This is a genomic window from Micromonospora sp. M61, from assembly GCF_018070245.1.
Taxonomy (GTDB): Bacteria; Actinomycetota; Actinomycetes; order Mycobacteriales; family Micromonosporaceae; genus Micromonospora; species Micromonospora zamorensis.
The window spans coordinates 1-46,778 of record NZ_JAGPYA010000057.1 but is presented as its reverse complement, the minus strand read 5'-3'; the positions used below and the strand labels follow the sequence as shown (position 1 = coordinate 46,778).

The 46,778-nt window shown below is 72.3% G+C and carries 40 protein-coding genes; 17 read left to right on the top strand and 23 right to left on the bottom strand.

Annotation, left to right across the window (positions count from 1 at the left end):
• Positions 1 to 186: 186 nt before the first annotated feature.
• Entirely contained in the window at positions 187 to 891 is a 705-nt protein-coding gene (locus KBX34_RS26370; RefSeq protein WP_247672255.1) for a helix-turn-helix domain-containing protein, read from the top strand.
• Between the two features lie 58 nt (positions 892 to 949).
• Here KBX34_RS26370 and KBX34_RS26365 read toward each other — a convergent pair whose 3' ends face one another.
• The 6 genes from KBX34_RS26365 to KBX34_RS26340 all read right to left on the bottom strand — a co-directional run bounded on the left by KBX34_RS26365 (position 950) and on the right by KBX34_RS26340 (position 6,388).
• Complete coding sequence (locus KBX34_RS26365; protein ID WP_141911135.1) at positions 950 to 1,651, bottom strand: uracil-DNA glycosylase; 702 nt, start codon at positions 1,649 to 1,651, stop codon at positions 950 to 952.
• Positions 1,652 to 1,718: 67 nt separating this feature from the next.
• Positions 1,719 to 2,201, bottom strand: coding sequence for a tRNA (adenosine(37)-N6)-threonylcarbamoyltransferase complex ATPase subunit type 1 TsaE (tsaE, locus tag KBX34_RS26360; RefSeq protein WP_088950186.1), 483 nt, complete (start codon positions 2,199 to 2,201; stop codon positions 1,719 to 1,721).
• Positions 2,198 to 3,301, bottom strand: coding sequence for an alpha/beta fold hydrolase (locus KBX34_RS26355; RefSeq protein WP_210927575.1), 1,104 nt, complete (start codon positions 3,299 to 3,301; stop codon positions 2,198 to 2,200). The genes tsaE and KBX34_RS26355 overlap by 4 nt, the downstream gene beginning before the upstream one ends.
• Positions 3,298 to 4,416, bottom strand: coding sequence for an alanine racemase (gene alr, locus KBX34_RS26350; protein ID WP_099848616.1), 1,119 nt, complete (start codon positions 4,414 to 4,416; stop codon positions 3,298 to 3,300). Before alr ends, KBX34_RS26355 begins: the two co-directional genes overlap by 4 nt.
• An 80-nt stretch (positions 4,417 to 4,496) precedes the next feature.
• A complete protein-coding gene (locus KBX34_RS26345; protein WP_210927573.1) occupies positions 4,497 to 5,966 on the bottom strand; it encodes an NAD(P)H-hydrate dehydratase in 1,470 nt (489 codons plus the stop codon).
• A gap of 53 nt (positions 5,967 to 6,019) precedes the next feature.
• The gene (locus KBX34_RS26340; protein WP_141911139.1) at positions 6,020 to 6,388 is read right to left on the bottom strand and encodes a holo-ACP synthase; all 369 of its coding nucleotides are present in this window, start codon (positions 6,386 to 6,388) and stop codon (positions 6,020 to 6,022) included.
• Between the two features lie 174 nt (positions 6,389 to 6,562).
• On the opposite strand from KBX34_RS26340, the gene KBX34_RS26335 reads away from it, so the two are divergent.
• Positions 6,563 to 6,859: a hypothetical protein gene (locus KBX34_RS26335; RefSeq protein ID WP_210927571.1), complete on the top strand. Its 297-nt coding sequence runs from the start codon at positions 6,563 to 6,565 to the stop codon at positions 6,857 to 6,859.
• The gene (locus KBX34_RS26330) at positions 6,856 to 8,472 is read left to right on the top strand and encodes an alpha/beta hydrolase (protein WP_210927569.1); all 1,617 of its coding nucleotides are present in this window, start codon (positions 6,856 to 6,858) and stop codon (positions 8,470 to 8,472) included. The genes KBX34_RS26335 and KBX34_RS26330 overlap by 4 nt, the downstream gene beginning before the upstream one ends.
• Here the strand turns inward: KBX34_RS26330 and glmS are convergent.
• Positions 8,459 to 10,372 carry a glutamine--fructose-6-phosphate transaminase (isomerizing) gene (gene glmS, locus KBX34_RS26325; RefSeq protein ID WP_088950192.1) on the bottom strand — a complete coding sequence of 638 codons (1,914 nt, stop codon included), beginning with the start codon at positions 10,370 to 10,372 and terminating at the stop codon, positions 8,459 to 8,461. The genes KBX34_RS26330 and glmS overlap by 14 nt on opposite strands.
• A gap of 1,001 nt (positions 10,373 to 11,373) precedes the next feature.
• Here glmS and KBX34_RS34315 point away from each other — a divergent pair.
• Positions 11,374 to 11,643, top strand: a complete 270-nt coding sequence (locus tag KBX34_RS34315) for an MmpS family transport accessory protein (RefSeq protein ID WP_210927567.1) — start codon at positions 11,374 to 11,376, stop codon at positions 11,641 to 11,643.
• 40 nt (positions 11,644 to 11,683) lie between these two features.
• Positions 11,684 to 12,877, top strand: a complete 1,194-nt coding sequence (locus KBX34_RS26315; protein WP_210927566.1) for a pyridoxal phosphate-dependent aminotransferase — start codon at positions 11,684 to 11,686, stop codon at positions 12,875 to 12,877.
• Here KBX34_RS26315 and KBX34_RS26310 read toward each other — a convergent pair.
• Positions 12,843 to 13,475, bottom strand: coding sequence for a PadR family transcriptional regulator (locus KBX34_RS26310; protein ID WP_210927564.1), 633 nt, complete (start codon positions 13,473 to 13,475; stop codon positions 12,843 to 12,845). The two genes, KBX34_RS26315 and KBX34_RS26310, sit on opposite strands and share 35 nt — an antisense overlap.
• 75 nt (positions 13,476 to 13,550) lie before the next feature.
• Between KBX34_RS26310 and KBX34_RS26305 the strand changes: the two genes are divergently transcribed.
• Both KBX34_RS26305 and KBX34_RS26300 read left to right on the top strand, forming a co-directional pair.
• On the top strand, positions 13,551 to 16,376 hold the full coding sequence (locus KBX34_RS26305; RefSeq protein WP_210927562.1) for an ABC transporter permease: 2,826 nt from the start codon (positions 13,551 to 13,553) through the stop codon (positions 16,374 to 16,376).
• A 6-nt stretch (positions 16,377 to 16,382) separates the two neighbouring features.
• Entirely contained in the window at positions 16,383 to 17,129 is a 747-nt protein-coding gene (locus KBX34_RS26300) for an ABC transporter ATP-binding protein (RefSeq protein ID WP_210927560.1), read from the top strand.
• Between the two features lie 28 nt (positions 17,130 to 17,157).
• Here KBX34_RS26300 and glmM read toward each other — a convergent pair whose 3' ends face one another.
• The 7 genes from glmM to KBX34_RS26265 form a co-directional block, all read right to left on the bottom strand.
• Positions 17,158 to 18,513 (bottom strand): phosphoglucosamine mutase, encoded by a 1,356-nt coding sequence (gene glmM / locus KBX34_RS26295; RefSeq protein WP_210927558.1) that lies wholly within the window; start codon positions 18,511 to 18,513, stop codon positions 17,158 to 17,160.
• Positions 18,514 to 18,629: 116 nt separating this feature from the next.
• Complete coding sequence (gene rpsI, locus KBX34_RS26290; RefSeq protein ID WP_088950196.1) at positions 18,630 to 19,103, bottom strand: 30S ribosomal protein S9; 474 nt, start codon at positions 19,101 to 19,103, stop codon at positions 18,630 to 18,632.
• A gap of 20 nt (positions 19,104 to 19,123) precedes the next feature.
• Positions 19,124 to 19,567, bottom strand: a complete 444-nt coding sequence (gene rplM, locus KBX34_RS26285; protein ID WP_030489638.1) for a 50S ribosomal protein L13 — start codon at positions 19,565 to 19,567, stop codon at positions 19,124 to 19,126.
• 209 nt (positions 19,568 to 19,776) lie between these two features.
• A complete protein-coding gene (locus tag KBX34_RS26280; RefSeq protein ID WP_210927556.1) occupies positions 19,777 to 21,159 on the bottom strand; it encodes a nitrate/nitrite transporter in 1,383 nt (460 codons plus the stop codon).
• Positions 21,160 to 21,288: 129 nt separating this feature from the next.
• Complete coding sequence (locus KBX34_RS26275; protein WP_088950198.1) at positions 21,289 to 21,582, bottom strand: hypothetical protein; 294 nt, start codon at positions 21,580 to 21,582, stop codon at positions 21,289 to 21,291.
• Positions 21,572 to 21,829 carry a DUF6364 family protein gene (locus tag KBX34_RS26270; RefSeq protein ID WP_141911149.1) on the bottom strand — a complete coding sequence of 86 codons (258 nt, stop codon included), beginning with the start codon at positions 21,827 to 21,829 and terminating at the stop codon, positions 21,572 to 21,574. The genes KBX34_RS26275 and KBX34_RS26270 overlap by 11 nt, the downstream gene beginning before the upstream one ends.
• A gap of 90 nt (positions 21,830 to 21,919) precedes the next feature.
• Positions 21,920 to 22,615 (bottom strand): class I SAM-dependent methyltransferase, encoded by a 696-nt coding sequence (locus tag KBX34_RS26265; RefSeq protein WP_210927554.1) that lies wholly within the window; start codon positions 22,613 to 22,615, stop codon positions 21,920 to 21,922.
• Positions 22,616 to 22,914: 299 nt separating this feature from the next.
• Between KBX34_RS26265 and KBX34_RS26260 the strand changes: the two genes are divergently transcribed.
• From KBX34_RS26260 to KBX34_RS26240, 5 genes are read left to right on the top strand one after another with little or no spacing between them, the layout of a single operon-like run.
• A complete protein-coding gene (locus KBX34_RS26260; protein WP_210927552.1) occupies positions 22,915 to 25,047 on the top strand; it encodes a molybdopterin oxidoreductase family protein in 2,133 nt (710 codons plus the stop codon).
• On the top strand, positions 25,044 to 26,483 hold the full coding sequence (locus tag KBX34_RS26255; protein ID WP_210927550.1) for an FAD-dependent oxidoreductase: 1,440 nt from the start codon (positions 25,044 to 25,046) through the stop codon (positions 26,481 to 26,483). The genes KBX34_RS26260 and KBX34_RS26255 overlap by 4 nt, the downstream gene beginning before the upstream one ends.
• On the top strand, positions 26,480 to 29,005 hold the full coding sequence (gene nirB, locus KBX34_RS26250) for a nitrite reductase large subunit NirB (RefSeq protein WP_210927548.1): 2,526 nt from the start codon (positions 26,480 to 26,482) through the stop codon (positions 29,003 to 29,005). Before KBX34_RS26255 ends, nirB begins: the two co-directional genes overlap by 4 nt.
• Positions 29,002 to 29,349: a nitrite reductase small subunit NirD gene (nirD, locus tag KBX34_RS26245; protein ID WP_210927546.1), complete on the top strand. Its 348-nt coding sequence runs from the start codon at positions 29,002 to 29,004 to the stop codon at positions 29,347 to 29,349. Before nirB ends, nirD begins: the two co-directional genes overlap by 4 nt.
• Positions 29,349 to 30,437: a uroporphyrinogen-III synthase gene (locus tag KBX34_RS26240; protein WP_088950205.1), complete on the top strand. Its 1,089-nt coding sequence runs from the start codon at positions 29,349 to 29,351 to the stop codon at positions 30,435 to 30,437. Before nirD ends, KBX34_RS26240 begins: the two co-directional genes overlap by 1 nt.
• Before the next feature lie 47 nt (positions 30,438 to 30,484).
• Here the strand turns inward: KBX34_RS26240 and KBX34_RS26235 are convergent, their stop codons facing one another.
• The 4 genes from KBX34_RS26235 to KBX34_RS26220 form a co-directional block, all read right to left on the bottom strand.
• Positions 30,485 to 31,108 carry an ATP/GTP-binding protein gene (locus KBX34_RS26235; RefSeq protein ID WP_088950206.1) on the bottom strand — a complete coding sequence of 208 codons (624 nt, stop codon included), beginning with the start codon at positions 31,106 to 31,108 and terminating at the stop codon, positions 30,485 to 30,487.
• Entirely contained in the window at positions 31,089 to 31,454 is a 366-nt protein-coding gene (locus tag KBX34_RS26230; protein WP_088950207.1) for a DUF742 domain-containing protein, read from the bottom strand. The genes KBX34_RS26235 and KBX34_RS26230 overlap by 20 nt, the downstream gene beginning before the upstream one ends.
• Positions 31,455 to 31,543: 89 nt before the next feature.
• Positions 31,544 to 31,951: a roadblock/LC7 domain-containing protein gene (locus KBX34_RS26225; protein ID WP_007465177.1), complete on the bottom strand. Its 408-nt coding sequence runs from the start codon at positions 31,949 to 31,951 to the stop codon at positions 31,544 to 31,546.
• Complete coding sequence (locus KBX34_RS26220; RefSeq protein ID WP_210927545.1) at positions 31,948 to 35,103, bottom strand: nitrate- and nitrite sensing domain-containing protein; 3,156 nt, start codon at positions 35,101 to 35,103, stop codon at positions 31,948 to 31,950. Before KBX34_RS26220 ends, KBX34_RS26225 begins: the two co-directional genes overlap by 4 nt.
• 444 nt (positions 35,104 to 35,547) lie before the next feature.
• Here KBX34_RS26220 and KBX34_RS26215 point away from each other — a divergent pair, with 444 nt between their 5' ends.
• The gene (locus tag KBX34_RS26215) at positions 35,548 to 36,726 is read left to right on the top strand and encodes an ABC transporter substrate-binding protein (protein WP_210795327.1); all 1,179 of its coding nucleotides are present in this window, start codon (positions 35,548 to 35,550) and stop codon (positions 36,724 to 36,726) included.
• Between the two features lie 77 nt (positions 36,727 to 36,803).
• Here KBX34_RS26215 and KBX34_RS26210 read toward each other — a convergent pair whose 3' ends face one another.
• Positions 36,804 to 37,661 (bottom strand): ABC transporter permease, encoded by an 858-nt coding sequence (locus KBX34_RS26210; RefSeq protein WP_210795329.1) that lies wholly within the window; start codon positions 37,659 to 37,661, stop codon positions 36,804 to 36,806.
• 101 nt (positions 37,662 to 37,762) lie between these two features.
• Positions 37,763 to 38,794, bottom strand: coding sequence for an ABC transporter substrate-binding protein (locus tag KBX34_RS26205; protein ID WP_210927543.1), 1,032 nt, complete (start codon positions 38,792 to 38,794; stop codon positions 37,763 to 37,765).
• A gap of 271 nt (positions 38,795 to 39,065) precedes the next feature.
• On the opposite strand from KBX34_RS26205, the gene KBX34_RS26200 reads away from it, so the two are divergent.
• The 4 genes from KBX34_RS26200 (at position 39,066) to KBX34_RS26185 (ending at position 44,144) form a co-directional block, all read left to right on the top strand.
• Positions 39,066 to 39,851, top strand: a complete 786-nt coding sequence (locus KBX34_RS26200) for an ABC transporter ATP-binding protein (RefSeq protein WP_088950210.1) — start codon at positions 39,066 to 39,068, stop codon at positions 39,849 to 39,851.
• A gap of 2 nt (positions 39,852 to 39,853) precedes the next feature.
• Positions 39,854 to 40,804 (top strand): LLM class F420-dependent oxidoreductase, encoded by a 951-nt coding sequence (locus KBX34_RS26195; RefSeq protein ID WP_088950211.1) that lies wholly within the window; start codon positions 39,854 to 39,856, stop codon positions 40,802 to 40,804.
• Entirely contained in the window at positions 40,801 to 41,109 is a 309-nt protein-coding gene (locus KBX34_RS26190) for a cupin (protein ID WP_007465195.1), read from the top strand. Before KBX34_RS26195 ends, KBX34_RS26190 begins: the two co-directional genes overlap by 4 nt.
• A 77-nt stretch (positions 41,110 to 41,186) precedes the next feature.
• A complete protein-coding gene (locus KBX34_RS26185) occupies positions 41,187 to 44,144 on the top strand; it encodes a hypothetical protein (RefSeq protein WP_210927541.1) in 2,958 nt (985 codons plus the stop codon).
• A gap of 162 nt (positions 44,145 to 44,306) precedes the next feature.
• Here the strand turns inward: KBX34_RS26185 and thiC are convergent, their stop codons facing one another.
• Both thiC and thiD read right to left on the bottom strand, forming a co-directional pair.
• Entirely contained in the window at positions 44,307 to 45,899 is a 1,593-nt protein-coding gene (gene thiC, locus KBX34_RS26180; RefSeq protein ID WP_210795334.1) for a phosphomethylpyrimidine synthase ThiC, read from the bottom strand.
• Between the two features lie 17 nt (positions 45,900 to 45,916).
• Positions 45,917 to 46,702, bottom strand: coding sequence for a bifunctional hydroxymethylpyrimidine kinase/phosphomethylpyrimidine kinase (thiD, locus tag KBX34_RS26175; protein WP_210927540.1), 786 nt, complete (start codon positions 46,700 to 46,702; stop codon positions 45,917 to 45,919).
• Between the last annotated feature and the right edge of the window lie 76 nt (positions 46,703 to 46,778).

The following is a 46,778-nucleotide window of genomic DNA, read 5'->3' as shown; positions in this document are numbered from 1 at the left end:
ACATTTCCTTTTGAGCGTGATGCCTGTGAGTCATCTTGATGACTCACAGGCATCACGCTCACTGGGATGAGGCCCGCCGCCAGCCGCCAGGCCATCGACCGCGGCGGTCCTGGGCCGGATCAGCGGCGAGTCGTCAATATGCCGCAGAGGTATCGCCGGCATCTGGCCCTGGTCCACCATGCGGAGATGCCATCCACTCGCCTTGTCACCCTTCTCGGCGCTACCGTGCGGCAGCAACGACACCTGCGCGAGCTGAGCCAGCGTCAGTTGGCCGCGCTGGCCGGGGTCAGCCAGGCTGCCGTGGCCAGGATCGAACGTGGCGAGCGTGCGCCGACCATCCCGGTGCTGGAACGGATGCTCGCTGCGATGGATGTGCAGCTGGCCGTCGGGGTGGAGCCGCTGGACGCGCACCTTGACGCCCGGATGGACGACCTGGCCGCTCGGCCGCTCGCGGAGCGGATCGACGAACTGGGCCTGGATCGGCTTTTGGACCGGCTCAGCGATCTCCCGCAGGTGCTCACCGGGAGCACGGCTGCCCTGTTGCAGGGTGCGCCGGTGCCGGTGGACGCGCTGGAGATCGCCGTGCGGTGGCAGGACTCGAAGGTGTTGACCCGTTGGCTGGAAAGGAACTACGGGCAGCGGTGGAACGCTCGCTGGGGTGAGTTCGGCGGTGTGTGGCTGGAGCCCGAGGAGCCGGGCGAGCACCGTTGGTCGACCAGGTACGGCGAGATCAGGGCCACGATGTGCGACGAACTGCCCGAGACGATCGAGGTGCGCCACGGCGGTCGGGGCTACCAGGTGGTGCCGCTCGTCGAATTGGAGCTGGCCGAGCCGCGCGCCGGCGAGCTGTTGCGCCGCTACCGTGACCGGCAGCTGGCCAGCGGAAGCTGAGCCACCCGCCGGCCACGCCAACAGCAGGGCGGTGACCGGGAGCCGCGAGCCGCCGAGGTCAGCCGGCGGTGCGCTCCCAGTCGATGGTGGGCAGGCCGGCGTCGGCGAGCGCCTTGTTGGCCGCGCTGAACGGGCGGCTGCCGAGGAAGCCACGCGGGTTCATCGGGCTGGGGTGGCCGGCCTCCAGCACGACGTGCTGCGGGTTGGTGACCAGGGCCGCCTTCTTGCGGGCGTAGCCGCCCCAGAGCAGGAAGACCACCCGGTCCGGCGAGGCGTCCAGTGCCCGGATGGTGGCGTCGGTGAACTCCTCCCAGCCGGCGTTGGCGTGCGAGCCCGGGGTGGCCTGACGGACGGTCAGCACCGCGTTGAGCAGCAGCACGCCCTGGGCGGCCCACCCGTCGAGGTTGCCGCTGCGCGGCTTGGGAACGCCGACGTCCTCGCCCAACTCCTTGAAGACGTTGCGCAACGACGGCGGCACCGTCACACCGTCGCGGACGCTGAAGCTCAACCCGTGTGCCTGCCCGGCCCGGTGGTAGGGGTCCTGCCCGAGGATCAGCACCCGGGTGCCCTGCGGCGGGCAGAGCCGGTAGGCCGAGAACAGGTCCTCCAGGGGAGGGAAGACGGTCTGCGTCGCGTATTCCCGAGCGACGAACTCGGCCAGCGCGGCGGTGCGCGCCGCATCCAGGTGTGGGGTGAGCACGGCACGCCACTGCTCCGGCAGCAGGGCCAGCAGATCCAGGGCGGGGGCGTCGTCGGGCATCAGGAACCTCTCACACAGCACGGGTCGGTCCCCCGCACTCTAGGCATCGGGTACGACAGCGGCCGCCCTAGCCCAAGTCGGCGAGCCGACGGGCCCAGTCGCCACCGATCGGGTCCAGCTCGACGATGCGGGTGTCGTCGTCGCGGCGGTCGATCCGGACCCGCAGGTGCGCGTCGACCAACTGCTCCACCAGGCCTTCACCCCACTCCACCACTGTCACCGAGTCCTCGACCGATGCGTCGAGGTCCAGGTCGTCGATCTCGGCGCGGGGGTCGGTGGCGGCGCCCAACCGGTACGCGTCGGCGTGCACCAGGGCGACCCGGCCACCCCGGGCCGGATCGGGGCGGTGCACCCGGGCGATCACGAACGTCGGCGAGGTGATGTCGCCGAGTACACCGAGCCCGGCGCCGACGCCCTGGGTGAGAGCGGTCTTGCCGGCGCCCAGCGGGCCGGTCAGCAGCACCAGGTCGCCGGCGCGCAGCAGCCCGGCCAGGCGTCGGCCGAACTCCCGGGTGTCCTCGACGGTCGGCAGCTTGACGACGTGACTCACCGTTCCTCCGGCTCTACGAGTGATTCGAGGAACCGCGCGAGCGCGCCGTTGACCTCGTCGGCGTGCTCCAGCATCACCACGTGTCCACTGTCTTTGATCTTGACGAACTCGGCGTGCGGCAGCCGCCGGACGATCTCTTCCGAGTGGGTCACCGGAGTGATCATGTCCTTGTCGCCGACCACCACCAGCACCGGCGTCGCGGCCAACGCCGCGAGAGCCGGGAAGCGCGAGTGGGTGGCCAGGGTCCGCAGGTAGCGGGTCACCGTGTCGGCTGATGTCCGGGAGTTCATCGTCTCCACGTAGGACACCAGCGACGGGCTGGGCTTGCGGGTGCCGAAGCCGTACTTGCGGGTCAGCAGCCAGGCCACGTTCGACGTCGACTTGCGGGCCTTGTCGATCACCGGCCCGCCGTACCGGGTGGCGTTGCTGACCATGTACAGCACCGGGCCGCCGACCCGGCCGAGCAGCGCGGGCGCGACCAGCTTGGTCTCGGCGATGAGCCCGCCCGAGGTGGCCATCAGGACCGTGCCCACCACCCGGTCACCGAACAGCTCCGGGAACAACTCGGCGAACGCCATGATGGTCATGCCGCCCATCGAGTGACCGACCAGCACCAGCGGCCCGTCCGGGGCGGTGCGGTCGATCACCTGGCGCAGCGTCCGGCCGAGCACCGCGAGGTCGTACTCCCCGGTCTCCAACCGGCCGGACCGACCGTGACCGGGCTGGTCGTACGCCACGACCCGGTAGTCACCTCGGGCCGCGAGCATCTGGCGCTGGAAGTGGAACGTCCCCATGTCCAGGCAGAAGCCGTGCACCAGCACCACCGTCGGATGCCCCGGCACCGGCCTGGTCGGCTCGACCACCTCGACGTGAATGTCCGTGCCGTCCGGCAGCTCCAGACGGAACGCCTCGTCGTACCGCTGCTCGCCGAACGCCTCGTGCGCGTAGCGGTCGGCCGGGTCTGCCTTGAGCCGGCGGACCAGGGTGCGCTCGGTCGCGACGCCGGCCGCCAGGCCCGCGGCCGCGACCCCGACCGCGGCCCCGAGGATCCCCGCGACCCGGCCCGCCGCGGTCCGCGGACGCGGAATGCGGTAGCTCATGGCCGCTCGCCGTCATAGATGCGAGGCACGCGTGTGCTGCCGAACCGGGTGACGATCTCGTAGTTGATCGTGCCGACCGCCTCGGCCCAGTCGTCGGCGGTCGGCTCACCGTCGGCACCACTGCCGAACAGGGTCGCCACGTCGCCGTCGGCCACCGGGTCGTCCCCGCAGTCGATCACGAACTGGTCCATGCAGACCCGTCCCGAGATCGTCCGCCGTGCGCCGGCAAGCTGGACCGGGCCGGTGTTGGACGCGTGCCGGGGAACCCCGTCGGCGTACCCGAGCGGCACCACGGCCAGGTTCGCGTCCGCCTCGGTGGTGTAGGCGTGCCCGTAGGAGACGCCGGTGCCGGCGGGCACCCGCTTCGTGAGCATCACCCGGGCGCGTGCGGTCATCGCCGGCCGCAGCCCGTACGTCTCGCCGGCCACCGGGGAGAGCCCGTAGATGGCAAGGCCGGGGCGAACCAGGTCGAAGTGGGTGTCCGGGCGGGTCAGGGTGGCGGCCGAGTTGGCGAGGTGCCGCCAGCGCGGGCGCAGCCCGGCCCGCTCGACCATGGCCAGCCCCTCATGGAAGACGGCCAGTTGGCGATCGGTGGTGGGGTGGCCGGGGCTGTCCGCATACACGAAGTGGCTCCACACACCGACCACCTCGACCAGGCCGTCGGCCTGCGCCTTCGCGGCGGCGTCCAGCAGCGCCGGCCAGTCGGCGACGGTCGCACCGCCCCGCGACAGCCCGGTGTCGATCTTCAGGTGCAGACGGGCGGGGCGCCCGGCGAGCCGGCTCGCCTCGATCATCTCGTCCAGCTGCGGCAGACTGGCCGCGCCCAGGTCCACCCCGGCGGTGACCCCCTCGTGCAGCGGCAACCCCGGCGCGAGCAGCCAGGCCAGCACCGGCACTGTCACTCCGGCCCGCCGCAGGGTGAGCGCCTCGTCGAGGGTGCAGACACCGAGCCAGTCCGCGCCAGCGTCGAGCGCGGCGCGGGCGGCCGGGAGCATGCCATGGCCGTACCCGTCGCCCTTCACCACCGCCATCAGCTCGGCGCTGGTTCCGGAGCGGAGCCTGCTCACGTTCTCGCGGATCGCGTCAAGATCGACGCGTACCTCGGCCTGCCACATACGCCCAGCCTACTTTCCGCCGTGATCACCGGGGGCGGCGACGCACGCCCCCGGACGACGACCCGGCCGGAACGGGCCGATCAGCCCAGCCGGGCGACAACCGGGCGAAGTGCGGTGACCACGTCGGGCGCGGTCACCGGCCCACCCCGGGCCGCCTCCCGGCCGGCGAGCCCGTGCAGGTACGCGGCCGAGGCAGCGGCCCGATCGGCGGGCACCCCGGCCGCCAGCAACGAGCCGAGCAGCCCGGCCAGCACGTCACCCGTGCCGCCGGTGGCCAGCGCCGGAGTGCCGGTCGGGTTGACGTACGCCCGGCCGTCCGGCGTGCCGATCACCGTGCGGTCCCCCTTGAGCAGCACCACCGCGTTCATCCAGGCGGCCAGCCGCAGTGCGGAGCCGACGCGGTCGGCGCCGGGCTCCTCCCCGCACAGCCGGGTGAACTCCCGGTCGTGCGGGGTGACCACGATCGGCGCGTCCCGCCCGCGCAGCCGGTCGGCGAGTGAGCCGTCCACCAGCAGGGTCAACGCGTCGGCGTCGAGCACCACCGGCACCGGGGAGGCCAGCACGGCGCGCAGCTCTGCCGCCGCGTCCTCTCCGGTGCCCAGGCCGGAGCCGCAGACCCAGGCCTGCACCCGGCCCGCGTCGGCGACCCGCCCACTGGCGATCACCGAGGGGTGCTGGTGCAGCACCTCGGACCGGGCACCGCCGGCATAGCGGACCAGGCCGGTCGGCCCGGCCAGAGCGCCGCCGACGGAGAGCACCGCAGCACCCGGGTAGGTCGCCGAGCCGGTCGACACCCCCACCACGCCCCGGCTGTACTTCTCCGACGCCGGGCCCAGCTCCGGCCACCAGTCGACCAGGTCGGACCACTCGGTGACCCGCAGTGCCGGGGAGCCTCGCAGCCACGGGCGCAGCCCGATGTCGACCAGCTCCACCTGCCCGGCCAGGGCGGCTGCCGGCCCGACCACCAGTGCGGGCTTGAGAGCGCCGAACGCCACCGTCACGTCGGCGCGGACCGCTGTCGGTCGGCCGGACGCGGACAGCGGCACGTGGCCGGTGTCCACCGCGACCCCGCTCGGCACGTCCACCGCCAGGATGCTGGCGCGCTCGCCGTCGCGCCCACGCAGCTCGCCGAGGCGTTGGACCACCTCGTCCGCACTCGCCCGCAGCCCACCGGTGCCGCCGATGCCGACGATGCCGTCCAGGACCAGGTCGACCGGGCCGGCCGGCTGCGGCACCAGCCGGCCACCGGCCGCTCGCAGGGCGGCCAGCCCGGCGGCGTGCGCACGCCCGGGGGTGAGCAGCAGGGCGGACACCTGGACTCCCCGGCGGGCCAGCCGCTCCCCCGCGTACAGGGCGTCGCCACCGTTGTCACCGGAACCGACCAGCAGCAGCACCCGGGCGCCGTAGACCCCGCCCCGCTCGGCGAGCAGCAGCGCGGCCCGGCGGGCCAGCCCGGCGGCGGCCCGCTGCATCAGCGTCCCGTCCGGCAGCGTGCCCATCAGCCCTGCCTCGGCCGCCCGTACGTCGGCCACCCGCCACACCGATCTCATGCCACCGTGTCCCATTCGTTCGCGGGTGGACCGGTTGGCCCGCCCAGCCGACGTCACCGTTCCGCGACCACCATCGCCGACGCGATCCCCCCGTCGTGCGACAACGAGAGATGCCAGCGGTTGACCCCACGCGCGTCGGCCGCCGCCGCGACCGTGCCGGAGACGGCGAGCCAGGGACGGCCGTCCGGGTCGGGCACGATCTCGCAGTCGTGCCAGCTCAGCCCGGCCGGAGCGCCGAGCGCCTTGGCCACGGCCTCTTTGGCGGCGAAGCGGGCGGCAAGGGACTCCGGTGATCGCGGGGCACCGGCGCGGGTGTGTCGCTCGGCAGTGGTGAAGAGCCGGTCGGCGAGCAGCGGCGTCCGTGCCAGGGCCCGGGCGAACCGGTCGACCAGGACGACGTCGATGCCGACAGCGACGATCACCACTTCACCCTACCGGCGGCCGGGGCCGCAGATTAGCCGTCGGGCCCGCGGTGGGCAACGCCTGTGGACAGGCCGGGGTACGCCTCAACGCCGGCTGTCCACAGGGCACTCGACGACCTCCGGTACGCGCCTAGCGTCAGCGCGTCGATCCCGATCGTCGGTGGGGGTGTGGTCATGACCGATAAGCCGTTCGTCGTCCGGCCGGAGGAGCTGCGCGCGGTCGCCGTGGTGCTCGACGACGGGGCGCACCGGCTGGCGCTGGGCCTCGCGGGGGTGCCCGGGTTGCTGGTGACGGCACCCGAGTGGCGAGCCGGCGCGGCCCTGGCCGGGGTGGAGGCAGCCGTGCACTCCTGGTTGTGCCTGGTGGGTGCTCGGGTCACGGCGGCCTCCGCCGGGATGCGGGCCGCGGCCGAGGCGTACGAGTCGGTCGACGACCGGGCGGCCGACCGGTTCGCCTCCCTGCACCGGTGAGCAGCGTCGCCTACCGACACCTGTGGGCAGCCGATCCGAGCGGGTGGCGGGCCGCCGGGACGGCCTGGGCGGGGTTGACCGGGCTGGTCGACCGACGCGTCGGTGAGCTGCGTACCGCGGACGGGCGCTTGCGGGGCGGTTGGTCGGGCGCGGCGGCCACGGCGGCGGACGCCCGGCTCGTCGGTCTTCGTGACGAGCTGACGTCGGTCGCACCCGTGTTGATCGAGGTCGACCAGGTGCTGGCCGAGTTGGGCGGCCGGCTGACCGTGGCGAAGGCACGGCTCGCCGATGCGGTCGCCCTGGCGGACGCGGCCGGCCTGCTGGTGGACCGCTCGGGTGGGGTGCACGTCGATCCCGCCCGGGCCCGGCCGACCGAGCGGGCCGGCGTGGCTGCGGCCCGGGTGGCGGCAGACCTGCGGGACGCGCTCGACGAGGCCGGTGCCGCGGACCGGGCCGCCGCCGACCGGTTGGACGAGCTGGCTCGGGCCGCCGGCACCGGCTGGGCCTCCCCGCCACCGCCGGACCGGCCGGCCCCCGGTGCGGCGCCGACCCTGGTCCGCGCCTGGTGGGCGGGTCTGACACCGGCGCAGCGACGGTGGCTGATCGGGCACGAGCCGGCGCTGGTCGGCCGATTGGACGGGGTGCCGGTGGCCGCCCGCGACCAGGCCAACCGGCTGCGGCTCGGGGTCTGGCGGGAGGAGCTGCTGGCCGAGCGGCGGCGGTTGCTGACGCGCCTGCCACCGGGGGCGCTCGCGTCGGTCCGGCTGCGCGGGCTGGCTGAGCGGTTGGCCGGTCTGGACACGCTGGGCGGACGACTGGCGGGCGACGGGGAGCCGCGGGCATACCTGCTGGGGCTGGATACGGCCGGTGAGGGTCGGGTGGTGCTGGCGCTCGGCGACCCGGACCAGGCCGACCGGGTGCTCACCTACGTGCCGGGGATGGGTTCCGGGCTGGACGACGCCCCCGGTGAGCTGGGCAGGGCGGCGCGGGTGCTGGACCGGTGCACCACGCTCGCCCCGACTGAACGCAGCGCGGCGGTGCTCTGGTTGGACTACGACGCCCCGGATTTCGTGACCGACGCGGCTTTCGCAGGTCTGGCACGCGATGCCGGCCCGGCGCTGCACCGCTTCCAGGAGGGGCTGCGGGCCACCCACGAGGGGCCACCGGCCCGGCAGACCGTGCTCGGGCACAGCTACGGGTCACTGGTGGTGGGCATGGCCGCCCGGGAGCACGGGCTGGCCGCCGACGCTCTGGTCTTTGTCGGTTCCCCAGGGGTCGGTGCGTCGCACGCCGCCGAGCTGGGCGTGCCCGCCCGGGAGGTCTGGGCGAGCAGCGCTCCCGACGACGTGATCCGCGGGGCCCTTCCGGTGGACGAGATGGGCCGACGTGCGCTGTCCGGCGCGGCTCCGCTGGCCGCCGCGCTGGCCTGGCCCGACCGGACCGGCCACGAGCTGTGGTTCGGTCACGACCCGTCGGATCCCGGATTCGGCGGTCGGGTCTTCGGCAGTGGGCGAGGAGGCCACACCGGTTACTGGGACCCGGGCAATCCCGCGCTGGACGGGATGGCCCGGGTCGTGCTGGGCCAGGTCGTTGAGGGGCCTACTCGACGGTGACCGACTTGGCCAGGTTGCGGGGCTGGTCCACGTCGTGTCCACGGGCGGCGGCGATCTCGGCGGCCAGCACCTGCAACGGCACCGTGGTGACGAGCGGGGCCAGCAGCGTCGGCGTACGCGGCACGTAGATGAGATGGTCGGCATACCGGACGACCGCCTCGTCGCCCTCCTCCGCGATCACGATGGTCCGCGCACCGCGCGCCCGGACCTCCTGGATGTTGGAGACGACCTTGTCGTGCAGCATGCCCCGGCCGACCGGCGAGGGCACCACGCAGATGACCGGGGTGCCCTTGTCGATCAGGGCGATCGGGCCGTGCTTCAGCTCGCCGGCGGCAAAGCCCTCGGCGTGCATGTACGCCAGTTCCTTAAGCTTCAGCGCGCCCTCCAGGGCCACCGGGTAGCCGACGTGCCGACCGATGAACAGCACTGTCGGCTCGGACTTCAGCTCCCGGGCCAGCTCACGGACGGGCTCGATCCGGTCGAGCAGCTCGCGCAGCTTGCCGGGGATCTCCTGCAACTGCGCGACCACCGCGCCCACCTCGTCGGCGAACTTGATGCCGCGCACCTGGGCCAGGTGCAGGCCGATCAGGTAGCAGGCGACGACCTGGGTGAGGAACGCCTTGGTGGAGGCGACGGCGATCTCCGGCCCGCCGTGGGTGTAGAGCACGGCGTCCGACTCACGGGGGATGGTCGAGCCGTTGGTGTTGCAGATCGCCAGCACCCGGGCCTTCTGCTCCTTGGCGTGGCGCAGCGCCATCAGGGTGTCCATCGTCTCGCCGGACTGCGAGATCACCACGATCAGCGTGGACCGGTCGAGGACCGGGTCGCGGTAGCGGAACTCGCTGGCCAGCTCCACCTCGCAGGGGATCCGGGTCCAGTGCTCGATGGCGTACTTGGCGACCATGCCGGCGTGGTACGCCGTGCCGCAGGCCACGATGAAGATCTTGTCGACGTCGCGCAGGTCCTGGTCGCTGAGGCGGACCTCGTCGAGGGCGATCTCGCCGGTCTCGGTGAGCCGGCCGAGCAGCGTGTCGGCGATGGCCTGCGGCTGCTCCTCGATCTCCTTGAGCATGAACCAGTCGTAGCCACCCTTCTCGGCGGCCGAGGAGTCCCAGTCGATGTGGAAGTCCTTGCCGGCGGCGGGCTGGCCGTCGAAGTCGGTGATCTCGATGCTGTCACCGGTGATCAGGACGATCTGGTCCTGGCCCAGCTCGACCGCTTCCCGGGTGTGCTCGATGAACGCGGCCACGTCGCTGGCCAGGTAGTTCTCACCGTCGCCGCGGCCGACGACCAGCGGCGAGTTGCGCCGGGCGCCGACGACCGCACCGGGCACGCCGGCGTCCACCGCGAGCAGGGTGAACGCGCCCTCCAGCCGCTGGCAGACCACCCGCATGCCGGCGGCGAGCAGCTGCGGGCTGTCCGGCTGGCCGGCGGCGCGCAGGTCGGCCAGCGCGGCGGCGAGCAGGTGCGCGGCGCACTCGGTGTCGGTGTCGCTGGTGAACTGGACGCCGTCGGCCTCCAGCTCGTTACGGAGCTTGGCGAAGTTTTCGATGATGCCGTTGTGGATCACCGCGACCCGGCCGTCGGGGGCGACGTGCGGGTGGGCGTTGCGGTCGGTCGGGCCGCCGTGGGTGGCCCACCGGGTGTGCCCGATACCGGTGGTGCCGTCACCGATGCCGATCGGGCTGGCCGCGCAGGAGGTCGGGTCGTCGGCGGCCCGCTCGGACAGCACCTTCTCAAGGTTGGCCAGCTTGCCGGCCTTCTTCTCGGTCAGCAGCCGGTCGTCGCAGACGATCGCGACGCCCGCCGAGTCGTAGCCGCGGTATTCCAGCCGCCGCAGCCCGTCGAGCACGATGCTGAGTGCGGGGCGCGCGCCCGCGTATCCCACGATTCCACACATGGCCCGCAGCCTAACCCAGTTTCACTCATGATGGGTGCTCGAAAGTCGGGTTATCAATCACGGAATCTGAGCGATCGGGGGTTGGCGGGGCGCAACGGGGACGAGCATCGCAGGCCGGGCGGGGCCGCCCGGAGGTGACGGGGGTTGCGGCGCGCCGTCGGGTACGACAGTCTCTCGGCGGGTTCGGCGCGCCCGCCCTCGGCCCGTTCGTCCCATACCCACTCCCGCCCGGAGCAGCCATGTCCGACGCGCCCCCGCCCGATCCGTCCCCCTCCCCACCATCGGACCCGGCACCCGGCGGCACGTCGGGGTCGGCACCCGAGCCGTCCCCGCTGCGCCCGGCCTCTCCGTTGCCACCGGATCCGACGGCACCGCCCTCCCCCGCTGGGCTCCCGGCGCCCGACCCACTGGCACCGGCTCAGCCGTGGGCACCGCCGGCGCCGTGGGCGCCAGGCCCGTGGACTCCGGCCGCGCCGTGGACCCCGTCGCCGCCCCCGACCCAGTGGACGCCCCAACCGCCGCCGACCCCGTGGACGCCCGGGCCACCGGCGTCGCCGTGGTCGCCGTCCCCGCCCGACCCGTCGGATCCGACGGCCGCCGGGCCGCCTCCGGCAGCAGGATGGCCCACGCCTACCGGTGCGCCACCGCCCGCGCACTGGCCGCCGTCAGCCGGATGGCCGCCCCACGGCTATCCGCCGCCGTACACCTACCCCGGCCAGCCGCGTGCCAGCGGCAGCCCGACCACGAGCAGCGGCCGGATCGTCGGCATCGTCGTCGCGGTCTTCGTGGCACTGGTCCTGGCCGTCTGCGGTTGCCTCTGCGCGAGTGGTTTCCTGTTGGACAGACCCGGCTCGGAGCCGATCGCCGAGGAGCCGTGGGTTGTTCCCGACGACGGTTGGACCGCGCCCACCACACGTGCGCCCATTCCCGAGCGACCCAGCCCCGCGCCCCCGACCCCGAGCAAGCAGCCGGTCATCCGACCGACGTCGGGGCCGGCCCCGGTGACGGTGGTCTACGAGGTCACCGGATCGGGCGAGGCCGACATCGCGTACTTCGACGCCGAGAGCGACCTGATCCACGTCGACAGCGCGAAGCTCCCCTGGCGCACCACCATCCGGACAAACGGCGCGAGCCGGGTCAGGTTGGAGGCCGACTGGGTCGATATGGAATACGAGGGTCTCCTCGAATGCACCGTCACGATCAGCGGCACCGGCACGCCGGTGGTCCTCAAGGAGCGGAGCTACGGCAGCATCTGGTGCGCGCCCGAGTGAGGCTGGGGTTCGGCCCTGGTGTGGCCTTAGGCTGGCGCAGGTGACGAGCACCGATGTCGACCCGCTGGTGGCCCGGATGCGGCCGTTCGGCACGACGATCTTCGCCGAGATGTCCGCCCTCGCCGTGCGCACCGGCGCGGTCAACCTCGGGCAGGGCTTCCCGGACACCGACGGTCCGCCGGAGATGCTGGCCGCCGCCGCCGAGGCGCTGCGCGGCGGGCAGAACCAGTACCCGCCCGGCCCGGGGATTCCCGCCCTGCGCGCGGCGGTCGCGGCCCACCAGCAGCGGTTCCAGGACCTGTCGTACGACCCGGACGGCGAGATCGTCATCACCGCGGGTGCCACCGAGGCAGTCGCGGCCAGCATCCTCGCCCTCTGCGAACCGGGTGACGAAGTGGTGTGCTTCGAGCCGTACTACGACTCGTACGCTGCCTCGATCGCCTTGGCCGGCGCGGTCCGGCGACCGGTGACCCTGCGGCCCGCGGCCGACGGCCGGTACGCCTTCGACCCGGCGGCGCTGCGCGCGGCGTTCGGCCCGCGCACCCGACTGGTGCTGCTCAACTCACCGCACAACCCGACCGGCAAGGTCTTCACCCCGACCGAGTTGGCGCTGGTCGCCGAGCTGTGTCAGGAGTTCGGCGCGTACGCGGTCACCGACGAGGTGTACGAGCACCTGGTCTTCACCGACGCGTCGAGCCCGCACGTGTCGTTGGCCAGCCTGCCCGGGATGCGGGAGCGGACGCTGCGCATCTCCTCGGCCGGCAAGACGTTCTCCTGCACGGGTTGGAAGGTCGGCTGGGCGAGCGGCCCGGCGGCGCTGGTCTCGGCGGTGCTGCGGGTGAAGCAGTTCCTCACCTTCGTCAACGCGGCACCGCTGCAACCGGCGGTGGCAGTGGCGTTGGCGCTGCCGGACGACTACTACACCGGCTTCCGCGACGGGCTCCAGCAGCGCCGTGACCAGCTCGTCGGTGGTCTCACCGACGCCGGGTTCGAGGTGCTCGACTCGGAGGGGACATACTTCGTCACCGCCGACATCACCGCGCTCGGCGGCCGGGACGGGGTGGAGTTCTGCCGTTCGCTGCCGGAGCGCTGTGGTGTGGTGGCGGTGCCGACGCAGGTCTTCTACGACGATGTGGAGGCGGGCCGACGGCTGGTCCGGTTCGCGTTCTGCAAGCGCCCCGAGGTGCTGACCGAGGCGGTCAGCCGGCTGCGCGCTCTGAGCCCGAGCCACTGACCGGTCCGCCGAGGGCCGCTCCGGGGTCGCTCGACGACTGAGACGCCGGCGGTGTCGCGAGCCGGGTCAGCAGTTGGCCCCCGTCGCCGAGCAGCACCGACTCGGCGTCGTCCACGAACGACAGGTCGGCCGTCACGTGCCGGCTCGCCGCGGTGAGCAGCAACCCGACCACCGGGTCCTCGGCGGCACGCCGGAGGCCGTCCAGATTGCGCAACTCGCGCAGCAGGTGCCCGCGTTGGTTGCTGAGCACCGCGCGCACGGTGGCCGCGGAGCCGGACCGGGCGGCGGCGGTGACCTTGAGGAAGAAGTCGTCCCGGAATCCCCCGCTGCGCGGGCTCGGCTCGGCCAGCCACCGTGCCAGCTCGGCGCGGCCGACCTGGGTGATTTCGTAGACCACCCGGTCCGGCTTGATCGGCTGCGGCTGCCGTTCGGCGACGACCAGCTCGTCCCGGGAGAGCCGGTCGAGGATCTGGTAGAGGTGGCCGATGTTCAGCGGCCCCCACTGCGGGCCGACGGCGGCCTCGAACGATCCCTTGAGCTGGTAGCCGTGGCTGGGGCCACCAGCGAGCAGGGCGAGGACAGCGTGCTGGATCGCCATGTCACCTCCGGTACGGGCCTTGCATTGTCACAATGTATCGCGCAGAGTGGGAGACAGCACACGGGGAGGCGCGACATGCTCGGCTTCATCTGGAGACAGCTGCGCGGCCGTGCGGGGCGGTCGGTGGCGCTGGTGATCGGCGTGCTGGTGGCCACCACCGGCTTCGTGGTCCTGACGGGCGCCACCACCACCTCTCGCCTGGACGTCACCGGCACTGTCGAGCGCAACACCCGGGTCGCCTACGAGATCCTGGTCCGTCCGAAGGGGACCCGCACTCCGCTCGAAGCCGAGCGTGGGCTGGTCCGCCCCAACTATCTCTCCGGGCTCTTCGGCGGCATCACCACCCAGCAGTACGAGCAGGTGAGGGCAGTCCCCGGCATCGAGGTGGCGGCACCGATCGCGATGCTCGGCTATTCCACCACCCTGCTGCCGACGCCGATCGACCTCACCGAGGCCGTCGACCGCTCGCTGGATCGCCAGGTCATCCGGGTCGACCCGACCTTCCACGCCGAACGTGGTCTCTCCAGCGCACCGGGCAAACCCCGGTACGTGTACGTGACCACGAAGCCGTTGATCTACCCCCGGATCGACTGGGGAACCGACAGTGAAGCCGTCCCGTACTCCGACGGGCGGTCCTATTCCTGGTCGGACACCTGCGGACCGACCCCGCGCGAGGTGCAGCCGGACGGGCGCAGCCTTCCCATCTGCGACCCGGGATACGGGCTGCTGGGCAACCCGGGAACCTACTCCGAGCGCGAGGACTGGTCCCTGCACGCCGTCCAACTGCTGCCCGACGGCCGGTTCCAAGCCGACTCGTACATCCTCGCGACCGACCGGGACGGCTCCTCCACACCCTCCGACCGGCTGGTGATGGCGTACGACCTGACCGTGCCGTTCCTCCTGGCTGCGGTCGACCCGACGGCCGAGCAACAACTTGTCGGCCTCGACGAGGCCGTGGTCACCGGTCGGGCCGTGCGCACCGACGACACGGTCGCCGTCAACCGCCGGGGCACAGCGGACAACTACGAGGTCCCGGTCCTCGTCACCAACCGACCCTTCATCGACGAGTCGCTGGCAGCCAGGTTCACCCGACTCGCGATCAGCCCCGCCGGGGTGGAGGCGATCGACCTGGAGAAGACGTTGAGCCGCCCTGGCGGGACTCCGGCCGGGTCCGGTCGGTACGACCTCACCGCCGGGCACCAGGCGATGCTGACCGAGGAGCTGTCGCCGGGCGGGTGCTGCGTCGGTCAACTCCAGAGCGTCGTGCAGTCGAGCGACGTGCAGTACGACCGGCTGCCCGACGGCACCCTGCGGGCCCGTGCGCAGCCGCCCGGCAACCCGGAGGTGTACGGCCAGGAGAAGGCGTACAACCCACTGCCCCGGCCCTGGCTGGCCGACGACACCGGTTCCCGATCGATACGGGCGCTGCCGCTACCCACCGGCGGAAGCACGGCCAATCGTTTCTGGCGGGCCGTCGGTGTCTTCGACCCGGGCCGGCTGGCCGGTTTCAGTGACCTCGGCCAACTGCCGCTGGAGACCTACCAGGCGCCGACGGCACAGGGTGCTGACGACCGCAGCCGGGCAGCGCTTGGCGGTCAGCCGCTGGCACCCAGCGGCAACCCCGCTGGCTACCTGTCGGCGCCGCCGCTGCTCCTCACCAACCTCGGCAGCGTCCCGAAACTCCTGGAGGGCGGGGGCGGGGCACAGGCCAAGGCCCCGATCAGCGCGATCCGGGTACGGGTGGCCGACGTCGGCGGCTACAGCGAGCGCTCGGCCGAACGGGTCCGGCTGATCGCCGAGCAGATCGCGGCGCGCACCGGGCTGGACGTCGACATCACCCTCGGCTCGTCGCCCGCACCGCAGACCGTGGAGCTGCCCGCGGGCTCGTTCGGCCGGCCGATGCTGCGGCTGACCGAGAGCTGGTCGGCACTCGGCGTGGCCTCGATCATCACCCAGGCGGTGGACCGCAAGAGCCTGGTGCTCTTCGTGCTGGTGCTGGTGGTCTGCGTGCTGTTCCTCGCCAACGCGGTCAGCGCGGCCGTCCGGGACCGACGCTCCGAGCTGGCGGTGCTCTCCTGTCTCGGCTGGCCGGTCCGCCGCATCGCGGCGCTGATCCTGGGCGAGGTCGCTCTGCTCGGGCTCATCGCGGGTCTGCTCTCACTGGCCCTCGCGGTCCCGCTCGGGATCGCGCTCGGCATCGACGTCGACTGGCGGCGGTCGGCCCTGGCCGTACCCATTGCCCTGCTGCTCTCGCTGGCCGCCGGCCTGGTGCCGGCGCTGCGGGCCGCGCGCGCCCACCCGGCCGCCGCCCTCCGCCCGATCGTCGCTCCCGCCGGCTGGGTACGCCGGCCCCGCACCCTCTTCGGGTTGGCCCTGGTCAACCTGGCCCGCACCCCCGGACGCACGTTCCTCGGCGCCGGCGCGCTGGCGATCGGGGTGGCCGCGCTGACGCTGGTCAGTGCCGCCGCGTGGGCGTTCCGGGGTGCGATCGTCGGCAGTCTGCTCGGCGATGTGGTCTCGCTGAGCGTCCGCGGCGCGGACACCGTGGCCGCCGCGGCCACCGTGCTGCTCGGCGCCGCGGCGGTCGCGGACGTGCTCTACCTGAACATCCGTGACCGGGCCGCCGAGCTGGCGACCCTGCGGGCGATCGGCTGGACGGACGCCGAACTCGGCCGGCTGGTCGGCTACGAGGGTCTGGCGCTGGGGCTCGTGGGGTCGACGACCGGCGCGGCGGTCGGCCTGGCCAGCGCGGGTTGGCTGATCGGCACCATTCCGGGAGCGCTGCTCCTGGTGGCCGCGCTGGTCGCGCTGGCGGGCGCCCTGGTGAGCACTGTCGCCGCACTGGTGCCCGCCGCCCTGTTGCCGCGTCTGCGGCCCGCCCGACTACTGGCAGAGGAGTAGCAGACCATGAGCGAGCAGAGCGGCAGTGCGATCTCGGTCGACCACCTGGTACGAGGATTCGGCAGCGGTGCGGACCGGTTGACGGCGGTCGACGACGTGTCCCTGACCATCGCGGCCGGCTCGGTGGTGGCGCTGACCGGGCCGAGCGGGTCGGGAAAGTCGACGTTGCTGCACCTCATCGGTGCGATCGAGCAACCCGACGAGGGCTCCGTCGTCGTCGACGGCGTGGTGGTCAACAACCTGCGCCGAGCCGCGCTGGCCCATTACCGGCAGCGGGTGGGGTTCGTCTTCCAGCGCTACCACCTGCTGCCGGCGCTCACCGTGCTGGACAACGTGATCGCCCCGGTGCTGCCGCAGCGCGGCCGGGCCGACCACGCGGCACGGGCCCGGGAGCTGCTCGACGCGGTCGGTCTGACCGGGCGGGAGCGGGCCCTCCCGGCGCAGCTCTCCGGTGGCCAGCAGCAACGGGTGGCCATCGCCCGGGCACTGATGGGCGCACCGGGTCTGCTGCTGGCCGACGAGCCCACCGGCAACCTCGACTCCACCACCGGCGGGCAGATCCTCGACCTGCTGCTCGACCTTCGCGACCGGCACGGCATGACCATCCTGCTCGCCACCCACGAACAGGCCATCGCCGCCCGCTGCGACCGGTTGATCCGCCTGAACGACGGACGTGTCACCGAGGACCTCGACCTCACCGACGGCGAGGACGCGGCCGAGACGTACGAACGGGCGGCCCGGCTACGGCTGTGACGGCACAGCCGTAGCCGGGCCGGCGGTTTCAGCCGACAGGGCTGGCGGTGCGGACCAGCTCGGCGATCCGCTCGGCGACCTCACGGGCGGTCGCCTCGGTGGCCGCCTCGACCATCACCCGGACCAGCGGCTCGGTGCCCGACGGGCGCAGCAGCACCCGGCCGGTCTCACCCAGCTCCGCCTCGGCCCGCTCGACCTCGGCGCGCACGGCCGGCGCGGCGGCACCGACGGTCCGGTCGCCGACCGGCACGTTGATCAGCACCTGGGGCAGCTTGGTGACCACCGACGCCAGCTCGGCGAGGGACTTGCCGGTGGCCGCCATCCGGGCCATCAGGTGCAGGCCGGTGAGCACCCCGTCGCCGGTGGTGGCGTGGGCGGGCATCACGATGTGACCGCTCTGCTCACCGCCGAGCGCCAGCCCGGAGGCGCGCAGCTCCTCCAGCACGTACCGGTCACCGACCTTGGTCTCGATCAGCCGGATGCCCTGCGCGGACATCGCGAGCCGCAGCCCGAGGTTGCTCATCACGGTGGCCACCAGGGTGTCCTGGGTGAGCGTGCCGGCATCCCGCATGGCCAGCGCGAGGATCGCCATCACCTCGTCGCCGTCCACCTCGTCGCCGTCGGCGGTGACCGCCAGACAACGGTCGGCGTCGCCGTCGTGGGCGATGCCCAGGTGGGCGCCGTGCTCGACCACGGCCTCACGCAGCGCCTCGATGTGGTTGGAGCCGCACTCGTCGTTGATGTTCAGGCCGTTCGGCTCGGCATGGATCGCGATGACCTCCGCGCCGGCCTCCTGGTAGGCGACCGGGGCGACCTCGGCGGCGGCGCCGTTGGCGCAGTCGACCACGACCTTGATGCCTTCGAGCCGGTGCGGCACGGTGCTGACCAGGTGCTGGACGTAGTGGTCGGCGCCGTCGAGAAGGTCGTGCACGCGGCCGACGCCGGCACCCACCGGGCGGTCCCAGGCGGTGGTGGCGTTCGTCTCGACGGCCGCCTCGATCTGCATCTCGATCTCGTCGGGCAACTTGTGCCCGCCGGCGGCGAAGAGCTTGATGCCGTTGTCCGGCATCGGGTTGTGCGACGCGGAGAGCATCACCCCGAGGTCGGCCTTGGTCTCTGCCGTGAGGAACGCCACCGCGGGGGTCGGCAGCACGCCGACCCGCACCACGTCGGCGCCGGCGCTGGTCAGACCGGCGACCACGGCCGCCTCCAGCATCTCGCCGCTGGCCCGGGTGTCCCGACCGACGACGGCGAGCGGCGGGTGGCTGCGGTCCGTCTCGGCGAGCGTGTGCGCGGCGGCCACAGCGAGCGCCAACGCCAACTCCGGTGTGAGATCCGCGTTTGCCCGCCCGCGTACGCCGTCCGTGCCGAACAACCGACCCATACCCGCCAACCTCCGATGAGCACTGCCAATGAGGAGAAAGCGGAACGGCCGACCCACCTCCCCCTAGCGGGGAGGCGGACCGGCCGTCCGTCAGAAGTACAACGCGCTGTTGAAGATCAGCGCTTCGAGTACTGAGGAGCCTTACGGGCCTTCTTGAGGCCGTACTTCTTGCTCTCCTTGACCCGGGCGTCCCGGGTCAGGAAGCCGGCCTTCTTCAGGGCCGGGCGGTCGTCCGGGTCGTTGATGATCAGCGCGCGGGCGATGCCCAGCCGAAGCGCGCCGGCCTGCCCGGTGGTGCCGCCGCCGTGCAGGTTGGCGATGACGTCGAACTGCTCGGGCTTCTCGGCGGTGACCAGCGGGTCCTTGATGAGCTGCTGGTGCACCTTGCTCGGGAAGTACGCCTCGAGGTCCTGGCCGTTGCAGGTGATCTTGCCGGTGCCCGGGACGATACGGACCCGGACGATGGCCTGCTTGCGGCGGCCCACGGTCTGGATCGGCCGGTCACCGCGAGGCGCGCGGGCGACGGGCGCCGGCGCCTCGGTGGCCTCAGGGGCTTCCGGGGCGACCTCGGTCTCGGTGATGTCGGTCATGCTGCTTCCTTCGCCCGCGCTCACTGCGCGATCTGCTTGATCTCGAACGGCACCGGCTGCTGCGCGAGGTGCGGGTGCTCGGCACCGGCGTAGACCTTCAGCTTCTTGATCAGCTGACGGCCGAGCTTGTTGTGCGGGAGCATCCCCTTCACGGCCAGCTCGATGGCCCGCTCGGGGCGCTTGGTCAGCAGCTCCTCGTAGCCAATCTGCTTCAGACCACCCGGGTAACCGGAGTGGCGGTAAGCAACCTTGGTCTGGCGCTTGTTGCCGGTCAACGCAACCTTGCCCGCGTTCACGATGACGACAAAGTCGCCCGTGTCGACGTGCGGCGCGAAAGTCGGCTTGTGCTTACCACGCAGCAACGTGGCGGCGTGGGTGGCCAGGCGGCCCAGCACGACATCAGAGGCGTCGATGACGTGCCACTGACGCTCGATCTCACCCGGCTTCGGGCTGTACGTACGCACAGGTCTACCTTGTCTCGTCGTCGGTCTGGGGTCGCGCGCCGAGGTGACCAGATCTTGCAGGCCGGACCAGCGCGCACGAACGACCAAGCGTACCTGATGGGGCACGCCTCTGGATGTCGTACAACAGCAGGCAACGATACCCGGCGCCCCGTCCGCAGGTCAAAACGGGGGTGCGCTCGTGCGCGGCGACACGCCAGCCGTGGCCCAGCTCACACGTTGGCGAGCCGATCGGCCCTCGGCCGGAGGTAGACGACCCAGGTGACCACGAAACACAACGCGTACCAGCCGATGAAGGCCAGGTAGGCGGCGTCGGCGTTGCCGGAGCTCAGGAACGACTGTCGGAACGAGATGTTGACCAGCACCCCGCCGGACGCCCCGACGGCACCCGCGATGCCGATCAGCGCACCGGTCATCCGCCGCGCCCACCGCGCGGCGGCCTCCGGATCGCGGCGACCCGACGTCACGGCGTCCGCCGCCCGGGCCCGGAAGATCGCCGGGATCATCTTGTAGGTGGAGCCGTTGCCGATGCCGGAGAAGACGAACAGGGCGAGGAACCCGGCCAGGTAGAGCCCGAACGACCGTTCCCGGGCGGCGTACAGCACGGTGCCCGCGCCGGCCGCCATCGCCACGAAGTTCCAGAAGGTCACCCGGGCACCGCCCAACCGGTCGGCCAGGTGCCCGCCCAGCGGGCGGATCAGCGAACCGACCAGCGGGCCGAGGAAGGTCAGCCAGGCGGCGTCGACCGGGGTGGGGAACCGCTCGGCGAACTGGAGCTGGAGCACCTGACCGAAGGCGAAACCGAACCCGATGAACGAGCCGAAGGTGCCGACATAGAGCACCGACATGACCCAGGTGTGCGGGTCGCGGGCCGCCTCACGCAGCGCGCCCGGCTCGTTGCGCGCCCCGGGCACGGTGTCCAACCAGCGGGCCGCGGCCAGCGCGGCCAGCACGATCAGCGGCAGGTAGACCGCCGGCACCAGACGGGGGTACGCGGCACCGGCGGTGGCGAGGACCGCCAACCCGACCAGTTGCACCGCGGGTACGCCGAGGTTGCCGCCGCCGGCGTTGAGCCCGAGGGCCCGACCCTTGAGCCGCTGTGGGTAGAACAGGTTGATGTTCGCCATCGAGGAGGCGAAGTTGCCGCCACCGACGCCGGTCAGGCAGGCGAGCACCATCAGCGTGGAGTAGGACACCCCGGGTTCCAGCAGCACCGTCATCGGCACCGTGGGCACCAGCAGCAGGAGCGCGCTGATGATCGTCCAGCGCCGCCCGCCGAAGCGCGCCACCGCCAGCGTGTACGGCAGGCGCAGCACCGCGCCCAGTGCGGCCGGCACGGCGGTGAGCAGGAACTTCCCGGCCGGGTCGATGCCGTACGCGGGGCCGAGGAAGAGCACGGTGACCGACCAGAGGCTCCACACCGAGAAGCCGACGTGCTCGGCGAAGATCGAGACCCAGAGGTTGCGCCGGGCGATGGGCGCGCCCGTCACCCGCCAGAAGTCGGGGTCCTCGGGGCGCCAGTCGTCGAGCCGGCGCGCGCGCCCGGTGGCAGCCGGCGGCCGGGTGGTGACTGCGGTGCTGGTGAGCGTGCTCACGGCGGCTCCTCCTCGTCGATGTGACGAGGAGGAACGCTAGGAACGCCCGGTTACCTGGCAGTGCCCGTCGCGGGTCGGCCCGGAAACGGGGACCGCACCACGGGCCGGCGGCGGTGGTGAGGTCGGTGCTCAGAGCTGTTGCAGGATGCGCAGCGCACGGCCGACCCGGATCATGGTGTCGGTGTCGGCGACGTCCACGCAGTCGGTGAACCACTTCTTCATGGGCGAGGAGATGCGGTCGGGCATCACCACGTACCGGCCCATCGACACGGCGAGCGGCGAGTCGCGCAGCAGCGACTCCTCCACCACCTCGACCACGATCACGATGGGTACGTCGGTGGAGTTGTAGACGTCCGAGCTGACCACGAGGCCGAGGCGTTCCCGGGCGCCCTCGATGCGCCAGACCTCTCCCCTACGCAGCACGCGGTCGTCCGCCGGAGAGCAGATCGTTGACCATGCCCGCCTCGCGGGCGTCGGCGAGAGCGGCGGACTCCAGGTCCAGACCGGCGCGGCCCACGGCTGCGGCGTGCGCGGTGAACACCTCGCGCAGCGCCTTCTCGCGGGCGGCCTGGTCCATCCATGCGGAGAGCGACAGCCCTTCGCGCTTGGCGAACCGCCGGGCCTCCTCGATCGTCTCGTCGGTAAACGACAGAGTCACCTTGGCAGTCATGCCGCTGAGACTACCCACCGGTGTGACCGACAGTCATCCACGCGACCGCCGGCTCGCCCCCCGCCGCCGAAACGCACATACCGGCGATGTTCACCGGGCCCGGCCGCCGAACACCGCGAAGCGCCACTCCTTGAAGTAGCAGTCGACGTCGATCAGGCCCGCCTCGGCGAGCCACCGGCACTGGTCGCCGACCGTCGCCGGCCGGTCGTGCCGCATCCGCTCCCGGGATGCGGCGATCTCCTCACCGGACGCGCCCAGCTCGGTGATCCGCTGCATCCACACCTCGTCGTAGCGACGGTCCAACTCCGGAGTCGGGCCGGCGACCTGCTCCGCGTTGACGAACACCCCGCCGGGCGCGAGTGCGCCGGCAGCCCTCCGGTACAGCGTCCGCTTGCCCTCGTCGTCGAGGTGGTGGATCGCCAGCGCGCTGACCACCGCGTCGTACCGGCCAGCGGGCAGCGGGTCGGCCAGGTCGGCCCGGACCGTCCGGTGCGGCACCGACCGGGCGTCCAACTGCTCGGTGGCGCGGGCGAGCATCGCCGGCGCCCCGTCGACCAGGGTCAGCCGGACACCGGGCACCGCGGCGGCCAGCAGCAGCGAGAGCAGGCCGGTGCCGGCGCCCAGGTCCAACACCTCCGGCGTACGACCGGCGGCGAGCGCGGCCCGCAGCGGTGGCGCGGCCACCTCGACCGCCGTGCCGTAGAAGGCGTCGAAGCAGGGCACGAGCCGCCTGCGCGCCTCGTCGTAGGTGCCGGCCACCGCGTCGAAGACGTCCGTCACGCTCATCGCGCTCTCCCAATTAGTGAGACAACTTTCCCACATTATAAGCCAATGAACGACGCTGATGTCGTCAGCGATTCAGCTCCAAAGGCTCCGGCTCGCACCTCCCACCGCACGCGAAGTCACAGCGGATTCCGCCGCAACGGAGCCGGAACGGCGATGTCCGGGGTCGAGCCGCGCCGGGGCAGCGATCGCTGGCGACCATCCGTCCTCTGCCGTGCCCGCGTGCGGTGTGAGCCCCACTTGACAGGACCGAAACAGAAGAGACCCGGACCGGAAACCGCCCGGCGGCACGCTTTGCCGACATGACAGACGGTGCATGGTCGGCAACTCGACCGGGGTTGGCGCCCCGGGAGGTGGCGACGCACTGCCCGTACTGCGCGCTGCAGTGCGGCATGACGCTGCGCGAGGACGACACCGGGGTCTCGGTCCACCCCCGCCAGTTCCCCACCAACCGGGGCGGGCTCTGCCAGAAGGGTTGGACCGCCGCCGAGCTGCTCGACCACCCGGAGCGGCTGACCACTCCCCTGCTGCGCGACCCGGCCACCGGTGAGCTGCGCCCGGCGAGCTGGGACGCCGCGCTCGACCGGGTCGTCACCGGCATCCGCGCGGTCCAGCAGGACGCTGGCCGTGACGCGGTCGCCGTCTTCGGTGGCGGCGGCCTGACCAACGAGAAGGCGTACGCGCTGGGAAAGTTCGCCCGGATCGGGCTGCGCACCCGGCACATCGACTACAACGGACGGTTCTGCATGTCCTCGGCGGCGGCGGCCGGGATGCGCGCCTTCGGCATCGACCGTGGGCTGCCGTTCCCGCTGGCCGACCTGGGCCGGGCCGACACTCTGCTGCTGGTCGGCGCGAACCCGGCGGAGACCATGCCACCGCTGGTGCGCTGGCTCACCGAACAGCGCCGGGGCGGCGGCCGGCTGATCGTCGTCGACCCCCGGGTCACCGCCACGGCCCGCCAGGCCGACCTGCACCTGCAACCGCTGCCCGGCACCGATCTCGCGGTGGCCAACGCGTTGCTGCACATCGCCCTCACCGAGGGGTGGGTCGACCGGTCCTACGTGGCCGAACGCACCACCGGCTTCGAGGCGGTCCGCCGCAGCGTCGCCGCCTGGTGGCCGGCCCGCGCAGAGCAGCTCTCCGGTGTGCCGGTGGCCGACCTGGAAGAGACCGCCCGCGCGTTGGGCACCGGCGGTCGCGTGATCATCCTGACCGCGCGCGGCGCCGAGCAGCACGCCAAGGGCGTCGACACGGTCACCGCGTACGTCAATCTCGCCCTCGCCCTCGGCCTGCCCGGCCGCGACGGTTCGGGGTACGGCTGCCTCACCGGCCAGGGCAACGGCCAGGGCGGGCGGGAGCACGGGCAGAAGGCCGACCAGCTCCCCGGCTACCGGCGGATCGACGACCCGGCGGCCCGGGAGCACGTGGCCGGTGTCTGGGGGGTGCCGGCCGACGAGCTGCCCGGCCCGGGTGTGCCGGCCTACCAACTGCTCGACTCGCTCGGCACACCGGACGGCCCCCGCGCGTTGCTGGTGTTCGGCTCCAACCCGGTGGTCTCCGCGCCTCGGGCGTCCCGGATCGAGGGCCGGTTGCGCGATCTCGACCTGCTGGTCGTCGCCGACCTGCTGCTCTCCGAGACGGCCGCGCTGGCCGACGTGGTGCTGCCCACCGCGCAGTGGGCGGAGGAGGACGGCACCATGACCAACCTGGAGGGTCGGGTGCTGCGTCGCCGGGCGCTGCGCCCACCCCCACCGGACGTCCGGACCGACCTGGACATCATCTCCGCCCTCGCGGCGAGACTGGCCCCCGACGAGGCCGCGGCCACCGAGGCGGCAGCCCGGTTCCCGGCCGACCCGGCCGCCGTCTTCGCCGAGCTGCGCCGCGCCTCCGCCGGCGGGATCGCCGACTACGCCGGCATCAGCTGGGCCCGGATCGACGGCGACGACGGCGTCTGGTGGCCCTGCCCGACCGAGGACGGGCCGGACACACCACGGCTGTTCGCCGAGCGGTTCGCGACCCCGGACGGCCGGGCCCGGTTCCACCCCGTCGACCACCGGCCGGCCGCCGAGGAGGTCTGCTCCGCGTACCCGTTGCACTTCACCACCGGCCGGGTGCTGGCCCAGTACCAGTCCGGCACCCAGACCCGCCGGGTGCCCGCGCTGCGGCGCGCCGCCCCGGAGGCGTTCGTCGAGCTGCACCCCGACCTGGCCGCCCGGCTGGGCATCGGCGACGGCGACCCGGTGCGGGTGACCTCACGCCGGGGTGAGCTGTGCGCCCCGGCGCGCCTCACCGCCGGGATCCGACCGGACACCGTGTTCGCGCCGTTCCACTACCCGGGTGCGGGACGGGCCAACTCGGTCACCAACGACGCGGTGGACCCGATCTCCGGGATGCCCGAGTTCAAGATCTGCGCGGTACGGGTGGAGAAGGCATGACGGCCCGGGTGGTGATCGTCGGCAACGGAATGGCAGGTGCCCGCCTCGCAGGCGAGCTGCACGCCCGCGAAGGGGACCGGAAGGTCACAGTGCTCGGGGCGGAGCCGCACTGCGCGTACAACCGGATCCTGCTCTCCACCCTGCTGGCCGGCCGGATCGACGAGCCGGACGTGGAGCTGACCGAGGCCGCCGGGCACGGCATCGACCTGCGCAGCGGCGTACCGGTGACCGCCGTCGACCGGTACGCCCGGGAGGTCCGTACCGACGACGGCGAACGGATCGGATACGACCACCTGGTGCTGGCCACGGGCGCACGCGCGGTGGTGCCGCCACTGCCCGGCCTCGACCCGGCGGACCTGCCGGAGCGGGTCGTCCCGTTCCGAACCCTGGACGACTGCCGGCGGATCCTCGCCGCGGCTGACGGCGCGCGCACCGCGCTGGTGCTCGGCGGCGGGCTGCTCGGCCTGGAGGCCGCACGAGGGCTGGCCAGCCGAGGGCTCGCCACCACAGTGGTGCACCCGAGGGAACACCTGATGGAACGGCAGCTCGACCCGACGGCCGGTGCGGTGCTCGCCGGCACCCTCGCCGGATTCGGCGTCACCGTGCAGCTCGCGGTGCCGGCGACCGGTGTGGCCGCCGACGCCACCGGCGTACGCCTCGACCTGGCCGACGGCCGGACGTTGCGCGCCGACCTGCTGGTGCTCTCCTGCGGCGTACGCCCGGACACCGCCCTCGCGCGGGCCGCCGGGCTGAACGTCCGGCGCGGCGTGGTGGTGGACGACCGGCTCCGCACCGACGACCGGTCCATTTCGGCGATCGGCGACTGCGCCGAGCACGACGGTGTGCTCACCGGGCTGGTCGCACCCGCCTGGGCGCAGGCCCGGGTGCTTGCCGACGTGCTGGCCGGGACGGACCCGCTCGCGCGGTACCGGCCCCAGCCGGTGGTGACCCGGCTCAAGGCCGCCGGGATCGACCTGGCCTCGATGGGTGACGCGGTCAGTGGCGGGCCGGGTGAGGAACTGACCTTCACCGACCCGGCCCGGGGCACATACGCCCGGCTGCGGATCCGCGACGAGCGGCTGATCGGCGCGATCCTGCTCGGCGACAACCCGGCCGTCGGCACGGTGATCCAGCTCTTCGACCGTGGTCACCCCGTGCCGGCCGACCGGCGGGCGCTCCTGCTGGGCCGGGCACTCGGCACGGTCGGCGCGACTCCGGCCGCGTCACCGGCGCTGATGCCGGACGCGGCCACTGTCTGTCAGTGCAACACGGTGAGCAAGGGCGCACTCGTACGGAGCTGGCGCTCCGGGGACCGGACTGTCGACGCAGTGGTGGCGACGACCCGCGCCGGCACCGGATGCGGCGGGTGCCGGGACGCGGTGGGCGGCATCGTCGACTGGCTGAGCCAGGCGGAATCGGTGGAGGTGACGCGATGAGCGGCGGCGATCTGGTCGTCATCGGCAACGGCATGGTCGGGCAGCGCTTCGTCGACGCGCTGCGCGCCCGTGACCCGGAGGGTCGCTGGCGGGTGACAGTGCTGGCCGAGGAGCGGCGCCCGGCGTACGACCGGGTGCGGCTCTCGGCGTACTTCGACGGGGTGGGTGAGAGCGAGCTCAACCTGTACACACCGCACGACGGGGTGCGGCTGCGTCTGAGCGAGCCGGCCACGTCCATCGACCGGGTCCGGCAGGTGGTGACCACCGGCGTCGGCGAGTACCACTACGACGCGCTGGTGCTGGCCACCGGCTCGTACGCGTTCGTGCCACCGGTGCCCGGCGCGGAGCTGCCCGGGGTCTTCGTCTACCGGACCCTGGACGACCTGGCGGCGATCCGGGCATACGCCTCCGGCCGGCGGGTCGGCGCGGTGATCGGTGGCGGGCTGCTCGGGTTGGAGGCGGCGAACGCGCTGCGGCTGCTCGGCCTGAGCACCGACGTGGTCGAGTTCGCGCCCCGGCTGATGCCGGTTCAGGTGGACCAGGCCGGTGGCGCGATGCTGCGGCGCTACGTCGACGAGTTGGGCGTACGGACCCACCTCGGGGTGGCGACCAGCGCGATCCGACCCGGCCCGGACGGGGCGGTCGCCGCACTGGAGCTGTCCGACGGTGGCGTGCTCGACGCGGAGCTGGTGGTGGTGGCCGCCGGTATCCGGCCCCGGGACCAGCTCGCCCGGGACGCCGAGCTGCCGCTGGGCCCGCGCGGCGGGGTGCTGGTCGACGCGACCTGCCGCAGCACCGACGAGCGGATCTGGGCGATCGGCGAGTGCGCGGCGGTCGACGGCACCTGCCACGGCCTGGTCGCACCCGGGTACGCGACGGCCGAGGTGGTGGCCGACCGGCTGGTCGGTGGCGCGGCCACCTTCCCCGGCGCGGACACCGCCACCAAGCTCAAGCTGCTCGGCGTCGACGTGGCCTCGTTCGGCGACGCCCACGGCACCACCCCAGGCTGTCTGGACGTCACGTTCACCGACCCGGCCACCCGGGTCTACGCGAAGCTGGTGCTCTCCGACGACGCGCACACGCTGCTCGGCGGGGTGCTGGTCGGTGATGCCAGCGCGTACCCGACGTTGCGGGCCAGCGTGGGCGGCCCGCTGCCGGCCGCGCCGCTGGCGTTGCTCGCCCCGGACGGCGGTGGGGCGGACGCGGGTGCGCTGCCCGCCGCCGCCCAGGTCTGCTCCTGCAACGCGGTGACCCGGGGCGACGTGGACGCCGCCATCGCCGACGGCTGCGCGGACGTGCCGGCGTTGAAGGCGTGCACCAGGGCCGGCACCAGCTGCGGTTCCTGCGTGCCGATGCTGAAGCAGCTCCTGGACGCGGCCGGTGTGGCGCAGTCCAGCGCCCTCTGCGAGCACTTCGACGTCAGCCGACGGGAGCTGTTCGAGATCGTCCGCGTACGCGGGATCCGCACCTTCTCCCGGCTGGTCTCCGAGCACGGCCGGGGGCGCGGCTGCGACATCTGCAAGCCGGTGGTGGCGTCGATCCTCGCCTCGCTGGGCAGCGGCCACGTGCTCGACGGTGAGCAGGCGTCGTTGCAGGACACCAACGACCACTTCCTGGCCAATCTGCAACGCGACGGCAGCTACTCGGTGGTGCCCCGGATCCCGGGCGGTGAGATCACCCCGGAGAAGCTGATCGTGATCGGTGAGGTGGCCCGGGACTTCCAGCTCTACACGAAGATCACCGGTGGGCAGCGCATCGACCTGTTCGGGGCGCGGGTGGAGCAGTTGCCGCAGATCTGGCGGCGGCTGGTGGACGCCGGCTTCGAGTCCGGTCACGCGTACGGCAAGGCGCTGCGGACGGTGAAGTCCTGCGTGGGCGAGACCTGGTGCCGGTACGGCGTGCAGGACTCGGTTGGGCTGGCCGTCGCGTTGGAGCTGCGCTACCGAGGGCTACGGGCTCCACACAAGATCAAGTCAGCGGTGTCCGGCTGCGCCCGCGAATGCGCCGAGGCGCGCAGCAAGGACTTCGGCATCATCGCCACCGAGACCGGCTGGAACCTCTACGTCGGCGGCAACGGCGGCTTCCGCCCCCGGCACGCCGACCTGTTCGCCACCGACCTGTCCACGGACACGCTGATCTCGCTGATCGACAGGTTCCTCATCTACTACATCCGCACGGCCGACCGGTTGCAACGCACGGCCGGCTGGATCGAGGCGATGGACGGCGGCCTCGACCACCTGCGCGCGGTGATCGTGGACGACTCGCTCGGGCTCTGCGCCGAACTGGACGCGGCGATGGCCCAGCACGTGTCGTCGTACTCCGACGAGTGGCGCGACGTGCTCGACGACCCGGACCGGCTCCGCCGCTACACCTCCTTCGTCAACGCGCCCGACGTGCCCGACCCGTCCATCACCTTCGCCCGGGAACGCGGCCAACCGGTGCCGGTGCGCGAGCACCCCCCGGGCGGATTCGAGCACCGTCGGCAACCGGTCACCCTGGGCCTACCGGAGGTACGGCGATGAACCTGACCACCACGCTGAGCTGGACCGCTGTCTGCCCCCTCGACCGCCTGGAACCGGACCGAGGGGTCGCCGCCCTGGTCGACGGGGCACAGATCGCCCTCTTCCGCACCGCGGACGGGTTGTTCGCGATCGACAACCGCGATCCGGTCTCCGGGGCGTACGTGCTGTCCCGGGGCATCGTCGGCAGCCGCGGCGGAGTGCCGACGGTCGCCTCGCCGCTGCACAAGCAGGTGTACGACCTGCGCAGCGGGCACTGCCTCGACCTGCCCGGGGTGGCCGTGGCACGGCACGACGCGCGTTGCCGCGACGGGCTGGTCGAGGTGCGGCTGCGACAGGAGGCTTGATGCGGGAAGAACTGGCGGGCTTCACCATCGGGGTGACCGCCGACCGGCGGCGCGACGAGTTGGCCGCGCTGCTCGAACGCCGGGGCGCCCGGGTGGTGCTCGCCCCGGCGTTGCGGATCGTGCCGCTGTCCGACGACACCGAGCTGCGCGAGGCGACCCGCGCGTGCCTCGACCAGCCGCCGGACATCCTGATGGCCAACACCGGCATCGGCATGCGCGGGTGGCTGGAGGCGGCCGAGGGTTGGGGGCTGGCCGAGCCGCTGCGTTCGGTGCTGGCCAGCTCGTACGTGGTTGCCCGTGGCCCGAAGGCACGCGGCGCGATCCGTGCGGCCGGGCTGCACGACCAGTGGTCACCGGCCTCGGAGAGCTGCGACGAGGTGGTCGACCACCTGCGCCGGCGAGGTGTGGCCGGGCAGGTGATCGCCATGCAGCTGCACGGTGAGCGACAGCCCGAGTGCACCCTCGCGCTGGAGGCGGCCGGTGCCACAGTGATCGAGGTGCCCGTCTATCGCTGGGCCCCACCGAGCGATCCGGCGCCACTGCACCGGCTGATCGACCTGATCGCCGGCCGACTGGTGGACGCGGTGACCTTCACCTCGGCACCGGCGGCCGAGGCGCTGCTGCGGGCAGCCGGCGACCGCACCGACGCGCTGCTCACCGCGTTCCGCGGCGACGTGCTCGCCAGCTGCGTCGGCGCGGTGACCGCCGAGCCGCTGCTCCGGCGCGGGGTGCCGGTGAGCGCGCCGGGCCGGGCCCGGCTGGGGGCGCTGGTGCGGACGATCGTCGACGAGTTGCCCCGCCGGACCGTGACGTTCAAGGCCGGCGGGCACCTTCTCACGCTGCGCGGGCACGCTGCGGTGATCGACGGCGAGTTGCGACCACTCGCGCCCGCCCCGATGGCCGTGTTGCGCGCCCTGGCCCAGTCGCCCGGCCGGGTGCTGTCCCGCACGGCGCTGCTGCGGACGCTGCCCCGGGGCGCGGACGAGCACGCGGTGGAGATGGCGGTGGCCCGTCTACGGGCCGGTCTGCGCGCACCCCGCGTGGTGCAGACCGTGGTGAAGCGCGGCTACCGACTCCGGGTGGACTGACGCGTCATGGCCGACCGGCGTGCGCCGGCCGGCCATGACCCGACGGCTCAGCCGACAGGCGTGGGGAAACCCCGCCCGTGCTCGGCCTCAAGGCGGAGCATGGCGTGCTCGACCACCGTCACCAGCACCTGCTTGACCGAGTCCCGGTGCCGGGCGTCGGTCATCACCAGCGGCACCTGCGGCGAGATGGCCAGCGCCTCGCGGACCTCCTCCAGCTCGTACTGGGGAGCACCGTCGAACCGGTTCAGGGCCACCACGTACGGCAGGTTGCGGTTCTCGAAGTAGTCCAGCGGGGCGAAGGCGTCGGTGATCCGGCGCGTGTCCACCAGCACGGCGGCACCCACCGCCCCTCGGATGATCTCGTCCCACATGAACCAGAAGCGGGTCTGACCCGGTGTACCGAAGAGGTACAGGATCAGGTCCTGGGCCATCGTGATACGGCCGAAGTCCATGGCGACCGTGGTGGTCTCCTTGCCCGGCACCTTGGACGGGTCGTCGATGCCGACACCCGCCGCTGTCATCAACGCCTCTGTGGTCAGCGGTGTGATCTCGGAGATCGCCCCGACCAGTGTCGTCTTACCAACGCCGAAGCCGCCCGCGACGACGATCTTCGCGGAGACGATTCCCCGGCCCGGCCGCCCCCTAGCGGGGTCATAGCCTGCGAAGTCCACTTAGCACCCTTCCAAGCAGTTCCATCCGCTCCTCGAACCCCTCGGCGGGAGCAGCAGTGTGTAACGTCAGCAGGCTCTCGGCCACCATGTCGGCGACCAACACCCGGGCGACGCCCAGCGGCATCCGGGTGTACGCGGCGATCTCCGCCAACGACTGTGCTCGGCCCTCACAGACCGTGGCGATTCGGTGCTTGTCATGCCCGGCGAAGCGGGACTCGGCAACCTGGGTGAGCGACGCGGTCAGGACGGCCTCCAGGGCGATGTCCTGCCGAGGTTCGGTACGACCCCGGGTGACCGCGTACGGACGCACCAGCGCGCCACGCGGGTCAACGCGCCGTTGGTCCATTCCCGATCACCTCCCCGTCCACTGTAGAGCCCGGCCAGTGCCGCCTTTCGTCCTGCTTCGGCGCGCGGTTCGAGCGCCGTCTTCCGGTGCTAGGAGCGCACCGCGTCACGCGGCAGCGGCACCAGCGCGGCACCCACCCGCTCGACCAGCAGGGCCATCTCGTAGCCCACCTGGCCCACGTCGCAGCTGCGCGCGGCCAGCACGGCCATCGACGATCCGTCGCTGATCGACATCAGGAAGAGATACCCGCTGTCCATCTCGATGACTGTCTGCAACACCCCGCCCGCGCTGAACATCCGGGCTGCGCCCTCGGTCAGGCTCACCACACCGGAGGTGATCGCGGCGAGCTGATCCGCCCGGTCCCCCGGCAGGTCCCGGGAGGACGCGAGCAGCAGCCCGTCGGCGGACACCGCCACCACGTGGGCGATACCCGCCACGCTGTCGGCGAAGTTGGTGAGCAGCCAACCCATGTCCTGCATGGCAGCTGGCCTGTTCATCGGCTCTCCTTGGTCGAGGTGCTGTTCAGGTCCGTCCCGGCCGTCCGACCGCGCTGCACACCGCGGTGGTAGGCCGACAGCAGACCTCGTACTTCATCCGGGGTCCGCCGGCTGCGGTCCCGGCCGCTCTTCGGTTCGATGCCGCCCGGCACGAGCTGTTGCTGCGGCACCCGCTTGGGCAACCCGGAACGGGTGGTCCCGGCGGGAGCCGGTTCGGCCGCCCTGCTCGCACGGGACCAGCCCTCGTCGGCCGCCGTCCGCCAGGCGCCCGGGTCCACCGCGGGCGCACTGGGCGCGGCCGGTGCCGGTCGGGCCGCCGGAGGCGGCGTGTACGACGGCGGCGCCGCGGGCGGCGCTCCGAAGCCGTCGCCGGTCGCGGTGCCATGGCCTGCGGCACCCGACGTGCTGGTGCCATGGCCTGCGGCACTTGGCGTGCTGGTGCCGTCGGTGTTGGAACTGCCCGGGGTACGGGTCGGCAGTTTCGGCCGGGCCGGCGCGGCGGGCGGCACGGACCCGGCACTCGACTGAGCGCCGTTGCCCGAGCGCAGGCCGGCGTCGGCCGGCTCGTCGAAATTGGGTCGGGTGAAGATCGCGGTGGCGTCGTCGCCGTGCGACCGGAACCAGACCGCCTCCATCTCCCGGAAGATCGGCGCCTCGGCCGGGAAGTCCGGCCGGGTGCTGACCGGTGCGGCGGGTACCGGCGGAGCAGCAGGTGCCGGGGGCGCGGCGGGCGGTGCCACCGCGCCGAGGCCGGCGACCGGCCCGACCGGCAGGCCCGGCGTCGCGCCACGCCCGTCGGCGGTGTCCGGGGTCGAGCCGCGCCGGGGCAGCGGATCGATGGTCGGGTAGGCCACTGTCGGGCTGCCCGCCGAGGCGCCCGCGCCGTTGCTGTACACGGGCCGCGCCGGCGGGAGCGGGGCGACGGGGGCCGGTGCCGCCGGAGCTGCCGAGCGGGTGCCGGCGTAGCCACCCGCCTGTACCGGAGAGTTGGTGTCCCGCGAGTCCAGCGGGGACTGCCACTGGGCGGGTGCCGGTGGGCTGCTCCGCCACTGGTCAGGCAGCGTCGCCGCCGAGGTCGCGGCACCGGCGAACTGCTCGCTGTGACCGACCGGCGTGAGCGGCGTCTGCTCCACGGCCATCGGTTGACGCGGCCGCGTGAGCGCCTGGTCGCGTCCCCGGTTGCTGGGCAGCACCACCGTGGCGGCGGGCAGCGTCACCTGGGCGACGGTGCCGCCCTCGACGTTGCGGCGCAGCTCGACCCGGATGCCGTAGCGGGAAGCGAGCCGGCTCACCACGGCCAGGCCCATCAGCCGGAACGCGGCGACGTCGACGCTCGGCGGGGCGGCCAACCGACGGTTGAGCGAGTCGAGCTGTTCGTCGGTGAGGCCGAGCCCGCGGTCCTCGATCTGGATCAGGACGTAGTCACGGATGCGGCGACCGTCGGCCACCACCGTGGTGTTCGGTGGCGAGAACCGGGTGGCGTTGTCGAGCAGCTCGGCGACGAGGCGTACCACGTCGTTGACAGCGTGCGCGGCCACCGAGATGTCGGTGTCGACCGTCCCGAACTCGATGCGGTTGTACAGCTCGACCTCGGACTGGGCGGCGCGCAGGACGTCCACCACCAGCGCGTTGTCGTGGCGCGGTGCGGCGGAGTCGGCGCCGGCCAGGACCAGCAGGTTCTCGTCGTTGCGGCGCATTCGGGTGGCCAGGTGGTCGAGCTCGAAGAGCTGCGCGAGCCTCTTCGGGTCCTCCTCGCCGCGCTCGATCGCGTCCAGCTCGCCGATCATTCGGTCGACCAGGGTCTGACTACGACGTGCCAGGTTGAGGAACATCGCCGAGACGCTGGTACGCAGCGCAGCCTGCTCGGCGGCGACCCGCACCGCCTCGCGGTGGACGACGTTGAAGGCCAACGCCACCTGACCGACCTCGTCGCGGGTGTTGAGCTGGATCGGGTCCCGGACCTGGCGGACGATCTCCTCCACCCCGCCGTCGCCCACGCTGCCCATGGTCTGCAGCCGCTGCACCGCGTCCGGCAGGTCGTGGTTGGCCACCGAGAGGGCGCCCTCACGCAGCCGGCGCAGCGAGTGGTTGAGCGAGCGGGCCAGCACCACGGCCAGCGAAATGGCGATGATCAGGGTCAGCAGCACCAGGATCGACTCGACCACGGCCTGCCGGATGACGTCCGAGCGTGCCTCGTCGGCCTGCTGGAGCAGGCGGTCCTGCAGTTGGATCTCGGCCCAGCGCATCAGGTCGTTGACCGCGCCGATGGCGGCGGTGGCGTCCTGCGCGGTGACCAGCGGGCGCTGCCCGACCGAGCGGGTGATGTCGGTGGCCACCCGGTCGGCCAGGCCGACCGCGTCACCGGAGACGGTGCTGTCGACCAGGGCGCGCTGCACCGGGTCGGCGGCCAGCGAGAACGCGACCAGGGCCTCCTGCTGACCGGTCAGCGTCGCCACGAAGGACGAGAACTGCTCCGAGTCGAGCTGACCCGCCGTCAACGCGGTGAAGGCGACCGCCTGCTCCTCGGCGACGGAGGCCTTGGCGCGGGCGAAGGCGGAGACCGCACGCCGGCTGTCCCCCAGGCTCTCGTCGCCGGGCAACTGGGCCAGGCCGTCACCGTACGAGACTAGGTCGGTGAGGATCACGCCGTAGCGGAGCACTGCCTCGGCAACGGCCATCTGCTGGCGGCCCAGCACCTGCTGGCGGGTGCCGTCCAGGGTTGCCAGGTGGTCGTCGATGGCGACCAGCCGCTCGCGCAGGGCGGTCGGCACCTCGCCGACCCGGCCTCGCTCGGCGCGGTACTCGTCCACCTGCTGCTGCGTCTGGCGGACCCGCAGGTTGTACGCGTCGGCCGCCTGCTTCGGTTTGGCCAGGTAGGCCGCGGCGGCCATCCGCTCGGCCTGAAGGTCCTGGGTGAGGGCGCTGACGTCGATGGAGAGGGCCGTCAGCGATCGGGCCTGGGTGGCGTCGAAGGCACCCTCGCCAATGGAGACCAGGCGGACCGTCGCCAGCGCGATCACCGCCGCCACCGGGACAACCAGGATCAGGGCCAGCTTGGACCGGATCCGGGCGTCGCGCAGTCTCGGCAACCCTCGGCGGGGACGCCGAGCGCTGTCGCCGAGCGCGGGCAGGGTCGTCGGTCCGGTGCTCACGACATCGCCTCCGTCGTTTCTTCCCCGCCTGAGCCGCCGAGCCATGCCGTAAGCGGAGGGGACCACGCGCGGCACGGCCGCGATTTCATCAGAGAAGATCGGGTTTGGGAAGCCGCAGTGAGGTAGGAAACGGTCGGACGGAGCGCATCCCGTGATCCGGGCAACTGATACCTTCATTTCCGCAAGCCCCTGAACAGGGCATGTAACTCCAGAGTGGTCACGCGTGTGTGCAAAGTGAGCTTTTGCAAACATTGCGTTACCCCAGCATGTGGGATGACCGTCCCGAGAATGCTGCCGGGGTCCGCGCTTGACCACAGCGCCGGCCATTGGCAAGGTTTTGCAGGCTTCGCGCACACCGTACGGCAGAGGAGATACCGTCCTCCACTGAGGACGGATTAGCGGCGGTGACCGGGCAGCGCCCGCGCCCGCACCTGGAGGACTGAGTTGAGCCCCATCCGCTCCGCGACCATCGCGGCGCTCGCATCGGCCGTAGTGGCCACCACGCTCACCGGCTGCCAGTTTGGCGGGGCGGAGCAGGACACGAGTCCGATCGTGATCGCTGCCGACCTCGAACTCTCCGGCGCCGCCGCCCCCGTCGGGCGGGCATACCAGCGCGCACTGGAACTCAAGAGGGACCAGTTGAACTCCTCCGGAGCACTGAACAACCGGAAGATCGAGCTGAAGGTGAAGGACAACCGTTCCGACTCGGCCGAGTCACTTCGCAACATCGTCGACTTCAGCAGCGATTCCCAAGTCAGCGCCATCATCATGGGCGGCTGTAACGAATGCGCGGTCGGTGCGGTCGGCACCATCAACGAGAAGCGGATTCCCACCATTGCGCTCGCCGCTTCCGGCGCGATCGCCAGCCCGGTCGCCGAGCGGCGCTACGTGTTCAAGCTCGGCCCCAACGCCGTGGACAGCGCCGCCGCACTCACCACCGAACTGCGTCGCAACAACCTCCGCAAGGTGGGGATGCTCGTCAGCGACGACGACTACGGCCGGGAGGGCGCGACCGCACTCAGGAGCGAGCTGAACAAGGCCAAAATCACGCTGCGCGAGCAGAAGGTCAAGACCACCGACACCGACGTCAGTCAGCAGGTCCGGCAGCTGACGTCGGGCAAGCCCGACGCGCTCGTCTTCTGGACGCCGCCGGAGCAGGCGACGCTGGCGGCCACCAGCGCTTCGCAGACCACCTTCCGCGGGTCGCTGTTCTTCGACGCGGGCGCGGCCGGTGACCTCTTCCTCGGCGAGGCAGCCAGGGCCACCGAGCGGGCCACGCTGATCTTCACCCAGACCATGGTGATCGACGACGTGATCGCGACGACGCCGGCCAAGGCGGCGCGACGACAGTGGTTCCAGGACTACACGGCACGTTTCGGCGGCTACAACGGGTCGTCGTCCTTCGCCGCGGACGCCATGCAGTTGATCGCCGACGCGGAACTGCGCGCCGGCGGTGAGGTCGGCAAGGTGGACCGCGACGGCCTTCGGGACGTGCTCGAAACGTCCCAGATGGATGGCCTGTCCGGCCCGATCCGAATGACGCCGGACAACCACAGCGGCCTGATGCCGCAGGCGCTCACCACGTTGGTCGCCCGTAACGGCCGCTGGCGCCTGGCGGGGTAACGCTTCCCGGCCACCGTGCATAGAGGGCCGGCCTCCCGACGGGGAGGCCGGCCCTCTTCGTTCCGGCGTGCGGCGGGTCAGCGGCTGCTGGTGGTTTCGCGGACCCAGGGCAGGGCGATCCGTTCGCTCAGCACGAGCGCCGAGTAGAGCAGGATGCTCACCAGCGCCACCAACATGATCGCCGCCCACGCGGTGGCGGTGTCGCCGATACCGGCGTACTGCGTGATCACGAAGCCGAGACCACTCTCGCCGGCCTGGAACTCACCGATCACCGCGCCGATCGCGGCCAGTGGCATGGCCACCTTGAGCCCGACGAAGATCTGCGGCAGCGCGGCCGGGAAGCGCACCTTGCGGAACGCCTGCCAGCGGGAGGCGTTCCAGGAGCGCACCAGTTCGGCCAGGTCAGCCGGCGTGGTGGTGAGCCCGGTCGCGGTCGAGAGCACGATCGGGAAGAAGCAGAGCAGGAACACCATGGTCAGGATCGGCTTCTGACCCCAGCCGAGTGCCACCACCAACAACGGGCCCAGCGTGATCTTCGGCACCGCGTTCACCGCGACCAGTAGCGGGGTGAACATCCGCTCCACCGTGCGGGAGCTGGCCAGGGAGAGTCCGATCAGGACACCGGCCGCCGCCGAGAGCGCGAAGCCGATCAGGATCTCCAGCAGGGTGTCCCAGGTGTGCTCCAGCATCTGGGCGGGCTTGTCGACGAACGCGGCGAGCACAGCACCGGGCGGTGGCAGAGCCGCGGGGTGGACCAGCTCCAACCGGGCGATCAGCCACCACGCCGCCAGGGCGATCAGGAGGCCGGCCGCGGGCAGCGCCGCCCCGGCCCCGGCCCGGAGGCTGACACCTCGACCCGCGCGCCCCGCCTCGGGGCCGGCGCCCGGGGGTGGGGATGCCGCCACCGCCGGATCCGCTGACCGGACGTCGGTCATCTTGTCCTCCTCGAAATCCTCGGCCCCCAGGGGGCCGACGAGCGACGGGGGTACGTCCCACCGGAGTCGGCGGAACGTACCCCCTGGTGACGACCGGACGATCAGGCCTTCGGCGCGAGGCTGAAGTCGATGATCTGCTCGGGGGTGATGTTCTGCTTCAGCGCGCCAGCGCCCTGCAGGATGGCGATGCTCTTGGCGACCCGACCGCTGTCCAGGGTGCCGATCGCGGTGCCGGTGTTGCCGGAGCGCACGTACGCGGCCATCAGCTCAAGCTCGGCGGCGGCGGCGACCGGGTTGGCGCCCTCCACGTTCTTCTTCAGGATCTCGCCGGCCTCCTTGGAGTTGGCCAGGCTGTACTCCAGGCCCTTGAGCAGCGCCGCGGTGAACTTCTTCACCATCTCGGGCTTCTCCTTGGCGATCTTGGAGGAGGTGATCAGCACGTTGCCGTAGAGGTCCTGCATCACGTTGCTGTACGGCAGCATGACGGCCTTCTTCTTGGCCACCGCCTCGATCGTCGGCTGACCGACGACGAACTGGCCGATGCCGTCCACCTGGCCGGTGGCCAGCGTGCTGATCAGGTTCTGCGCCTCACCGTTGACCCAGGTCACCTTGTTCTCGTCAACACCGGCGAGCCGGGCGTACGTCGGGAACAGGTTGCGGACCACGGACCCGGGGGTGTCGGCGAGCTTCTTGCCCTCCAGGTCCTTCGGGGAGGCAATGTTCTTGCCCTCGACGGTGGCAATGCCGGCCATGGTGCGCTGCTGGATCGCGGCCACCACGGTGAAGTCCTTCGCCTGGCCGTTGCCGACCTGGAGCAGACCGCCGGTGAGGTCGATCGGGCCGAACTGGGCCTGGCCACCGACGATGGTCTGGATCACACCACCGGTGCCCTGACCGGGCTTGATCTCGACGTCGAAACCGGCGTCCTTGAAGAAGCCCTTCTCCTTTGCCACCCAGGCGTAGGAGTCACGGCCGAAGTTACCGAAAGAGGTGAGGTAGGTCACCTTTTCCAGCCCACCGCCGTTGCCGCCCTTGGCGTCGTCTGACGAGTCCGACCCGCTGCTGCAGGCGGAAACGAGAGCGAGGGCAGTGGCCAGCGCGGCCGTAGCGACCGTACGGGTCAGCCTTCTCATCAGTAGCACCATGTCCTTTCCTACCGGGGCCGACGGGCCACCGGAGGGGGTTGTCGTGACGGGCCGGCAGGAGGGGTGGAAGCCGGGCACCGCCGTCGTGAGGGGACTCTTCGCGGGCACAGCGTACGAGAAACCCACAGTTGCGACGCCAGGCATATCGGGTTGCGGAACGGAAACAACCTGACGACCACCCCGGACGGTGCGATACGTAGACACGCCCGCTAGCCTTTGTCGGATTCCTGACCGTCCACTCAGCGGAGGTGCGCCGGAGATGATCCGACTGTCCGGGGTGTCCCGTACCTTCGATGGCCGATCCGGCCGGGTGGAGGCGCTGCGCGGCATCGACCTCGACGTCGCCGAGGGTGAGTTCGTCGCCGTGCTCGGCCGCTCCGGCTGCGGCAAGTCCACCCTGCTGCGGCTGATCGCCGGGCTGCTCCCGCTGACCGCTGGCGAGATCACCGTGGCCGGTACGCCGATCACCCGCCCTCGCCAGGACATCGCCATGCTGTTCCAGAAGCCGGCGCTGCTGCCCTGGCGCACCGTGCTGGACAACGTCCTCCTGCCGGTGGAGATCTTCGGCTGGAGCCGCGCCAAGCACCGCGAGCGGGCCCGGCGACTGCTCGACGTGGCCGGGTTGGCCGGGTTCGAGAAGCGGCTGCCGCACGAACTCTCCGGCGGCATGCAGCAGCGGGTCTCGCTGTGCCGGTCGCTGATCGGTGAGCCCCGCGTGATGCTGATGGACGAGCCGTTCTCCGCGCTGGACGCGCTCACCCGCGAGGAACTCTCCGGCGAACTCCAGCGGGTGCACATGGAGAACAAGCCGACCATCGTCTTCGTCACCCACTCCATCGACGAGGCGGTGCTGCTCGCCGACCGGGTGGTCGTGCTGAGCCCCCGCCCCGGCCGGATCCGCAAGGTGCTCGACGTCGACATCCCCCGGCCCCGCACCCTCGGCCGCAACGCCCACCTGGCTGACGTCGCGCGAGTCAGCGCCGACCTGCACGAGCTGTTGATGGAACGCGACGAACCGGCCACGGCCAGCACGGAAGGACGATGAGCATGCGGGTGTCGGTCTTCACCGAACCCAACCGGGGCGCCACCTACGACACCCAACTCCGGTTCGCGCGGCTGGTCGAGGCCTGTGGGTACGAAGGCTTCCTCCGAGCCGACCACTACCAGTCGATGGGCGCCGACCCGGGCCTCCCCGGCCCCACGGACGCCTGGCTGACCCTCGCCGCGCTGGCCCGGGAGACCGAGCGGATCCGGCTCGGCACCCTGGTGACGTCGGCCACCTTCCGCCTGCCCGGCCCGCTCGCGGTGATGGTCGCGCAGGTCGACCAGATGAGCGGCGGCCGGGTCGACCTGGGTATCGGCGCCGGCTGGTACGAGCGCGAGCACACCTCGTACGGCATCCCGTTCCCGCCGGTCGGCGAGCGCTTCGACCGGCTGGCCGAGCAGCTTGAGGTCATCACCGGGCTGTGGAGCACCCCGTCCGGCGAGACCTACAGCTTCACCGGCGACCACTACCGGCTCGTGGACGCGCCCGCCCTGCCCAAGCCGGTGCAGGTGCCCGGGCCCCCGATCATCGTGGGCGGTCGCGGTCCCAAGCGCACCCCCGAGCTGGCCGCCCGGTACGCCGCCGAGTTCAACATGCCGTTCAAGTCCGTGGCGGACACCGCCAAGGCGTACGACCGGGTGCTTGAGGCATGCGAGCGCACCGGGCGGGCGGAGTCCGGGCGCGACCCGCTGGTGCTCTCCGCCGGGATCGTCGTGGCCATCGGCCGGACCGACGCCGAAGCCCAGCGGCGGGCCGCACCCCTGCACGAGAAGAGCGCGCTGCCTCCGGAGGACCCGGTGGTCGGCTCACCCGCGCAGCTCGCGCAGCGGATCGGCGAGTTCGCCGCAGCCGGCGCCACCCGGGTCCACCTGCGTCTGATCGACTTCAATGACCTCGACCACCTCGAACTGATCGCCGCCGAGGTGCTCCCCCAACTGGACGGAGAACGATGACCGACGTGATCGACGGAACCGAACTCGGGCCGGTGGGCCAGGAGATCGTGTACGAGAACGACCGGGTCCGGGTCTGGCACATCCGCCTCGAACCCGGCGAGCGGCAGCCGCTGCACCGGCACGACCACCCCTACCTGGTGGTGGCGATCGAGGGCGCGAAGAACGTCGTGCAGACCATCGACGGCACCCGGATCGACGCCGACGAGCCCACCGGCGGCGTGGTCTACCGGGATCCGGGCGCGGTACATATGCTCACCAATGTCGGAGACACGACTTACCTGGCTCGGCTGGTCGAACTCAAGTAGACCCGCCGAGCGCGGGCCTGCGCGTCGCGCGGCGTGCCGGTGGCGATTCGGTGTACCGGGTGCGTAACGTGCCCGACATGGCCTTTCGGACCTGGGGCAGACTGCTGCTCACGGCGCTCGGGGTGAGCGTGCTGGCCGGAGCCGGCCAGCTCGGCGTCGCGTACGGTTTCGGCATCGTCCGGCTGACCGGCGCCTTCACCGGTACGACCGTCAATCAGTGGCCGACCCAGCTCGTCTGGGTGGGTTGGTTCGCCGCGAACGCCGCCGTCGTCGGCGCCGTCCTGACCGGACGCCTCGCTCGCCGCGACACGCCGGCGGTCAGCACCGGCCGGCAGCTGGCGATCGGTGGCGCGGCGGCGCTCGGTGCCACCGTCATCGCTCCCCTCTGCATGCAGCCCGCCCGCGCCGCCGAGTTGATCTCCGTCGACCCGGTGTGGGCGGTGGGCATCTGCGCCGTACTCGGTGCGGTCATCGGGGCGGGCGCGGCGATCGCCGTTCTGTTCCGGCCCGAGCTGGGCTGGAACATGGCCGCGGTGGCCGGCGCGGTCTGGCTGCTGGCGCTGATCTCGGTCCTGCCGTCGCTCGGCACGACCGGCCCGCTGCCGACCGTGCGGCTCGGCGTCCTGGAGCCGAGCTGGCTGGCCGACGACGCCGCGCAACGGCTGTCGCTGCTCCTGCTGCCCATCGTGGCGCTGCTTGCCGGCGTGGCGACCGCCGGGCTGGCTCGCTGGCGGGGCCAGGCACCCCTGATCAGCGGGGCCACCGGGGTCGCCGGTCCGGTGCTGGTGGCATTCGCGTACCTGACCGCCGGCCCGGGTGACGCCGTGGACCGCTACCAGGCCACTCCCTATTACGGCTCGTTGATCGCGATCCTCGCCGGTGCGCTCGGCGCGGCGGCCGCAGCGCTGCTGCGCTGGCCGACCGGCGCTCGCAGCGCGGATTCGCAGGCGATCGAGCCGTCCGACATCCTGCGCCCACTGCCCCCCGGCCCGGCCCTGCCGGGCACCGCGTCGGCGAAGTCGACGAACGACCCGGACACCACCGACCGCACCGACGCGGACCCGACCGCCGACACCAAGCCCGTCGGTGGTGTCGTCGCAGGCCCGAGGGCCGCAGCCGGCTCCGATGGCGTACGCACCACCCCGGCCCACTGGGACTGGCCGGCGTCCACCACGGGCGGCCAGGATGGCCCGACCCCCGCCGTTGCGGCGAAACCCGCAGCCTGGCTGACCGATCCGACCGGCGAGTTCACCGCCGGAGCTCAGACGCGCCGGTCGATCCCGGACGATGTCACCTCCCCGGTCGAGAGCGAGCGCTCAGGCGCGACCAGCGTCAGCAGCCCCACCGACGCCACCCCGGCCAGCGCCAAGGCCGGCCGCGCCGATGCCGCCACCCCGACAGTCGGCCCTGCCAGCGCCCCGACCGACAGCGCAACAAACACGCTCACGACCGCCACGGGCACGCCTGGTGCGGGAACGGCCAGCACCGGAACCACCAGCACCGGCACGACCGCCACCGAAGCGGCCAGCACCGGAACCACCAGCGCAAGCGCGGCCGACGCCGGTACGGGTGATGCGGCGGTGCCGAGCAAGCCGCGCCGGGTCCGTAAGCCGAAGGTCAGCCCGGGTGCAGCGATCTCCGGCCCTGTCGATGACGCCGCGCCATCCGAGTCGGATACCGCCGACGAGGCGGCCACCGGCCGCAGCAGGAAGGTCCCCCGGGCGGGCAGGTCCGCCGACAGCACCGGTTCTGGCACGGTCACCGCCGCTCCCGTTCCGAGCAAGCAGAGCCCGGGCACCGACGCCGATCCGACCACCACGAGCGGCGCGACAGCAGTGGTCCCGCCCACAAGCGGCGCGACGACAGCCGCCCCGACCGCCGCAAGCGGTTCGACGGCGACACCGGCCGGCGCCAAGGCCGAGGCGGTCAAGCCGCCCCGCACCCGGGCCGCAACCGCCGGAACGGAAGCAGCCGACCCGGCGGCGGAAACAGCCCAGTCGTCCCGCGTCCCGGCCGAGGCGCCCGTGCCGAAGGAAGCACCCCGCCCGAAGGCGGAAGCGACCAGCTCGAAGGCGGAAGTAGCCGACCCGAAGGCGGGAGCGACCAAGCCTCCCCGCGCCCCGGCCGCGAGTAGCGCAGTGGCGGGGGCAGCCGACCTGCCGCGCAGCGAGGCCGCCGCAACCAGCTCGAAGGCCGACGCCGCCAACCCGCCGCGCACCCCGACCACCGCAACCAGCCCGAAGGCCAACACCGCCGACCCGACCAGCGCATCCGCAACCCAGCGGGCGGGCGAAGCCGACGACGAGCCGGCCGCCACCGAGGACGGTCCCGGCACCGGGTTGTTCGGGAGCACTGCCGCCGGTGACCCGGACGCCGACCGATGGAAACCAGCACCTTCGGACTGGCCGGTCAGCGCGGCCTGGACGGTGCCGCCGCAGACCTCCGCACCGGGGCCAGCGACATCGGAGACGCCGACCGGGTCGGACAAGGCGACCGGACCGACGCCGAGGCCCCGACACCGGGCGCCAATGCCGGACCTGAGCCGGGCCAGCTCCTGGAACGCCTTCGACACCACCCGGCGCGCCGGACAGGCGGAGGCAGCGGACAGTTCGGCGGATCGGACGACGCCGACCAGCCCGGCCGCGACCGGCGAGACAGCCGCCCGCGTTGGAAGCCCGAGTCGGCCGGACGCACCGGTCGTGCCGGGCGCGGCCGGCACGCCCTCCGACGCCGACACCGACGCCGGCACCGACCAGTCGGCGAGCACCGACGCCACACCGGCCGCGTCGAAGCCGGGCAAGGTTGCCGAGCAGCCTTCCCGCCGAGGACGGCTCGGTGGCCTCTTCCGCCGCAACCGGTCCCGGGCCGACGAGGAGAGCCAGGTGGCGGCAGACAACGTGGAGCCGCTGCCTGCAAAGGATGAGGAGTTCGTCGACTGGGTCGCCGGGCTGAGCAAGCCGGTGTCGGACAACGAGCCGGAGCAGGACAACGGTCGCCGGTCGCTGCGCTCCACCGGTCGGCACCACCGCGAGTGACCCCACCCGCGGGCACGTCGGAACGCCGATCGACCTGCCTACCTGCTTGATCCACTCGGGTTCACTGATGTCGGCCTGTCCCACCGGCCCGGACACCGCGACATCAGTGAACCCGAGTCGATCACCCCGACCCGATCACCCAAGAGTGCGCACCGCGCCGGTTCAGGCCAGCGGCAGATACACCCGGCCGCCGCCGGAGACGAACTCCTCAGACTTGTCCTTCATGCCGCGGGCCGCGTACTCCTTCAGCTCCTGGGTGATCTTCATGGAGCAGAACTTCGGGCCGCACATCGAGCAGAAGTGCGCCGTCTTCGCGGGCTCGGCGGGCAGGGTCGCGTCGTGGTACGACCGAGCGGTCTCCGGGTCCAGCGAGAGGTTGAACTGGTCCTCCCAGCGGAACTCGAAGCGTGCCTTCGACAGCGCGTCGTCCCACTCCTGCGCGCCGGGGTGCCCCTTGGCCAGGTCGGCCGCGTGCGCGGCGATCTTGTACGCGATCACGCCCGCCTTCACGTCGTCCCGGTCCGGCAGCCCGAGGTGCTCCTTCGGGGTCACGTAGCAGAGCATCGCGGTGCCGAACATGCCGATCATCGCGGCGCCAATCGCCGAGGTGATGTGGTCGTACGCCGGCGCGATGTCGGTGGTCAGCGGACCGAGCGTGTAGAAGGGCGCCTCGTGGCACCACTCCTGCTGGAGGTCCACGTTCTCCTTGATCTTGTGCATCGGCACGTGGCCAGGGCCCTCGATCATCACCTGGACGTCGTACTCCCAGGCGACAGTCGTCAGCTCGCCGAGGGTGCGCAGCTCGGCGAACTGCGCCTCGTCGTTGGCGTCCGCGATCGAGCCGGGGCGCAGCCCGTCGCCGAGGGAGAACGTCACGTCGTACTTGGCGAGCAGCGCGCACAGCTCCGCGAAGTTGGTGTAGAGGAAGTTCTCCTCGTGGTGCGCCAGGCACCAGGCCGCCATGATCGAGCCGCCCCGGGAGACGATCCCGGTGACCCGGTCCACGGCCAGCGGCACGTACGGCAGCAGCACCCCGGCGTGCACCGTCATGTAGTCCACGCCCTGCTCGGCCTGCTCGATCACGGTGTCCCGGAACACCTCCCAGCTCAGCTTCACCGGGTCACCGCCGACCTTCTCCAACGCCTGGTAGATCGGCACCGTCCCGATCGGCACCGGGGAGTTCCGCACAATCGCCTCGCGGGTCTCGTGGATCCGCTTCCCGGTGGACAGGTCCATCACGGTGTCCGCACCCCAACGGGTGGCCCAGGTGAGCTTCTCCACCTCCTCGGCGACCGACGAACTGACCGCCGAGGTGCCGATGTTGGCGTTCACCTTGACCAGGAACGCCTTACCGATGATCGCCGGCTCACACTCCGGATGGTTCACGTTGAGCGGCAGCACCGCCCGGCCGGCGGCGATCTCGGCCCGTACGAGTTCCGGGTCGACGTTCTCCCGGATCGCCACGAACTCCATCTCCGGCGTCACCACACCCGCCCGCGCGTACGCGAGTTGTGTGGGCCGGCGACCGTCCACCCCGGCGAGTGGCGTGCCCGCACCCCGTACCGGCGCCACGTCACCACGCTCGGCGATCCACGGTCCCCGCAGCGGCGGCAACCCGACCTCCGGGTCCGACCCGGGGCCGGACGTGTCGTAGAGCCGCACCGGCGGAAGATCCCCGGTCAGCCCCACCTCCGCGAACGGCACCCGGACGTCCGGTCGCGAACCCTCGACGTACACCTTGCCTCGTGCGTGCATGACAGCCTCCCTGGTGATCAAGCGGGCCAGCCGAAGTGGTTCAGCGGTCCGCGCCCCGCGCCAAGCTCCCAACCCCGCGCGCCGGTCAGCGCACGGAGCACGTACTCCTTGGCGGCACCCACCGCCGCCGGCACCGGATCACCCAGCGCGAGCCGCACGGCGATCGCCGCCGAGAACGAACACCCGGTCCCGTGGGTGTGCCGGGTCGTCACCCGGGGGGCGCGCAGCAGCGTGGTGACACCGCCGCCGTGCAGCACGTCGACCGCCTCGCCGCCGTCCAGATCACCCCCGGTGACCACGACGTGGTCCGGGCCGCCGGCCGCGAGCGCCTCGGCGGCCACGACCATCCCGGCCACGTCGTCCACCGGGCGTCCGGTGATGGCCGCGGCCTCCGCGCAGTTCGGCGTCGCCACAGTGGCGTACGGGAGCAGCCGCTCGACCGCGCCCACCACGCCGAGCCGGTGGCCGCTGGTGGCGACGAGCACCGGGTCGACGACGAGCTGGGGCAGCCGGCCGGCACGTGCGGCCTCCGCCACCACGTCGGCGACCGCCGGGGTGCCGAGCATTCCCGTCTTGACCGCCGAGACGGTGAAGTCGGCGAGCACGCTGTCCAACTGCTCGGTGACCGTGCGCGGAGGCAACGGCAGGACGGCGTCGACGCCTCGGGTGTTCTGTGCGGTGACCGCCGTGATGACGCTGGTGCCGTACGCGCCCAGCGCGGCGAAGACCTTCAGGTCGGCCTGGATGCCCGCGCCGCCGCCGGAGTCTGAGCCGGCGATTGTCAGCAGTGTTCGCGGGGTCATTTTCCCTGGCCTTTGGTTGCGGTTGGGGGCTGCGGCCGACCGTGCCCACTCCGGGCGGTCAGGCTTGATCCCTGCG

What these genes read in the sequence shown, in the direction of transcription:
- KBX34_RS26300 (WP_210927560.1), top strand. Translation starts at nt 16,383, where the DNA reads ATGAGCGAGCAGAGCGGCAGTGCGATCTCGGTCGACCACCTGGTACGA.
- rpsI (WP_088950196.1), bottom strand. Translation starts at nt 19,103, where the DNA reads ATGACCGACATCACCGAGACCGAGGTCGCCCCGGAAGCCCCTGAGGCC.
- thiD (WP_210927540.1), bottom strand. Translation starts at nt 46,702, where the DNA reads ATGACCCCGCGAACACTGCTGACAATCGCCGGCTCAGACTCCGGCGGC.
- thiC (WP_210795334.1), bottom strand. Translation starts at nt 45,899, where the DNA reads ATGCACGCACGAGGCAAGGTGTACGTCGAGGGTTCGCGACCGGACGTC.
- KBX34_RS26260 (WP_210927552.1), top strand. Translation starts at nt 22,915, where the DNA reads ATGACAGACGGTGCATGGTCGGCAACTCGACCGGGGTTGGCGCCCCGG.
- KBX34_RS26255 (WP_210927550.1), top strand. Translation starts at nt 25,044, where the DNA reads ATGACGGCCCGGGTGGTGATCGTCGGCAACGGAATGGCAGGTGCCCGC.
- KBX34_RS26345 (WP_210927573.1), bottom strand. Translation starts at nt 5,966, where the DNA reads ATGAGATCGGTGTGGCGGGTGGCCGACGTACGGGCGGCCGAGGCAGGG.
- nirD (WP_210927546.1), top strand. Translation starts at nt 29,002, where the DNA reads ATGAACCTGACCACCACGCTGAGCTGGACCGCTGTCTGCCCCCTCGAC.
- KBX34_RS26355 (WP_210927575.1), bottom strand. Translation starts at nt 3,301, where the DNA reads ATGAGCTACCGCATTCCGCGTCCGCGGACCGCGGCGGGCCGGGTCGCG.
- KBX34_RS26195 (WP_088950211.1), top strand. Translation starts at nt 39,854, where the DNA reads ATGCGGGTGTCGGTCTTCACCGAACCCAACCGGGGCGCCACCTACGAC.
- KBX34_RS26270 (WP_141911149.1), bottom strand. Translation starts at nt 21,829, where the DNA reads ATGACTGCCAAGGTGACTCTGTCGTTTACCGACGAGACGATCGAGGAG.
- KBX34_RS26305 (WP_210927562.1), top strand. Translation starts at nt 13,551, where the DNA reads ATGCTCGGCTTCATCTGGAGACAGCTGCGCGGCCGTGCGGGGCGGTCG.
- KBX34_RS26230 (WP_088950207.1), bottom strand. Translation starts at nt 31,454, where the DNA reads ATGGACCAACGGCGCGTTGACCCGCGTGGCGCGCTGGTGCGTCCGTAC.
- KBX34_RS26225 (WP_007465177.1), bottom strand. Translation starts at nt 31,951, where the DNA reads ATGAACAGGCCAGCTGCCATGCAGGACATGGGTTGGCTGCTCACCAAC.
- KBX34_RS26185 (WP_210927541.1), top strand. Translation starts at nt 41,187, where the DNA reads ATGGCCTTTCGGACCTGGGGCAGACTGCTGCTCACGGCGCTCGGGGTG.
- KBX34_RS26365 (WP_141911135.1), bottom strand. Translation starts at nt 1,651, where the DNA reads ATGCCCGACGACGCCCCCGCCCTGGATCTGCTGGCCCTGCTGCCGGAG.
- KBX34_RS26335 (WP_210927571.1), top strand. Translation starts at nt 6,563, where the DNA reads ATGACCGATAAGCCGTTCGTCGTCCGGCCGGAGGAGCTGCGCGCGGTC.
- KBX34_RS26190 (WP_007465195.1), top strand. Translation starts at nt 40,801, where the DNA reads ATGACCGACGTGATCGACGGAACCGAACTCGGGCCGGTGGGCCAGGAG.
- KBX34_RS26205 (WP_210927543.1), bottom strand. Translation starts at nt 38,794, where the DNA reads ATGAGAAGGCTGACCCGTACGGTCGCTACGGCCGCGCTGGCCACTGCC.
- KBX34_RS26310 (WP_210927564.1), bottom strand. Translation starts at nt 13,475, where the DNA reads ATGGCGATCCAGCACGCTGTCCTCGCCCTGCTCGCTGGTGGCCCCAGC.
- glmS (WP_088950192.1), bottom strand. Translation starts at nt 10,372, where the DNA reads ATGTGTGGAATCGTGGGATACGCGGGCGCGCGCCCCGCACTCAGCATC.
- KBX34_RS26370 (WP_247672255.1), top strand. Translation starts at nt 187, where the DNA reads ATGCCATCCACTCGCCTTGTCACCCTTCTCGGCGCTACCGTGCGGCAG.
- KBX34_RS26200 (WP_088950210.1), top strand. Translation starts at nt 39,066, where the DNA reads ATGATCCGACTGTCCGGGGTGTCCCGTACCTTCGATGGCCGATCCGGC.
- KBX34_RS26210 (WP_210795329.1), bottom strand. Translation starts at nt 37,661, where the DNA reads ATGACCGACGTCCGGTCAGCGGATCCGGCGGTGGCGGCATCCCCACCC.
- glmM (WP_210927558.1), bottom strand. Translation starts at nt 18,513, where the DNA reads ATGGGTCGGTTGTTCGGCACGGACGGCGTACGCGGGCGGGCAAACGCG.
- nirB (WP_210927548.1), top strand. Translation starts at nt 26,480, where the DNA reads ATGAGCGGCGGCGATCTGGTCGTCATCGGCAACGGCATGGTCGGGCAG.
- KBX34_RS26240 (WP_088950205.1), top strand. Translation starts at nt 29,349, where the DNA reads ATGCGGGAAGAACTGGCGGGCTTCACCATCGGGGTGACCGCCGACCGG.
- KBX34_RS26265 (WP_210927554.1), bottom strand. Translation starts at nt 22,615, where the DNA reads ATGAGCGTGACGGACGTCTTCGACGCGGTGGCCGGCACCTACGACGAG.
- alr (WP_099848616.1), bottom strand. Translation starts at nt 4,416, where the DNA reads ATGTGGCAGGCCGAGGTACGCGTCGATCTTGACGCGATCCGCGAGAAC.